This window comes from Chelatococcus albus (genome assembly GCF_030067675.1).
GTDB classification, from domain to species: Bacteria; Pseudomonadota; Alphaproteobacteria; order Rhizobiales; family Beijerinckiaceae; genus Chelatococcus_A; species Chelatococcus_A albus.
In genome coordinates, this window is record NZ_JASJEV010000007.1 from 1 (window position 1) to 56,939 (window position 56,939).

The 56,939-nt window shown below is 71.4% G+C and carries 48 protein-coding genes and 1 pseudogene; 22 read left to right on the plus strand and 27 right to left on the minus strand.

Annotated elements, in window-relative coordinates:
• On the plus strand, positions 1–437 hold a 437-nt coding region (locus tag QNA08_RS11955; RefSeq protein ID WP_283740951.1), incomplete at its 5' end, for an IS5 family transposase.
• A 510-nt stretch (positions 438–947) separates the two neighbouring features.
• The gene (locus tag QNA08_RS11960) at positions 948–1,358 is read left to right on the plus strand and encodes a glutathione S-transferase C-terminal domain-containing protein (RefSeq protein WP_283740952.1); all 411 of its coding nucleotides are present in this window, start codon (positions 948–950) and stop codon (positions 1,356–1,358) included.
• Between the two features lie 55 nt (positions 1,359–1,413).
• Here QNA08_RS11960 and QNA08_RS11965 read toward each other — a convergent pair whose 3' ends face one another.
• Complete coding sequence (locus tag QNA08_RS11965) at positions 1,414–2,484, minus strand: ligand-gated ion channel (protein ID WP_283740953.1); 1,071 nt, start codon at positions 2,482–2,484, stop codon at positions 1,414–1,416.
• Complete coding sequence (locus QNA08_RS11970; RefSeq protein WP_283740954.1) at positions 2,484–3,461, minus strand: cache domain-containing protein; 978 nt, start codon at positions 3,459–3,461, stop codon at positions 2,484–2,486. The genes QNA08_RS11965 and QNA08_RS11970 overlap by 1 nt, the downstream gene beginning before the upstream one ends.
• 605 nt (positions 3,462–4,066) lie before the next feature.
• Between QNA08_RS11970 and QNA08_RS11975 the strand changes: the two genes are divergently transcribed.
• The 11 genes and pseudogenes from QNA08_RS11975 (at position 4,067) to QNA08_RS12025 (ending at position 17,341) form a co-directional block, all read left to right on the plus strand.
• Entirely contained in the window at positions 4,067–4,900 is an 834-nt protein-coding gene (locus QNA08_RS11975; RefSeq protein ID WP_283740955.1) for an FAD binding domain-containing protein, read from the plus strand.
• A 2-nt stretch (positions 4,901–4,902) separates the two neighbouring features.
• Positions 4,903–7,680 carry a molybdopterin-dependent oxidoreductase gene (locus QNA08_RS11980; protein WP_283740956.1) on the plus strand — a complete coding sequence of 926 codons (2,778 nt, stop codon included), beginning with the start codon at positions 4,903–4,905 and terminating at the stop codon, positions 7,678–7,680.
• A gap of 1 nt (position 7,681) precedes the next feature.
• Positions 7,682–9,178: a 6-hydroxynicotinate reductase gene (locus tag QNA08_RS11985; protein WP_283740957.1), complete on the plus strand. Its 1,497-nt coding sequence runs from the start codon at positions 7,682–7,684 to the stop codon at positions 9,176–9,178.
• Between the two features lie 61 nt (positions 9,179–9,239).
• Positions 9,240–10,076, plus strand: a pseudogene (locus QNA08_RS11990) (UPF0280 family protein); the annotation flags it as partial.
• 211 nt (positions 10,077–10,287) lie between these two features.
• Positions 10,288–10,872, plus strand: a complete 585-nt coding sequence (locus tag QNA08_RS11995) for an amino acid synthesis family protein (RefSeq protein ID WP_283740959.1) — start codon at positions 10,288–10,290, stop codon at positions 10,870–10,872.
• Complete coding sequence (locus tag QNA08_RS12000) at positions 10,869–11,453, plus strand: amino acid synthesis family protein (RefSeq protein WP_283740960.1); 585 nt, start codon at positions 10,869–10,871, stop codon at positions 11,451–11,453. Before QNA08_RS11995 ends, QNA08_RS12000 begins: the two co-directional genes overlap by 4 nt.
• A gap of 50 nt (positions 11,454–11,503) precedes the next feature.
• Positions 11,504–12,712 carry an ABC transporter substrate-binding protein gene (locus QNA08_RS12005; protein WP_283740961.1) on the plus strand — a complete coding sequence of 403 codons (1,209 nt, stop codon included), beginning with the start codon at positions 11,504–11,506 and terminating at the stop codon, positions 12,710–12,712.
• A gap of 404 nt (positions 12,713–13,116) precedes the next feature.
• Positions 13,117–15,006, plus strand: a complete 1,890-nt coding sequence (locus QNA08_RS12010) for an ABC transporter permease (RefSeq protein ID WP_283740962.1) — start codon at positions 13,117–13,119, stop codon at positions 15,004–15,006.
• On the plus strand, positions 15,003–15,785 hold the full coding sequence (locus tag QNA08_RS12015; protein ID WP_283740963.1) for an ABC transporter ATP-binding protein: 783 nt from the start codon (positions 15,003–15,005) through the stop codon (positions 15,783–15,785). The genes QNA08_RS12010 and QNA08_RS12015 overlap by 4 nt, the downstream gene beginning before the upstream one ends.
• Positions 15,786–15,811: 26 nt before the next feature.
• Complete coding sequence (locus QNA08_RS12020; RefSeq protein ID WP_283741195.1) at positions 15,812–16,516, plus strand: ABC transporter ATP-binding protein; 705 nt, start codon at positions 15,812–15,814, stop codon at positions 16,514–16,516.
• A gap of 372 nt (positions 16,517–16,888) precedes the next feature.
• Positions 16,889–17,341 carry a MarR family winged helix-turn-helix transcriptional regulator gene (locus QNA08_RS12025; RefSeq protein WP_283740964.1) on the plus strand — a complete coding sequence of 151 codons (453 nt, stop codon included), beginning with the start codon at positions 16,889–16,891 and terminating at the stop codon, positions 17,339–17,341.
• A 177-nt stretch (positions 17,342–17,518) separates the two neighbouring features.
• Here QNA08_RS12025 and QNA08_RS12030 read toward each other — a convergent pair whose 3' ends face one another.
• Positions 17,519–18,721, minus strand: coding sequence for an amidohydrolase family protein (locus QNA08_RS12030; RefSeq protein ID WP_283740965.1), 1,203 nt, complete (start codon positions 18,719–18,721; stop codon positions 17,519–17,521).
• Positions 18,722–19,034: 313 nt separating this feature from the next.
• On the opposite strand from QNA08_RS12030, the gene fdxA reads away from it, so the two are divergent.
• The 5 genes from fdxA (at position 19,035) to QNA08_RS12055 (ending at position 26,170) form a co-directional block, all read left to right on the plus strand.
• A complete protein-coding gene (gene fdxA, locus QNA08_RS12035; protein WP_283740966.1) occupies positions 19,035–19,364 on the plus strand; it encodes a ferredoxin FdxA in 330 nt (109 codons plus the stop codon).
• Between the two features lie 165 nt (positions 19,365–19,529).
• Complete coding sequence (locus QNA08_RS12040; protein ID WP_283740967.1) at positions 19,530–20,303, plus strand: ferredoxin--NADP reductase; 774 nt, start codon at positions 19,530–19,532, stop codon at positions 20,301–20,303.
• Between the two features lie 201 nt (positions 20,304–20,504).
• On the plus strand, positions 20,505–21,365 hold the full coding sequence (locus QNA08_RS12045) for an ImuA family protein (protein ID WP_283740968.1): 861 nt from the start codon (positions 20,505–20,507) through the stop codon (positions 21,363–21,365).
• The gene (locus QNA08_RS12050; RefSeq protein ID WP_283740969.1) at positions 21,274–22,884 is read left to right on the plus strand and encodes a DUF6504 family protein; all 1,611 of its coding nucleotides are present in this window, start codon (positions 21,274–21,276) and stop codon (positions 22,882–22,884) included. The genes QNA08_RS12045 and QNA08_RS12050 overlap by 92 nt, the downstream gene beginning before the upstream one ends.
• 10 nt (positions 22,885–22,894) lie before the next feature.
• Complete coding sequence (locus QNA08_RS12055) at positions 22,895–26,170, plus strand: error-prone DNA polymerase (RefSeq protein WP_283740970.1); 3,276 nt, start codon at positions 22,895–22,897, stop codon at positions 26,168–26,170.
• Positions 26,171–26,201: 31 nt separating this feature from the next.
• On the opposite strand, the gene QNA08_RS12060 is transcribed toward QNA08_RS12055, so the two are convergent.
• The 3 genes from QNA08_RS12060 to QNA08_RS12070 form a co-directional block, all read right to left on the minus strand.
• Entirely contained in the window at positions 26,202–26,750 is a 549-nt protein-coding gene (locus QNA08_RS12060; protein ID WP_283740971.1) for a rhodanese-like domain-containing protein, read from the minus strand.
• Between the two features lie 28 nt (positions 26,751–26,778).
• Positions 26,779–27,045 (minus strand): ArsR/SmtB family transcription factor, encoded by a 267-nt coding sequence (locus tag QNA08_RS12065; RefSeq protein WP_283741196.1) that lies wholly within the window; start codon positions 27,043–27,045, stop codon positions 26,779–26,781.
• 273 nt (positions 27,046–27,318) lie between these two features.
• Complete coding sequence (locus tag QNA08_RS12070; RefSeq protein WP_283740972.1) at positions 27,319–28,245, minus strand: sugar kinase; 927 nt, start codon at positions 28,243–28,245, stop codon at positions 27,319–27,321.
• Between the two features lie 393 nt (positions 28,246–28,638).
• Between QNA08_RS12070 and QNA08_RS12075 the strand changes: the two genes are divergently transcribed.
• On the plus strand, positions 28,639–30,594 hold the full coding sequence (locus QNA08_RS12075; protein ID WP_283740973.1) for a bifunctional 2',3'-cyclic-nucleotide 2'-phosphodiesterase/3'-nucleotidase: 1,956 nt from the start codon (positions 28,639–28,641) through the stop codon (positions 30,592–30,594).
• A 31-nt stretch (positions 30,595–30,625) separates the two neighbouring features.
• Here the strand turns inward: QNA08_RS12075 and QNA08_RS12080 are convergent, their stop codons facing one another.
• The 18 genes from QNA08_RS12080 to xdhA all read right to left on the minus strand — a co-directional run bounded on the left by QNA08_RS12080 (position 30,626) and on the right by xdhA (position 49,931).
• Positions 30,626–31,333 (minus strand): HupE/UreJ family protein, encoded by a 708-nt coding sequence (locus QNA08_RS12080; RefSeq protein WP_283740974.1) that lies wholly within the window; start codon positions 31,331–31,333, stop codon positions 30,626–30,628.
• A gap of 193 nt (positions 31,334–31,526) precedes the next feature.
• Positions 31,527–32,150 carry an urease accessory protein UreG gene (ureG, locus tag QNA08_RS12085; protein ID WP_283740975.1) on the minus strand — a complete coding sequence of 208 codons (624 nt, stop codon included), beginning with the start codon at positions 32,148–32,150 and terminating at the stop codon, positions 31,527–31,529.
• Positions 32,151–32,233: 83 nt separating this feature from the next.
• Positions 32,234–32,917, minus strand: coding sequence for an urease accessory protein UreF (locus QNA08_RS12090; protein WP_283740976.1), 684 nt, complete (start codon positions 32,915–32,917; stop codon positions 32,234–32,236).
• Between the two features lie 162 nt (positions 32,918–33,079).
• Positions 33,080–33,670, minus strand: a complete 591-nt coding sequence (gene ureE, locus QNA08_RS12095; RefSeq protein ID WP_283740977.1) for an urease accessory protein UreE — start codon at positions 33,668–33,670, stop codon at positions 33,080–33,082.
• 28 nt (positions 33,671–33,698) lie between these two features.
• On the minus strand, positions 33,699–34,052 hold the full coding sequence (locus tag QNA08_RS12100) for a GFA family protein (RefSeq protein ID WP_283740978.1): 354 nt from the start codon (positions 34,050–34,052) through the stop codon (positions 33,699–33,701).
• An 11-nt stretch (positions 34,053–34,063) separates the two neighbouring features.
• Positions 34,064–35,773 carry an urease subunit alpha gene (ureC, locus tag QNA08_RS12105; protein ID WP_283740979.1) on the minus strand — a complete coding sequence of 570 codons (1,710 nt, stop codon included), beginning with the start codon at positions 35,771–35,773 and terminating at the stop codon, positions 34,064–34,066.
• Positions 35,774–35,788: 15 nt separating this feature from the next.
• On the minus strand, positions 35,789–36,181 hold the full coding sequence (locus QNA08_RS12110; RefSeq protein ID WP_283740980.1) for a PIN domain-containing protein: 393 nt from the start codon (positions 36,179–36,181) through the stop codon (positions 35,789–35,791).
• Positions 36,178–36,465, minus strand: a complete 288-nt coding sequence (locus tag QNA08_RS12115) for an AbrB/MazE/SpoVT family DNA-binding domain-containing protein (RefSeq protein WP_283740981.1) — start codon at positions 36,463–36,465, stop codon at positions 36,178–36,180. Before QNA08_RS12115 ends, QNA08_RS12110 begins: the two co-directional genes overlap by 4 nt.
• Positions 36,466–36,516: 51 nt before the next feature.
• The gene (locus QNA08_RS12120) at positions 36,517–37,137 is read right to left on the minus strand and encodes an urease subunit gamma (protein WP_283740982.1); all 621 of its coding nucleotides are present in this window, start codon (positions 37,135–37,137) and stop codon (positions 36,517–36,519) included.
• Positions 37,138–37,150: 13 nt separating this feature from the next.
• On the minus strand, positions 37,151–37,981 hold the full coding sequence (locus QNA08_RS12125) for an urease accessory protein UreD (protein ID WP_283740983.1): 831 nt from the start codon (positions 37,979–37,981) through the stop codon (positions 37,151–37,153).
• Positions 37,982–38,060: 79 nt separating this feature from the next.
• Positions 38,061–38,756, minus strand: a complete 696-nt coding sequence (gene urtE, locus QNA08_RS12130; protein ID WP_283740984.1) for an urea ABC transporter ATP-binding subunit UrtE — start codon at positions 38,754–38,756, stop codon at positions 38,061–38,063.
• Position 38,757: 1 nt separating this feature from the next.
• Positions 38,758–39,504: an urea ABC transporter ATP-binding protein UrtD gene (gene urtD, locus QNA08_RS12135; protein WP_283741197.1), complete on the minus strand. Its 747-nt coding sequence runs from the start codon at positions 39,502–39,504 to the stop codon at positions 38,758–38,760.
• A gap of 20 nt (positions 39,505–39,524) precedes the next feature.
• Positions 39,525–40,646 (minus strand): urea ABC transporter permease subunit UrtC, encoded by a 1,122-nt coding sequence (gene urtC, locus QNA08_RS12140; protein ID WP_283741198.1) that lies wholly within the window; start codon positions 40,644–40,646, stop codon positions 39,525–39,527.
• A 316-nt stretch (positions 40,647–40,962) separates the two neighbouring features.
• A complete protein-coding gene (gene urtB / locus QNA08_RS12145) occupies positions 40,963–42,564 on the minus strand; it encodes an urea ABC transporter permease subunit UrtB (protein ID WP_283740985.1) in 1,602 nt (533 codons plus the stop codon).
• 146 nt (positions 42,565–42,710) lie between these two features.
• The gene (gene urtA, locus QNA08_RS12150) at positions 42,711–43,997 is read right to left on the minus strand and encodes an urea ABC transporter substrate-binding protein (protein ID WP_422679915.1); all 1,287 of its coding nucleotides are present in this window, start codon (positions 43,995–43,997) and stop codon (positions 42,711–42,713) included.
• 399 nt (positions 43,998–44,396) lie between these two features.
• On the minus strand, positions 44,397–45,899 hold the full coding sequence (gene xdhC / locus QNA08_RS12155; protein WP_283740987.1) for a xanthine dehydrogenase accessory protein XdhC: 1,503 nt from the start codon (positions 45,897–45,899) through the stop codon (positions 44,397–44,399).
• A gap of 221 nt (positions 45,900–46,120) precedes the next feature.
• Entirely contained in the window at positions 46,121–48,466 is a 2,346-nt protein-coding gene (xdhB, locus tag QNA08_RS12160; protein ID WP_283740988.1) for a xanthine dehydrogenase molybdopterin binding subunit, read from the minus strand.
• The gene (gene xdhA / locus QNA08_RS12165) at positions 48,453–49,931 is read right to left on the minus strand and encodes a xanthine dehydrogenase small subunit (RefSeq protein ID WP_283740989.1); all 1,479 of its coding nucleotides are present in this window, start codon (positions 49,929–49,931) and stop codon (positions 48,453–48,455) included. The genes xdhB and xdhA overlap by 14 nt, the downstream gene beginning before the upstream one ends.
• A 166-nt stretch (positions 49,932–50,097) precedes the next feature.
• On the opposite strand from xdhA, the gene QNA08_RS12170 reads away from it, so the two are divergent.
• The 3 genes from QNA08_RS12170 (at position 50,098) to QNA08_RS12180 (ending at position 54,469) form a co-directional block, all read left to right on the plus strand.
• A complete protein-coding gene (locus tag QNA08_RS12170) occupies positions 50,098–51,366 on the plus strand; it encodes a lipopolysaccharide biosynthesis protein (protein WP_283740990.1) in 1,269 nt (422 codons plus the stop codon).
• 158 nt (positions 51,367–51,524) lie between these two features.
• Positions 51,525–53,354 carry an asparagine synthase (glutamine-hydrolyzing) gene (gene asnB / locus QNA08_RS12175; protein ID WP_283740991.1) on the plus strand — a complete coding sequence of 610 codons (1,830 nt, stop codon included), beginning with the start codon at positions 51,525–51,527 and terminating at the stop codon, positions 53,352–53,354.
• Positions 53,351–54,469, plus strand: coding sequence for a glycosyltransferase family 4 protein (locus QNA08_RS12180; protein WP_283740992.1), 1,119 nt, complete (start codon positions 53,351–53,353; stop codon positions 54,467–54,469). The genes asnB and QNA08_RS12180 overlap by 4 nt, the downstream gene beginning before the upstream one ends.
• Before the next feature lie 203 nt (positions 54,470–54,672).
• Here the strand turns inward: QNA08_RS12180 and QNA08_RS12185 are convergent, their stop codons facing one another.
• The 3 genes from QNA08_RS12185 to QNA08_RS12195 all read right to left on the minus strand — a co-directional run bounded on the left by QNA08_RS12185 (position 54,673) and on the right by QNA08_RS12195 (position 56,907).
• The gene (locus QNA08_RS12185) at positions 54,673–55,773 is read right to left on the minus strand and encodes a YeiH family protein (RefSeq protein ID WP_283740993.1); all 1,101 of its coding nucleotides are present in this window, start codon (positions 55,771–55,773) and stop codon (positions 54,673–54,675) included.
• Between the two features lie 184 nt (positions 55,774–55,957).
• Entirely contained in the window at positions 55,958–56,416 is a 459-nt protein-coding gene (locus QNA08_RS12190; protein WP_283740994.1) for a hypothetical protein, read from the minus strand.
• Positions 56,413–56,907, minus strand: a complete 495-nt coding sequence (locus tag QNA08_RS12195; RefSeq protein WP_283740995.1) for a group III truncated hemoglobin — start codon at positions 56,905–56,907, stop codon at positions 56,413–56,415. Before QNA08_RS12195 ends, QNA08_RS12190 begins: the two co-directional genes overlap by 4 nt.
• Positions 56,908–56,939 lie beyond the last annotated feature (32 nt).

Genomic DNA, 56,939 nt, shown 5'->3' on the forward strand with positions numbered 1-56,939 from the left:
GCCCGGATCACGCCATCGGTCGTTCTCGTGGAGGATTGACCACCAAGATCAATGCCGTGGTCGACGGCCGGGGCCTGCCGGTCAGGATCGTCCTCTCGCAGGGCCAAGCATCCGACAAGGCGGCCGTGCCCCTGCTGCTGGAAGGCCGAACGGTCACCGACGTCATCGCCGACCGCGGCTACGACGCCATGGCCGTCCTCGACCTGATCGCTCGCCACGGCGGGCGCGGACACATCCCGACCTGCCGCGACCGGCGCGTCCAGCGCACCGTCGACAAGAGCCTCTACAGGCTGAGCAATCTCGTCGAACGCTTCTTCAACAAGCTGAAGCACTTCCGACGCATCGCCACCCGATACGACAAGCTCGCCAGGAACTTCCTCGCTGCCGTCCTCATCGCAGCAACAAGGCTATGGACACGGTTTGAGCCCACGACCTAGGCGGGGCGCGCGCCGCGCCGCCGACGCGCCTGCGCAACGACGGGGAGCGATTCGCCCCCGAATGGCGGGGGGAGGTTCGCGCAGGCACCCTCCACAGTCCTCCCGGGGCGGGCGAAGCCCCAGCCCGGGAACCAGAACCGGCGCGGGGCTTCAGGAAGGCGCGGTTCCCCTCGTGTCTCGTTCTCCAGCCGGGTCGTTTGCGGTTCCCGGACAAGCGCTCCGCGGTTTCCGGGATGATGGCGAGAGGGGTGCGGGAGCGGCCTGCGGCGGCCTCGGCGCGCCGCCGGGCTCAGCGCCTCACGCCGTGCGCGTCTTCTCCGCCGCGGCGAGGATGGCGGCGAGGAGGCCGGGGAAGCGGCGCTCGACGTCCTCCGTGCGGGCGGTGTTGAGCACCTCCGCACCCCGCCGCTCCGCCCGGACGAGCCCCGCCTCGCGCAGGACCTAGCCGAGGATGCCGGCCGCCTCCTGCCCGCCTCGGGGCCGGCCCGCTACGAGGCGCTGCAGTGGCTGATGATCCAGCTCACCGGCATCGGGCCGATGTTCGGCCAGTACGTGCATTTCGCCCGCTACCACAAGGGCATCGACTATGCCGAGGCGCGCTACCGCAGCGAGGCGATCCGGCTCATGAACCTCCTCGGGGAGAGGCTCGCCGCGGTGCCCTGGCTCGGCGGCGCGGACTATTCCGTCGCCGATGTCGCGACCTATCCCTGGCTGCGCAACGCCGGCCCCATGGGCCTGCCGACCGAGGGCCGGCCGAAGCTCGCGCGCTGGCTCGACGCGGTGGCCGAGCGCCCGGCCACCGTGCGCTTCCTGGAAAAGATCAGGGACATCGCCTCGGCGACGGATGCCGCCCGCAGCGTGGCGACGCCCGACGGGCTCGACCGCATGTTCGGCCGCGGCCGCTACGCCCGCGTGGCCTGAGTCCCTCTGCGCTCCGCGGCCGGATGACATTCCGGCCGCGGGACCGGCGCCAGTTTCAGGCGGGAATGGCGCGCACGGCGGCGCCGATGCAGATGACGACCATCATCGCCGGCAGGGCCCAGCGGATCTGGCGCTTGAGCTCCCGGGCCGCGACATGGAAGCGCGCCTGCGGGTCGGCGGCGCGGCCCGACAGCGCGACCTCCAGCATCAGCACGGCGACGAGATAGAGGTAGCCGAGCGAGATCATCTGCGCGATCGGCGTGTTGAGCGAGATGGAGCCGGGAAAGCTTGCCTCGAAGGTGAAGCTGATGGCCGCGAGCGCGAGCAGCGAGGAGAAGATGAGGCCGCCCTTGTCCTGCTCCTTCAGCCCCGGCGACCAGAGCACGAAGATGGAGACGGCGAGCACGGCGAGGATCGGCACGAAGACGCGCAGCAGGTAGCGTTCCGACAGACGCGCGAGCGTCACCGTCGCATTGAGGCGGGAATAGCTGCGCGCGTTCCAGCCCATGGTCTCCGCGTTGGCGAAGCGCAGGCGCACGGGCTTCCAGTCGACGACCGAGAGCGCCTCGTCGATGTCGGAGAGCTGCCGGTCCGCTTCGGTGGCGATGAGGATCGCCTCCTGCTTGGCGTAGCGCGGCAGGGAGAAGGAGAGCGTCAGGTCCTGCCGGTCGAAGGGGAAGGCGTCCATGTTCATGCGGAAGCGGAAATTGGCCTCGTAGCGCTCGATGAGCACCACGTCCCCGTTCGCATGGGTCGAGACGGCGACCGTGCGCGATTCGCTGTCGCCCACCTGGTTGTCGACGGAAAGGCCCGGGGTCCAGATGGTCTTCAGATAGTCGTCCGCATCGTCGCCGACGCGGTCGACGCGGCCCGTGCCCGCCTCCACGGCGTCGAAGCGCAGGCGCGGGTCGGACCAGCGCTGCGTCACCTCCACGTAGAGGCGCCCCTGGCCGGCGACCTCCGCCACCTGCAGCACGTTGAGCACCCGGAAGGCGACGCGCACGCGCACCGGCAGCTCGACGCCGGTCGGCAGCGCATCCTTGTCGGCGGGCTTGTCCGCGGGCGCCGCGAGCCCGGCGGCCGGAAGGGCGAGAAGAAGGGCGAGGACGAGGAAGAGGCGCTTCATCACACCCCCCGGCGGCGCGCCAGCGCGACCTGGAAGAGGACGGAGAAGACGACGAAGGCGAGGATGCCCCCGCACAGGGCGACGACCCACAATTCGGTGTGCGTGCGCCGCGAAGCGGCGCGCGGGTCGTCCTTGAGGGCAATCGTCAGCCCGACGAGCCGGCCGCTGAAGTCCACGAGCGGCTGCGTCACCATGCTGAAGGCGCGCCCGTCGATGCGCTCCTCGCCGATCTCGATGTCGCGGGTGGGGCGGATGCGGCTCTTCTTGAGGAGCGAGGCGAAGAGCTCGTCGTCCGTCGACATGGCGAGGTTCAGGTCGCCGAAGCGCGGCGTCTTGTCATCGAGGGCAATGCCACCCAGCGACGGCACGACGATGACGGCGATGTCGGCATTCGTGGACGCCTTCACGAGGTCGAGGATCGGGCGCATGTCGAGGCCCACCTCCATGGTGCCTGCCATCTCGCCCCCATGGTTGACGACGGCGATGCCGCGCAGACCGATGCCGGCAATGCCGATCTCGACGCCGGTCTGGGCGCGCCGCGTCCTGTTCGCCGCCACGACCATGGGGCGAAAGCCCGCGATATCGTCGCCGAAGGACTCGGGCTTGTGCATGCGCAGGAGGTAGCGGATGTCCTTGCTGTGATAGCCGTAGATCTGGATGCCGGCCTGGCGCTTCAGATAGTCGTAGGGCCCCTGCGACAGGCGCTGCAGCGCCTCCCGGTCCTCGGCTGCGAGCGCCGCCGCCACATCGGCCCGGCGCGCCGTCGTCTCGGCAAGGGCGAGGGCGAACTTCGCCGCCTGGTCGAAGGAACTCGCGAGCGCGCCGCTCACGAGCTTCATCTGCACCGCCCGGTCGTGCGCGTTCGCCTCCAACTCCGCCCCCTCGAGGAGCCGCAGCATGCCGCCGAAGGCGAGAACGAGAACCACCGCGACGGCAAGCGCGACGGCAGCTGCCGTCCCGCCCAGGAATCTCCGCAAGGGGATCCCGCCCCGCGCCGGGAAGGGCGCAATGACAGTCGTGGCTGCGTCGGGTGGCGTGGCGCTCGGCTGCGGCATGGCGAACGGCTCGATCCTGGCGAGGAGGGTGGCCCCGGTGCCGTGAGAGCCGCCGGCTGGCGCCGGGCGGCAACGGAAACGGGCCTCGGCAATAGGCCGTTCCCGAACGTCACGGTCAAGGTACAATTGTAGCTGCAGGCGCGTTGCGCCCGACGCGAGCGCCTGCGGCCGCCCCGGGAGGGCGGGGGACAGTGTCCGGACAGCCGCTCATACGGCGTCCGGGGTGACGGGCGAGGCCGGACCGGTGCTCACGCCGCTTCCGGGATGAGGGGAAGAGGTTCGCGCGGGATGCGGCCGCCGGCTCCCTGCCCAAAGGTGCGGCGCCGCCGCACCGGAAAGGACAGCATCGCTGCCTCAAAAACCTGCATCGCGGCTGCTTGACAGGGCCGCGAAGGGCGGTCCAGATTATTTGTATACGAATGAAAAAGCGACGGCCGCGAACGGCCGCACCAAGAACAGTCGAGCGGCCGCGAATGGCTGCCTGGGGAACACGAACGGCCGCGCTGCGGCCTTGCGGGAGGGGATCGATGTATCTCCGGCCAGTGACTTTGGACGAGGCGGTGGACGTGCTCGCCACGCACGGCGGCCGCATCCTCGCCGGCGGGACGGATTTCTTCCCGGCGCTCGGCGACCGGCAGCCGGCCGGGCCGATCATCGACATCTCGCGGCTTGACGAGCTCAAGGCGATCAGCGTCGGTCCCGAGGCCGTGCGCATCGGCGCCCGCGCCACCTGGAGCGCCGTGGCGGCGGCGCCCTTGCCGCGCGCCTTCGACGCGCTGAAGGTGGCGGCGCGCGAGGTGGGCTCGCTGCAGATCCAGAACGCCGGCACGGTTGCCGGCAACCTGTGCAACGCCTCCCCCGCCGCCGACGGCGTGCCGCCGCTGCTCGCCCTCGACGCGGAGGTGGAGCTGAGCGCGCGCGGCGGCACGCGCCGCCTGCCGCTCGCCGCCTTCATCACCGGCTACCGGCAGACCGCCATCCGCCCCGACGAGATCGTCACCGCCGTCGTCGTGCCGCGCACGATCGAGGGCGCTTCCGCCTTCCTCAAGCTCGGCGCGCGGCGCTACCTCGTCATCTCCATCGCCATGGCGGCGGCGGTCGTCGAGGCGGACGCGGCGGGCCGCGTCGCCGAGGCGCGTGTCGCCGTCGGCGCCTGCTCGGCGGTGGCGCAGCGGCTCGCCGCGCTCGAGGCCGCGCTCGTCGGCGCGCCGGCCCGCCCGGGCCTCGGAGACCGCGTGACGACGGACCATCTCGCGGCGCTTTCCCCCATCGACGACCTGCGTGCCACCGCCGCCTACCGGCGCGACGCCGCCCTCACCCTCATCCGGCGGGCCCTCGAGGCCTGCGTTGCGGAGAACTGACGATGCTCGATCGCGTGCGGACGGTGGACGCGGGCCCGGAGATCGCCTTCACGCTCAACGGCCGCGACGTCGCCGTCGTCAGCTCGCCCGCCGCCCGGCTCACCACGGTGCTGCGCGAGGATCTCGGCCACACGGGCACGAAGGTGGGCTGCGACGCCGGCGACTGCGGCGCCTGCACCGTGCTCCTCGACGACGAGCCTGTCTGCGCCTGTCTCGTCGCCGCCGGTCAGGCGGAAGGGCGCTCGGTCGTCACCGTCGAGGGGCTCGCCACCCATTCTCCCAACGCCGAGCGGCTCAAGGCCGCCTTCCTCAGCCACGGCGCGGCGCAGTGCGGCATCTGCACGCCCGGCATGCTGGTGGCGGCGACCGCGCTCCTCGACCGCAACCCGACGCCGACCGAATCCGAGGTGATGGACGCCATCGGCGGCGTGCTCTGCCGCTGCACCGGCTACCGCAAGATCGTCAAGGCGGTGCTCGATGCGCGCGCCACACCGGCACAGGCCGATCCTCCCGCGGCCGGCAAGGCGGTCGGCGCGCGCATCGCCCGCCTCGACGGGGAGCGCAAGGTTTCCGGCACGGAGATCTTCGGCGCCGACGCGTGGCCGGCGGACTGCCTCGTGGTGCGCGCCGTGCGCTCGCCCCACCATCGCGCGGGCTTCACCTTCGGCGATATCGACGCCTTCGTGGCAGCGAACCCGGGCGTGGTGCGCGTGTTCACCGCGCGTGACGTGCCGGGCGAGAACCGCTACGGCGTCATCCCGCCCTTCGCCGACCAGCCGGTCTTCGCCGAGCGCGCCGCCCGTTTCCGTGGCGAGGCGGTGGCGGCGGTCGTCGGCGAACCCGCCGCCATGGCGGCGCTCGACCTCAACCGCTTCCCCGTGACCTGGCAGGAGTTGCCGGCCAACACCACGATCGAGGCGGCGCTCGCCGAGGGCGCTCCCCTCTTGCACGAGGACCGCGCCGGCAACGTGCTGGTGCGCGGGCGCGTGGTGCGCGGCGATGTGGAGGCGGCGCTCGCAGCCGCCGACGTCATCGCCGAGGGCGAGTTCGAGACGGGTTTCGTCGAACACGCCTATATCGAGCCGGAGGCGGGCTTTGCCCGGCGCGTCGGCGACCGCATCGAGATTCAGGCCTGCACCCAGGCCCCCTACATGGACCGCGACGACGTCGCCAGGATCCTGGGGCTCGCGCCCGAGGCCGTGCGCATCATCCCGACGGCGGTCGGCGGCGGCTTCGGCTCCAAGCTCGACCTGTCGGTCCAGCCCTTCGTGGCGTTGGCCGCCTGGCACCTGAACCGCCCCGTGCGCATGGTCTACACGCGCCCGGAATCGATCATGACGACGACGAAGCGCCACCCCGCGCGCATCCGCGCCCGGGCCGGGGCGACGCGCGAGGGCCGCCTCGTCGGTCTCGACTTCTTCGGTGATTTCAACACTGGCGCCTATTCCTCCTGGGGGCCGACGGTGGCGAACCGCGTGCCCGTGCACGCCTCCGGCCCCTATCACGTGCCGCACTACCGGGCGCTGACGCGCGCCGTGCACACCCATCTCGTGCCCGCCGGGGCCTTCCGCGGCTTCGGCGTGCCGCAGGCGGCCATCGCCCAGGAGCAGCTCTACGACGAGCTCGCCGACAGGCTCGGCATGGACCGGCTGGAGTTCCGCATCCTCAACGCGCTCGCGCCCGATCAGCCGACGGTCACGGGCCAGGTGCTCGGCGAAGGCGTGGGCATCCGCGCCTGTCTCGAAGCGCTCCGGCCGCACTGGCGCCGGGCGCGGGAGGAGGCCGCGGCTTTCAACGCCGCCGCCGACGGGCACCTGCGCCGCGGCGTCGGCGTGGCCGGCATGTGGTACGGCTGCGGCAACACGTCCCTGCCCAACCCCTCCACCATCCGCGTCGGCCTGAAGCGCGACGGGCGGCTTTCCCTGCACCAGGGGGCGGTCGACATCGGCCAGGGCTCGAACACGGTCATCACCCAGATCTGCGCCGATGCGCTCGGCGCGCCGGTGGCGCGCTTCGACCTCCTGTCCGGCGACACGGACGTGACGCCGGACTGCGGCAAGACCTCGGCCTCGCGCCAGACCTTCGTCACCGGCAAGGCGGCCGAGCTCGCCGGGCGCGGGCTGCGGCGCGCCATCCTGCGCCTCGCCAATGCAGGCGAGGCGGCGGAGGTTGTCTTCGAGGACGGCGCGGTGACCGTGCGCGCGGGCGACCACGCCCGCCGCATCGCGCTTGCCGACCTGCCGCTCGACGCGCACGGCTACGTGCTGACGGGGGAAGCGACCTTCGACCCGCCGACAAGCCCGCTCGATGCCGACGGCCAGGGCATTCCCTACGCCGTCTACGGCTTCGGCGTGCACATGGTCGAGGTCGAGGTGGACGTGGAGCTCGGCACCGTCAAGGCGCTGAAGATCACGGCGGCGCACGACGTCGGCCGCGCCATCAACCCGACGCTGGTCGAGGGCCAGATCGAGGGCGGGGCGGCACAGGGGCTCGGCCTCGCGCTGATGGAGGAATTCCATCCCGGGCGCGGCGAGAACCTGCATGACTATCTTATCCCCTCCGCCGGCGACATGCCGCCGGTGCAATCGATCCTCGTCGAGGACGCCTCCCCCGTCGGCCCCTTCGGCGCCAAGGGCGTCGGCGAGCAGGCGCTGATCCCGACCGCCCCGGCCATCCTCAACGCCATCCACGACGCCACCGGCGCACGCATCCGCCGCGTGCCGGCGACTCCGGACCGCGTGCGCGCCGCCATTCTCGCCGCCAAGAGCGCACGAGGCTGACATGTCGAACGAGCAAGCTGCCGTGCAGAGCCCGGCCAAGGACGACAAGATCCGCTGCGATGCCTGCCCGGTGATGTGCTACATCAAGCAGGGCATGACGGGCGCGTGCGACCGCTATGCCAACCACGAAGGGGAGCTTGTCCGGGTCGATCCGCACGTCGTCCTCGACCGCACGCTCGCCCAGGGCGGCACGGTCGTGCCCTTCCACCGCACGGGCGACTGGGACGGCAAGATCCTGCAGGGGCCGGAGACCTTCGTCACCGCCATCGGCGCCGGCACCACCTACCCGGACTACAAGCCCGCGCCCTTCATCGTCGCCTCGGAGGTCGACGGCGTCGACATGGTGACGGTCGTCACCGAGGGCATCTTCAGCTACTGCGGCGTGAAGGTGAAGATCGACACCGACCGCCACCTCGGCCCGGAGCGCGCGCTGGTGCGCGCCCAGGGCGAGCCGGTCGGCCACGTCACCACCGGCGAGTACGGCTCGCAGATGCTCTCCCTCGGCGGCGTGCATCACCTCACCGGCGGCTCGAAGAAGGAGGGCCGCATCACCTGCGATACCCTGCTCGATCTGTGCAACGGCAAGGCCGTGGAACTGGCGATCGACGAAGGCGCGAGCGTCGTCGTGCAGGCGGGCCGGGCGCCGATCGTCAACGGCGTGCCGGAAGAGCGCATGCGCGTCGGCTGCGGCTCGGCCACCATCGGCATGTTCGCCAAGCAGTGGCACGGCAAGGTGGACGAGGTGGTGGTGGTTGACGACCACATCACCGGCGTCCTCTCCGAGCACCAGGCCGGCAAGCTCCTCGGCGTGCCCGACACGGGCATCAAGATGAAGGGCCGGCGCTCGACGCCCGGCCGCTACTTCCAGGTGGCGGAGCCCGGCACGGGCTGGGGCGGCACCAACATCTGCGCCCCCCTCTCCATCCTCGGTGCCTTCGACCCGAAGGAGGCCTGGCCGGGCCTGCGCCTGCTGATGGTGAGCACGACGGGCGAGCACTTCGCCTATTACGAGCTCGACGAGCGCCTCGTGCCCATGGAGCGGGAGCTGCCGGCGGAGCTGAAGGAATCGGTCGAGCGCATCAAGGAGAACTGCGAGCCGGCACTCTCCACCGTGCTCTTCATGGGCGGGGCCGGCGGCTCGCTGCGCGCCGGTGTGACCGAGAACCCGGTGCGCCTCACCCGCTCCGTGAAGGACGCGCTCACCTATGTCACCTGCGGTGGAGCGCCGGTCTATGTCTGGCCGGGCGGCGGCATCACCTTCATGGTGGACGTGACGCGCGTGCCCGAGAACGCCTTCGGTTACGTGCCGACGCCCGCCCTCGTCGCCCCCATCGAATTCACCCTGCGGCTTGCCGACTACGCGGCGCTCGGCGGCCACATGGACCATGTGCGGCCGCTTTCCTCGCTCCACGGCGGCGAGGCGCGCCGGCAGGTGCCGCACCGCTGGGACAACCCCTGGCCCTTCGCCCCCCAGACCGCCCGGAGGTCGCACGGATGACCCGCGGCGCCGCGAGGTTCGGACGCGTTGCCCCGGCCGGTGCCTCCGCGAGGCGTCGGCCATGAAGCGCGCGCCGCAAGCCGCCCTCCTGCCCGACGGGCGCCGCCTGCATCTGCAGGACGGGCCGATCGACCTCGTCATCGAGGCCTTCGGCGCGGGCGAGGCCGTCAAGGCGGCCTATGCGGCGGCGGCGCGGCGCTTCACGGGCATGCTTGACGAACTGTGCGGCGAGCTCGCCCTCCTGCGCGCTCCGGCGCGGCCCGGCCCCTCACCCCTCGCGGGGCCGGTGGCCCGGCGCATGCACGCGGCGGTCGCCCCCTTCGCCGCGGAGACCTTCATCACGCCGATGGCGGCGGTGGCGGGCGCGGTGGCCGAGGAGATCCTCGCCGCCATGACAGCCGCGGCGCCCCTGGCCAAGGCCTATGTCAACAACGGCGGCGACATCGCGCTTCATCTCGCGGCGGGCGAGGGCTTCACGGTGGGCCTCGTCGACCGGCCGGACCGGCCAAGCCTCTTCGGTCGCACGCGGATCGCCGCGGCGGACGGCATCCGTGGCATCGCCACGAGCGGCCGGCACGGGCGCTCCTTCTCCCTCGGCATCGCCGACGCCGTCACGGTGCTCGCCCGCACGGCGGCCGAGGCGGACGCGGCGGCGACCGTGATCGCCAATGCCGTCGACCTGCCCGGCCACCCGGCGGTGACGCGCCTGCCGGCGCGCGACCTGCAGCCCGACAGCGACCTCGGCGACCGGCCGGTGACGCGCGCCGTCGCGGCGCTCACGCCGGCGGAGATCGAGAAGGCGCTCGCGCGCGGCCTCGCCGCCGCCGAACGGCTCGTCGGCACCGGCCTCGTCGCCGCGGCGGCGCTGCACCTCTCGGGCGAGACGTGGGTGACGGGATGCGAGGCAGGCCGTGTCATCCCGTTCCCGAGCACAGCGAGGAGCCCCGGCGCCGGAAACGATGCGCGTCAACCGGACAGCGCGACGTGCGTCGAGCCCGGTCGTCGGCCGGAACCGGTTCTGACTCCCGGACAGCGACTTCGCCGCCTGCGGGATGACGGGGGCCGGCGGTCGCGTCTGGCCCATCATGAGGAACAACAAGGGTCCGTCCATGCCTGACGTCGAAGTCCGCAAGCGCCTCGTCACCGTCGAGGAGATCTTTCACGAGGGCGGGCCGGCCGCCGCCGCGCCGCTGAAGCGCGGGGCGGTGCTCGCCGTCGTGCACAACCCCTTCGCCGGGCGCTATGTCGAGGACATCGCGGGCTTCATGGAAGATTTGAAGCCGCTCGGCCTCGCCATGGCGACCGACCTCGTCGCCGCCCTCGGCGGGCGCGCCGGGGCGATCGAGGGCTACGGCAAGGGCGCCATCGTGGGCGCCGCCGGGGAACTGGAGCACGGCGCGCTCTGGCACGTGCCGGGCGGCTACGCCATGCGCGAGGTGCTGGGCGGCGCCAAGGCCATCGTGCCCTCGACGAAGAAGGTGGGCGGCCCGGGCACGCGCCTCGACGTGCCGGTGACGCACGTCAACGCCTCCTACGTGCGCAGCCATTTCGACGCCATGGAGGTGGGCGTGCCCGACGGGCCGAAAGCCGACGAGCTCGTGCTCGTGCTCGTCATGACCACGGGCGCGCGCGTCCACGCCCGCGTCGGCGGGCTGAAGGCGAGCGAGATCAAGGGAGAGGACGGGCTCAGATGAAGGCGAGGATCCGCAAGATCGTGACGGTGGTCGACGAGACGCTGAGCGAGATGGGTCGCCCCGTCGATCCGCCGACGCGCCGCGCCGCGGCGCTTGCGGTGATCGAGAACCCCTTCGCCGGGTGCTACGTGGAGGATCTGTCGGAGCTGATCGACGCCGGCGAGGAACTGGGCGGCCTGCTGGCGGCGAAGGCCGTCGCCGCGCTCGGCATCGAGGGTCCGGCGGCCGAGAGCTACGGCAAGGCCGCGGCAGTCGGCGAGAACGGCGAGCTCGAACATGCGGCCGCCCTCCTCCACCCCAAGATGGGCGCACCGGTGCGCAAGGTGCTCGGCAAGGGGGCGGCGCTCATACCCTCCTCCAAGAAACGCGGGGGTCCGGGCGTGGTGCTCGACATCCCGCTCGGCCATAAAGATGCGGCCTTCGTGCGCAGCCATTTCGACGGCATGGAGGTGCGGATCTGTGATGCGCCACGCGCAAACGAGATCGTCGTCGCCGTGGCGGTGACCGACAGTGGCCGGCCGCTGCCGCGTGTCGGCGGGCTCACGAAGGGCGAGATCAAGGGCGAGGATGGATTGCGCTGAAGCCGAGACCAGAGGGCGGCCGGCGCGATCGCGATGAAAGGGAGAGTGTCATGAAGGCAGGTTTGCGGGTGTCGGCGGCGCTCGCCGCCTTCGTCGCCGTGGGCGCGGCGACGGCGGCGCGGGCGCAGCAGGGCGAGATCAAGATCGGCGAGATCAACAGCTATTCCGGCCTGCCGGCCTTCACCGAGCCCTATCGCAAGGGCTGGCAGCTCGCGGTCGACGAGATCAACGCCGCCGGCGGCGTCAACGGCAAGAAGCTCGTCGTCGTGTCGAAGGACGACGGCGGCAAGCCGGCCGACGCCGTCACCGCGGCGAACGAGCTCGTCTCGCGCGAGGGCGTGGTGCTGATCGCCGGCACCTTCTTCTCCAACATCGGACTTGCGGTCGCCGACTTCGCCAAGCAGAAGAAGGTGTTCTTCATGGCGGCCGAGCCGCTCACCGACGCCATGACCTGGTCGCAGGGCAACCGCTACACCTTCCGCCTCCGGCCGTCGAACTACATGCAGGCGGCGATGCTCGCCGAGGAGGCGGCGAAGCTGCCGGCGAAGAAATGGGCCACGATCGCGCCCAACTACGAATACGGCCAGTCGGCGGTCGCCATCTTCAAGCAGCTCCTCTCCGCCAAGCGCCCCGACATCGAGTGGGTGAGCGAGCAGTGGCCGCCGCAAGGCAAGATCGATGCCGGCGCCGTGGCGCAGGCGATCGCCGCGGCCAAGCCCGAGGCGATCCTCAACGTCACCTTCGGCCCCGACCTCGTGAAGCTCGTGCGCGAGGGCAACACGCGCGGCCTCTTCAAGGACCGCGCCGTGGTGAGCTTCCTCACCGGCGAGCCTGAATATCTCGATCCCCTGAAGGACGAGACGCCGGAGGGCTGGATCGTCACCGGCTACCCGTGGGAGGCGATCAAGACGCCGGAGCACGACGCCTTCTTCAAGGCCTACCGCGCCAAGTACTCCGACTATCCGCGCCTCGGCTCGGTCGTCGGCTACGCCACCATGAAGGCGGTCGCCGCCATTCTCGCCAAGGCCGGCTCCACCGACACGGAAAAGCTCGTGGAGGCGGGCGAGGGCATCGAACTCTCCTCGCCCTTCGGCCCCATGTCCTTCCGCAAGATCGATCACCAGTCGACGCTCGGTGCCTATGTCGGCAGGACGGCGGTCAGGGGCGGGCGCGGCGTCATGGTGGACTTCGAGTATCGCGACGGCGCCAAGTACCTGCCGAGCGACGACGAGGTGCGGAAGATGCGTCCGCAGAGCTGAGACGAGGCGCGTCCGGCAAGCACCGACCGTCATCCCGGGGCACGCCGCAGGCGTGAGCCCCGGGATCCAGAAGCGAGGCGGGCAGTCCGGAAGGCGCGGCATGCGTCGGGCCTCATCCCCGACCGGAATCGGTTCCGGCTCCCGGACAGCGGCATCGCCGCTTCCGGGATGACAGGGAGCGGACCGGGTGAGGGACAGTGACCTCTCCCGTTCCTCATGCCCCCGCCCTGCGGGGGTGACACGGGGGTGAAGTTCGAGTGTCATTCCGGGGCGGTGTGCCGTCCCGGGAGCCGGAGCCGATGCGAGCGGCCGCCCGAGGCGCGGGGCGGCCCCGCCCCCCGCGGGCATCGGGGCCGGCACGGCAGAGCGGCGATCGGCGTCGAAACGCAGGAAGGCTAGAGTCCGTGGAATTCCTCGTCGTCCAGTTCCTCACCGGGCTTGCGAGCGCAGCGTCGCTGTTCCTCGTCGCCTCCGGCCTGTCGATCATCTTCGGCGTGACGCGGATCGTGAACTTCGCGCACGGCGCCTTCTACATGCTCGGCGCCTATCTCGCCTACACGCTCACCGAGCGGCTCGAGGGGGCCTTCGGCTTCTGGGGCGGGCTCGTCCTCGCCGGGCTCGCGGTGGCGGCGCTCGGCGCCCTGCTCGAAATCGTGCTCCTGCGCCGCATCTACCGCGCGCCGGAGCTCTTCCAGCTCCTCGCCACCTTCGGCGTGACGCTGATGGTGCAGGACCTCGTGGTCGTCATCTGGGGGCCGGAGGATCTCGTCGGCCGCCGGGCGCCGGGCCTGCGCGGGGCGGTGGAGGTCTTCGGCCAGATGGTGCCGAGCTACGACCTCTTCCTCATCGCCCTCGGCCCGGTCGTGCTCGGCCTGCTCTGGCTCGTCTTCAAGCGCACGCGCTGGGGCGTCCTGGTACGCGCAGCAACCCAGGACCGCGACATGGTGGCGGCGCTCGGCGTCAACCAGAAATGGCTGTTCACCAGCGTCTTCGCGCTCGGCGTCTTCCTCGCCGGGCTCGGTGGGGCGCTGCAGATCCCGCGCGACGCGGTGAGCCACGCCATGGACCTGCGCGTCATCGTCGAGGTCTTCGTCGTCGTCGTCATCGGCGGGCTCGGCAGCGTCTTCGGCGCCTTCGTCGCCGCCATCGTCGTGTCCGAACTCAACGCCTTCGGCATCCTCGTCATGCCGAAGATTTCGCTCGTCCTCGTCTTCCTCGTCATGGCGGCCGTGCTCGTGGTGCGGCCGTGGGGCCTCTTCGGCAAGCCCGAGGGCCCGGCGCGCCAAGCGCCGGGGGTGAGCATCCGCCCGTGGCGACCGTTCTCGCCGGGCGAGCGGATCGCGGTTGCGGCGGGCGTCGCGCTCGCCGCCCTCCTGCCGCTCGTCGCGGGTGACTATGCCCTCACGGTGGGGTCGGAGATCATCATCTTCGCGCTCTTTGCCGCGAGCCTGCATTTCCTCATGACGGTGGGTGGCCTTGCCTCCTTCGGCCATGCCGCCTATTTCGGCCTCGGCGCCTATGGCGCGGCCTTCGCCGCCAAGGCGGCGGGCCTGCCGATGGAGGCGGCGCTCCTCGCCGGGCCGCTCCTCGGCCTCGCCGGGGCGGCGCTCTTCGGCTGGTTCTGCGTGCGGCTGTCGGGCGTCTATTTCGCCATGCTCACCCTCGCCTTCGCGCAGATCACCTGGTCGGTCGCCTTCCAGTGGGTGGAGGTGACGGGGGGCGACAACGGCATCCTCGGCGTCTGGCCCTCGCCCTGGGCGGCGGGCCCGCGCGGCTTCTACTGGCTGGCGCTCGCCGTCTCGGCGGCCGGCATCGCGGCGCTCAGGGTGCTCGTCTTCTCGCCCTTCGGCTACGGCCTGCGCGCCACGCGCGATTCCGTCCTGCGTGCGGAGGCGATCGGCATCGACCGCGGGCGCGTGCAATGGACGGCCTTCGTGATCGCCGGCACCTTCGCGGGCGTCGCAGGGGCGCTCTTCGCCTTCCTCAAGGGCAGCGTCTTCCCCGAGAACCTCGCCATCCCGACCTCGGTCGACGGCCTCGTCATGGTGCTCCTCGGCGGCATCGAGACGGTGTCGGGCGCGGTCGTCGGCGCCCTCGTCTACAAGGCGCTCGCCATCTGGCTCATGAGCCAGACCGAACTGTCGAAGCTCGTGCTCGGCGCCGTCATCGTGGTGCTCGTCGTCGCCTTCCCCAAGGGCATCGTCGGCTCCGTCGAGGAGCTGCGCGCCCGGCGCAACCGCTCCGAGCCGAACGGCGCCGCCTTCGGCGCCGCCAAGATGGAGGCCGCGGAATGACCAGGCTCCTCGAGGTCCAGGGCCTCGCCAAGTCCTACGGCGGCGTGCACGCGGTGCGCGGCGTCTCCTTCGGCCTCGCGGCGGGCGAGATCCTCGCCCTCATCGGCCCGAACGGCGCCGGCAAGAGCACGTGCTTCAACATGCTCAACGGCCAGATCAGGCCGGACACGGGCACGATCCGCCTCGAGGGGCGCGATACGACGGGGATGCGCCCGCGCGCCGTCTGGCGGCTCGGGGTCGGCCGCACCTTCCAGATCACGGCGACCTTCGCCTCCATGACGGTGCGCGAGAACGTGCAGGTGGCCCTCCTCTCGCACGCGCACCAGCTCTCCGTCTTCCACCGCTTCGCCGGCCGCTCCCATGCAGGGGAGGCCGAGGCGCTGCTCGATCTCGTGGGCATGCGCGCCGACGCCGAGCGGCCCTGCGGCGAGCTCGCCTACGGCGACCTGAAGCGCCTCGAACTCGCCATCGCCCTCGCCAACCGGCCGAAGCTCCTCCTCATGGACGAGCCGACGGCCGGCATGGCCCCGAAGGAGCGCGTGGAGCTGATGCGCCTCACCGCCGCGATCGCGCGCGAGCAGAGGATCGGCGTGCTCTTCACCGAGCACGACATGGACGTGGTGTTCGAGCACGCCGACCGCGTCATGGTGCTCAACCGCGGCCAGCTCATCGCCGAGGGCTCGCCCGAGGCAGTGCGCCGCGACGCGCAGGTGCGCGCCATCTACCTCGGCGAGGGCCTCGTCTACGACGCCCGCCATCGCGAAGGGAGAGCCGCATGACGACCGGCGCGACGACGACAACCGGCATGAAGCTCTCCGTCTCCGGCCTCAACAGCTATTACGGCCCGGCCCACATCCTCTTCGACGTCGGCCTCGAGGTCGGCGCGGGCGAGGTCGTTGCCCTCCTCGGCCGCAACGGCGCCGGCAAGTCTACCACCTTCCGCTCGATCGTCGGGCTGGTGGCGGAGCGGCGCGGGCGCATCCTCTTCGAGGGGGAGGACGTCTCGGCCCTCCCGACGCACGAGATCGTGCGCCGGGGCCTGGGCTACGTGCCGGAAGACCGGCGCATCTTCACCGAGCTCACGGTGGAGGAGAACTTCCTCGTCGGCCGCCAGCCGCCGCGCGCCGGCGCCCCGACCTGGACGCCGGAGAAGCTCTACGCCCTCTTCCCCAATCTCGGCGAGATGCGCTCCCGCCTCGGCGGGCGCATGAGCGGCGGCGAGCAGCAGATGCTCACCATCGGCCGCACGCTCATGGGCAATCCCTCCCTCGTGCTCCTCGACGAGCCGTCGGAGGGGCTGGCGCCCAAGATCGTCGAGCAGATGGCCGACGCCATCCTCGCCATGAAGCGCGAGGGGCTCAGCATCGTGCTCTCCGAGCAGAACCTGCATTTCGCCAGACTCATCTCGGACCGCGCCTATATCATCGAGAAGGGCCGCATCCGCTTTTCCGGCAGCATGGCCGAGCTCGAGGCGAATCCGGAGGTGCGCGACGCCTATCTCGCCGTGTGAGCGGTATGATAAGGGGGTACGGGGTACGGGGGAGCGAGGAACTCCCCTTGCCCTTTCCCGGGTGACGTGGAGAGGTTCGCGCGGGAGCCGTCCACGGTCATCCCGGGGCACGCCGCAGGCGTGAGCCCGGGAACCAGAACCGATGCGGGTGATCCAGGCAGCGCGACGCCCGCCGCGCTCTTGTCTGGACCAATGTCGTTTCTGGAACTGCCGCGAAGGCGGCCCCTTCGGGTCGGACAGCCGCGTCGCGGCTTCCGGGATGGCAGGGGGGAGGCCGGATGGCCTTGCTCGCCGCCACGATCGCTCGATAGGGCCTGACGACAGTGGCGGCCGCGCCGCAGGCCGCATGGAAGAGACGACCAGGAAGACCGCATGACCGCAGCCAGGACCGCCCGCCGCCACCGCACCGCCGAGGGCGCTTACGTCCTCGACGAGCAGGTGGGCTTCATCCTGCGCCAGGTCAGCCAGCGGCACGCCACCATCTTCGCCGCCATGATCGGCGACGAGCTGACGCCGACGCAATGGGCGGCGCTCGCCAAGCTCCTCGAAAAGGGGCCGACCTCGCAGAACCTCCTCGGCCGCCAGACGGCCATGGACGCCGCCACCATCAAGGGCGTGGTGGACCGGCTGACGAAGCGCGGCCTCACCGAGACGCGGCCCGACCCGCGCGACGCCCGCCGCCTCGTCGTCGCCCTCACCGAGGCCGGCCGGACGGTCGCCGAGCGCGCCCGCATCCAGGCCGAGGCCATCACCGAGGAAACGCTCGCTCCCCTCACGGCGGAGGAACGCGCGACCCTCGTGGAGCTCCTGAAGAAGCTCAGGTGACGGGGCGCGGCTCACGCCGCCCGGCGGCTCTCCTCCTCGCGCAGCAGCCGGTCGACCAGGGCGTCGACCGCGGCTTCCGCCGCCGCGAGCGAGGCAGCGAGGCGCTCGTCGTGCCCTTCGGCCCGCAACTCCCGGGCCTCACCTACCACCTCGTGCAGGGCGCCCCCGCCCCACGCCTCAGCGCGTCGGCACCACCTCGGCCACGCGCGTCGCCGGGGGAGTGTTGCGGCTGCGGCCGGTGCGCACGATGCCGTCGATGACGGTCATGCCGATGCCCGGCAGGTCGCCGAGCCGGACGCTGTCCAGGAGGTCCCTGCCGGCCGAGTGCTGCGCCTTGTCCATCAGCACGAAATCGGCGGCGCGACCGACCTCGATGAGGCCGCAGTCGAGCTGGCGCATGCGCGCCGTGTTGCCGGTGGCGAAGCAGAAGGCGACCTCCGCCGGCACGTCGCCCAGCGAGGAGAGGAGCGAGATCATGCGCAGGATGCCGAGCGGCTGCACGCCCGAGCCCGCCGGCGCGTCCGTGCCGAGGATGACGCGGTTGAGGTCTCCCATCTCGCGAGCGATGCGCAGGGTGTAGAGGGCGGCACGCTCGTTGCCGTTGTGCACGAGTTCGAGCCCGCGCTTGCAGCCCTCGCAGATGCAGCGGATCTGGTCGTCGGGGAGGGCCGTGTGGCCGCCGTTGATGTGGCCGACGACGTCGGTGTCGGCCTCCAGTACCACGTCCTTGTCGATGAGGCCGGAGCCGGGGATAGAGGGGCCGCCGGTGTGGATCGTCGACTGGATGCCGTATTTGCGCGCCCAGGCCACCATCCTGCGCGCCGTCGGCCCGTCCTTGACGCCGCCGAGCCCCACCTCGCCGAGAAGCTTCACGCCCGCGTCGGCCAGGTCCTTGAAGTCCTCTTCGGTCATGTCCGGCTCGATGCAGGGGGCACCGGCGTGGATCTTCACCCCACCGGGGCGGAAGGCGGAGAAGGTGCGCTGCGCCGTGATCGCCATGGCCTTGAGGCCGACGACGTCGCGCGGGCGGCCGGGCGTGTGCACCTCGCCGGCGGAGATCATGGTGGTGACGCCGCCGTGCAGGAAGCTGTCGATCCAGTTCAGCTGCTGCTGGCGCGGCGTCCAGTCGCCGGCGACGGGATGCACGTGGCTGTCGATGAGGCCGGGCGCCACCGTGGTGCCGTGGGCGTCGACGAGCGTCGTCGCCCCTTCCGTGTCGACGTCCTTCTCGCGGCCCACGGCGGTGATCCTGCCGTCGACGGCCACGATGGTGTCGGCGTCGAGGATGGGCTGCCCGAGATCCCCGCTGAGCATCAGGCCGATGTTGCGGATGACGAGCTTCGTCGGACCGGCGGACTTCTGCGGCTCTTCATGCGCCATGTGACATTCCCCTCTCGACACGACTCTCGCGTCGACGCAGCCCGCGGCAAAAGCGAGGCGGCGCCTTGGTTTCAGCCCTTCGAGGGCGGTTGACAAAGTCTCCGCACCGCCCTTATTTTTGTTAGTATACAAACAAACAAGCGGCCGGCAAGGCTGCTGAGATGCAAGGAGGCGGCCGGCAAGGCCGCTCTGATCAAAGGAAAGGCGGCCGCCAAGGCCGCGAGACTGGCCAAGGCCGCGAGACTGAAAGAGGCCGCCGGATGCCGCGGGGCGGAAGGGCCGCCCGCCGGGCCGGAGCGAGAGAGACGAGCCAATGCCTTACGCCGTCACCGACGGGTGCATCCGCTGCAAGTACATGGACTGCGTCGAGGTCTGCCCGGTCGACTGCTTCTACGAGGGGGAGGTGATGCTCGTCATCCACCCCGACGAATGCATCGACTGCGGGGTCTGCGAACCGGAATGCCCGGCCGAGGCCATCGTGCCGGATACCGACCCGCGGGCGGAGAAGTGGATCCAGATCAATGCCCGCTACGCCGCAATCTGGCCCAACATCACGGAGAAAGGAGCCGTGCCGGCGGACGCGGACGATTGGAAACACATTCCAGACAAGGAGAATTATCTCCTTACAACGAATAAAATGTAAAATTGCTTGCCAAACAGTGCGACTTCGGGCAAAGGAAGGCCGGATAGCCCCTCGCACCAAGGTTGCCTGTCGAGCGGCGCCGCTGTCGCAGTGACGCCGGACCTGTGAACTGCGTCCCAACGAGACGGAACGAACCTCACGGATCGAAAGCCAGGATCGAACACCATGAGCAACTTCAACGAGGAACGCGTCCTGAGCGTGCACCACTGGACCGACACGCTCTTCAGCTTCACGACGACCCGCGACCCCGGCTTCCGCTTCAAGAACGGCCAGTTCACCATGATCGGCATTCCCGTGAACGGGAAGCCGCTCCTGCGCGCCTACAGCGTGGTGAGCCCCAACTATGACGACAAGCTCGAGTTCTTCTCCATCAAGGTGCCGGACGGGCCGCTGACCTCGCGCCTGCAGCACCTGAAGGAGGGCGACCCGATCATCGTGTCGCGCAAGGCCACCGGCACGCTCGTGCTCGACAATCTCATGCCCGGCAAGCGCCTCTATCTGCTTGGCACGGGCACGGGGCTTGCTCCCTTCCTGTCGATCATCCGCGATCCGGAGACTTACGAACGCTTCGAGAAGGTCGTGCTGCTGCACGGCTGCCGCCAGATCGCCGAGCTCGCCTACGGCGAGATGATCACGCGCGACCTGCCGCAGGACGAGTTCCTCGGCGAGGAGATCCGCAACAAGCTCATCTACTACCCGACCGTGACGCGCGAGCCCTTCCGCAACCGCGGCCGCGTGACCGACCTCATCACGTCGAACAAGCTTTTCGACGACATCGGCCTGCCGCCCCTCGACCCGGAGGCGGACCGCGTCATGCTCTGCGGCAGCCCGCAGATGCTGCAGGACCTGCGCGTCATCCTCGACGAGCGTGGCTTCGTGGAAGGCAACCACGGCGAGCCGGGCCACTATGTCATCGAGAAGGCCTTCGCCGAGCGCTGACACCCTCTCCCTCCTGCTCCTCTCCTCGTGCCGGCCGGTCCCCACCCGGCCGGCTTCTTTTTGGGTGCCTCATGCCGCGCGCCTCCCGGCGACCGGGACGGCGCGGGCGAGAGGCCCGCGCGGGGAAACGCCCTCCGCCATCCACGGGCTTGATCTTGTTCTTGTTTTGTTCTTATCATGGTTCCCTCAACGGGTGCCGTGATGGACAGCGTCGTCGTTTCAACCACCTTGCGGGGCCGGGCCACGTCGCGGGGGCGCGAGCGGGATGCCGCGGTGGCGCACCTGCGCCGACTCCTGCCGCGGCTCGAGCACCTCGGCACGGCGGAACGGCCGGCCCTGCCCCTCGGCGTCGCCGCCGTCGACGCCTGCCTGCCGCGGGGAGGCCTCGCCGCCGATGCCCTGCACGAGATCGTGCCCGAGAGCTACGGCGACATGCCGGCAGCCTTCGGCTTCCTCGTCGCGCTCGCCGGCCGCCTGCTCGCGGCCCAGGCGCGGGCGGGGGATGAGGCGCAGGCGGCGCCGGAAGCGTGGGACGCCCCGCTCCTCCTCGTCGTTTCCGCCCGCGGCCTCGCCGACTGCGGCCGGCTCTACGGCCCCGGCCTGCAGACGCTCGGGCTCGATCCGGGGCGCCTCACGCTCGTCGAGGCGGGCGACGAGCGGGACGCCCTGTGGGCCCTGGAGGAGATCGCGACCGCCCGGGCCGCGCCCGTCGCGGCGGGTTGCCTCGGCGCCGATCTCGACCTCACGGCGAGCCGCCGCCTGCATCTGGCGGCGGGCACGGCCGGCCTGCCGCTCCTCCTCCTGCGCCCGCGCGGCGCCGAGCCGGCGAGCGCGGCGGCGACGCGCTGGCGCATCGCGGCCGCGGCCGCCGGGCGCGACCGCTTCGGCTCTCTCCGGCGGCCGCGCTGGCGGGCGGCGCTCGCACGCTGCCGCAACGGGCATCCCGGGGCATGGGTGTTGGAGTTCGATCATGCCGCGCATCGTTTCGGTCTGGTTTCCGCGCTGGCCGATCACGCGCTTCCTGCAGGCGCAGGCGCGCGTTCCGCCGCGGGACCGGCGTGACCCGGTCGACCCCGCCCTGCCCTTCATCCTCTCGGTCGAGGGCAGCGGCGGGCCGCGCATCGCCGCCGTCAATGCCGCCGGCGCGGCGCTGCGGCTCGCCGTCGGCGACACCCTCGCCGACGCGCGGGCGAAGGCCGGCGGGCTGCAGGTGCGCCCCGCCGACCCGGCTGCCGACGACGCGGCGCTCAACCGCCTCGCCCGCTGGGCGACGCGCTACACCCCCTCGGTCGCCCCCTGGAACGAGGAGAACGGCGCCGACGGCCTCTTCCTCGACGTCACCGGCGCCACGCATCTCCTCGGCGGCGAGGCGGGCCTGCTCGCCGACCTCGCCCGGCGCCTCGCCCGCTTCGGCCTGCCGGCCCGCCTCGCCCTCGCCGGCACGCCCGGCGCCGCCTGGGCCGTGGCGCATTACGGCGGCGGGGCCGAGGGGGCGGGCGCCGACGCCGCCTCGCCCGGCGTGATCGTGCCCAGCATGATCGTGCCTTCCGGCGCGGAGGCGCGCGCCCTCGCCCCCCTGCCCATCGCCGCCCTGCGCCTGCCGCCGGCGATGTGCACCACCCTGCGCCGTCTCGGCGTGAAGCGCGTCGCCGATCTCATGCGCAATCCGCGCGCCCCCTTCGCCACGCGCTTCGGCAAGGAGCTCCTCGCCCGCCTCGACCGGGCGCTGGGGTATCTGCCCGAGCCGATCTCCCCCCTCGGACCGGAGCCCGCCTACGGCGCCTGCCGCCAGCTCCTCGAGCCCATCGGCACGAAGGACGCCGTCGCCACGGTGGCAGAGGACCTGATGGGGGATCTCGCGCCGCAGCTCGCGCGCGACGGCGTCGGCGCCCGCATGCTCGCCCTCACCCTCTACCGCGTCGACGGGGGGACCTTCACGCTCGACATCGGACTTGCCGCCGCCACGCGCGACCCCCGCCATGTTGCGCGGCTCGCCGCCCTGCGGCTGGACGCCGCGGCGGAGACGGTCGACGCCGGCTTCGGCTTCGAGACCATCCGCCTCGATGCAACCGCCGTCGAACCCGTGCCGGAGCTCTCCCGGGCGCTCGTGGCGACGGGCGACCGCACGGCGATGCGGGAACGCCACACCCGCCTCGTCGACGCACTGCGCCAGCGCCTCGGCCCGGGCAGCGTGCGGCGGCTCTGGCCGGTCGAGAGCTTCGTGCCCGAGCGGGCCGTCCGCGCCCGCCCCGCCGGCGGCGAGGCCCCGGCGTGGCCGCGGCCGCGGACCGACCGGGCACGGCCGCTCCTCCTCCTGCCGCGGGCGGAGCCTGCGGAGGTCCTCGCCCTCGTGCCCGAGGGCCCGCCGCGGCGCTTCCGCTGGCGCGGCGTGTCGCACCGCGTCGCCGGAGTGCAGGGGCCGGAGCGCATCGCTGCCGAATGGTGGCACGCCCCCGGCGCGACGCGGGACTATTACGTCGTCGAGGACGAGGCGGGGCGGCGCTTCTGGCTCTATCGCGAGGGCCTCTACGGCCGCGAGACGGATGCGCCGCGCTGGTTCGTGCACGGCCTGTTCGGGTGAGGAGGAGGCCATGCACATCCCCGCCGCCCCGGCCTATGCCGAGCTCGCCGTGACGACGAACTTCTCCTTCCTGCGCGGCGCCTCGCACCCGCAGGAATACGTGCGTACGGCCCACGCGCTCGGCCTTTCCGCCATCGGCATTGCCGACCGCAACAGCCTCGCCGGCATCGTGCGCGCCCATGCCGAGGCCAAGCGCTGCGGCATCAGGCTCCTCGTCGGGGCGCGCCTCGTCACCACAGACGGCTTCGAGGCGATCGCCTATCCGATCGACCGCGCGGCCTACGGCCGCCTTTGCCGGCTCCTGAGCGCGGCCAACACGCGCGTCAGGGACGGGGAGAAGGGCGTGTGCCGCATCGCCTTCGCCGACATCCTCGAGGCGAGCGACGGCCAGGTGTTCATCGCCATGCCGCCGGAGGAGACGGGCGGCCCCTTCGTCGAGCGCCTCGCCGCGCTCGCCGCCGCCGCGCCGGGGCGCACCTATCTCGGCGGCGTGCACCGCCATCGCGGCGACGAGCCGCGCCGCCTCGGCCTCCTCGCCGAACTCGGCGTGCGGACGGGCGCTCCTCTCGTCGCCGTGGGCGACGTGCTCTACCACGATCCCGCCCGGCGGCCGCTGCAGGACGTGCTGACCTGCATCCGGGAGAAATGCACGATCCGCGAGGCGGGCTTCCGCCTCGAGGCCAATGCCGAGCGGCACCTGAAGCCGGCGGCGGAGATGGCGCGCCTCTTCGCCGGGCACCCGCAGGCGCTCGCGCGCACGGCCGAGATCGCGGCACTCTGCGACTTCTCGCTCGACGAGCTGAAATACGAATATCCGGACGAGCCCGTGCCGCCGGGCAAGACGCCGCGCGAGCACCTCTCCGACCTCGCCTGGGGGGGAGCGCGCTGGCGCTACGGCGCCCGGGTGCCGGACAAGGTCGCCCGTCTCCTCGACAGCGAGCTCGCCCTCATCGCCGAGCTCGGCTACGAGCGCTACTTCCTCACCATCTACGACGTCGTGCGCTACGCCGAGGCGCAGGGCATCCTGTGCCAGGGCCGCGGCTCGGCCGCCAACAGCGCCGTGTGCTACTGTCTCGGCATCACCGGCGTCGATCCGGACAAGAGCCAGCTCCTCTTCTCCCGCTTCCTGTCGCGCCAGCGCGGCGAGCCACCGGACATCGACGTCGACTTCGAGCACGAGCGGCGCGAGGAGGTGATACAGTATCTCTACCGGCGCTACGGGCGCCACCGCGCGGCGCTGTGTGCCACCGTCATCCACTACCGGCCGCGCAGCGCCGTGCGCGAGGTGGGCAAGGCGCTCGGCCTCACCCCGGACATCACGGCGGCGCTCGCCGACACGGTGTGGGGGAGCTGGGGCGAGGGCCTGTCGGACGCACAGATCCGCCAGGCCGGGCTCGACCCGGCCAATCCGGCCATCCGCCAGGCGGTCGATCTCGCGGGCGCGCTCGTCGGCTTCCCGCGACACCTGTCGCAGCACGTCGGCGGCTTCGTGCTGACGCGCCACCGCCTCGACGAGACGGTGCCCGTCTGCCACGCCGCCATGGCCGAGCGCACCGTCATCGAATGGGACAAGGACGACATCGACACCCTGGGCCTCATGAAGGTCGACGTGCTGGCGCTCGGCATGCTGAGCTGCATCCGCCGCGCCTTCGACCTGCTGCGGACGCACCACGGCCGCGACTTCCCCACCCTCGCCGACGTGCCGCGCGATGACGCGGCCGTCTACGAGATGCTGTCGCGGGCCGATTCCGTCGGCGTCTTCCAGGTCGAGAGCCGGGCGCAGATGTCCATGCTGCCGCGGCTCAGGCCGGCCAGGTTCTACGACCTCGTCATCGAGGTGGCGATCGTGCGCCCCGGCCCCATCCAGGGCGACATGGTGCATCCCTACCTGCGCCGGCGCGACCGCATCGAGCCCGTGCACTTTCCCTCGCCGCATCCCGACCACGGCCCGCCCGACGAACTGGAGCACGTCCTGAAGCGCACGCTCGGCGTGCCCCTGTTCCAGGAGCAGGCGATGCAGATCGCCATCACCGCCGCCGGCTTCACCGATGACGAGGCGGACGGCCTGAGACGCGCCATGGCCACCTTCCGCCACAACGGCACCGTGCATCTCTTCCGCGACAAGTTCATCGGCGGCATGGTCCGCCGTGGCTACGACCGGGCGTTCGCCGAGCGCTGCTTCGGCCAGATCGAGGGCTTCGGCGAGTACGGCTTTCCCGAGAGCCACGCGGCGAGCTTCGCGCTGCTCGTCTATGTCTCGGCCTGGATCAAGTGCCACTATCCGGAGGTCTTCTGCGCCGCCATCCTCAACAGCCAGCCCATGGGCTTCTACCAGCCGGCGCAGCTCGTGCGCGACGCGCGCGAGCATGGCGTCGTGGTGCTCGCGCCGGACGTCAACACGAGCGGCTGGGACTGCACGCTGGAGCCCGCCCCTCCCGGCGCCCGGCACGGCCTTGCCGTGCGGCTCGGCCTGCGCTTCGTCAAGGGGCTCAGCGGGGAGGAGATCGCCGAACGGCTCCTCGCCCGGCGCGGCAACGGCTTTGCGAGCATCGAGCGGCTCGCCGCCGCGACCGGCCTCTCCCGCCACGCACTGGAGCGGCTGGCGGAGGCGGACGCCTTCCGCTCGCTCGGGCTCGACCGGCGCGCGGCGCTGTGGGCCGTGCGTCGTCTCGACGAGGCGGGCTTCACGCGCGGCTTCACGCGCGGCGGTGCGGCGAAGGCGCCCGCCGCCCCCCTCCTCGACGCCTGTGCCATGGACGACCTTTTCCCGGAGGAGGCGGTCACCCTGCCCGACATGCCGCTCGGCGAGCACGTGGCGGAGGACTACCTCACCACGAGCCTCTCGCTGAAGGCGCATCCGTGCGTCTTCTTCCGCCCCATGCTCCGCCGCCTCGGTGCCGTGCGCAACGCCGAGCATCGCGACGCAGCGAACGTGCCGGACGGGGCGGAGGTGACGGTGGCGGGCCTCGTCCTCATGCGCCAGCGGCCGGGTACGGCGAAGGGCGTCGTCTTCATGACGCTCGAGGACGAGACGGGCATCGCCAACATCATCGTCTGGCGCAAGGCCTTCGACGCCAACCGGCGCATCGTCATGACCTCGCGCTTCCTCGCCGTGCGCGGCCGGCTGCAGCGCCAGGGCCTCGTGGTGCACGTGGTGGCGGAGCGCTTCACCGACCTGACGGACGAACTGCCGCGCCTGCGCGAGGGCTTCTCGCTGCCCATCGAGGCCCACGACCTGCACGGCCGCCCCGATCCGCGCCTCATCAAGAGCCGGGATTTCCACTGAGGCTGGAGGCGGCGGCCCCCCGCCGGCAGCCTCAGGCGGCCGGCGGGCAGGCGCCGCGCAGATCGCGGTTCCAGGGCATGCGCAGGAGGAGGCGGGCCATAGCGCAGAAGCCGGTGACGCCGGCGGTGATCAGCCCCGCGCCGACGAAGGCGGGCACGACGAGGAACCAGGGAGAGACGACGAGCCCGAGGAGCGAGCCGCCGAGGGCGAGCGCGCCGGCGGCGATCTGCACCTGCCGCTGCAGCTCGAGCGGCCGGCCGCGGTCGGCCGCGACGGGGAGCCCCGCCTTCTTCCAGGCGTCGAGGCCGCCCGCAAGGAGATAGACACCCGCTGCCCCGCGGGCCCTGGCGGCAAGGCGCGCGGCATTGCCCGCCGTGCGCGCACCGCTGCGGCAGAGGAAGATCACGGCCGCGCCCGGCGGCGGGGCGAACTCCGCCCGGTCGAGCAGCGACAGGGGCAGATGCCGGGCCCCGGGAATGCGCTCGCGCGCAAATTCATCCGCCTCGCGGATGTCGACGAGGAGGGCGCCGCCGTCGCAGAGGCGCCTGGCATCCGCCGGGGAGAGGACTGGAAGGGACATGCTGAACTCCCGCGGTCGGTGATCGGTCTCAGTGATCTTTCTCTGGCCGGCAATAGAGCCCGTGCAGCGTCGCGAACAGGTGCTCCACCCGGGGATCGGCGATGCGATACCAGAGCGTCTGGCTCTCCCGGCGATAGGTGACGACGCCCTCCTCCCGCATCCGCGCGAGGTGCTGGGAAAGCGCGGACTGCGACAGGCCCACCGCCTCCGCGAGCCTGCCCACGTTCGCCTCTCCCCACTCGACGAGCTTGCAGAGGATCATCAGGCGCCGCTCGTTGGCGAGGGCGCGCAGCATCCCGGCGACTTCCCGCGCCGTCCGCTCGAACGCCTCGATGTCGATCGTCTCGCTCACCGTCCATTCCATAAGGCATTACTAATTTAGCAATATCTAATGCACAGATCAAGCTCGCGCCGGCCCCCGCGAACGGGGCACGCGGGCGGGCCGGTCCATCGGCCGGGCATTCGTCGAGGAACCGCGAACAGGGCGAGCGATCCCGTGGCCGATGCCGCAACAGGGCGAGTGGCGGGCGCCTGTTCGCGCGCCCCGTCAGGCCGCCCGCCCCGCGCCTCACGCCGCGCGCAGAAATTCCTCCACCGCGGCGCGCCTCGGCATGGGAGCCACGGCGCCGTGGCCAAGGGTGGAGAGGGCGGCGGCGCCGTTGGCGTAGGTTGCGGCGGCGAAGGGGTCGCCGCAGCGCAGCCATTCGGCGAGAAAGGCGCCGCCGAAGGTGTCGCCCGCGCCGGTGGCGTCGACCGCCTTCACCGGCTTGCCGGGCACGACGCGGCGCTCGCCCGGCACGGCGATCATCGTGCCCTCCTTGCCGAGCGTCAGCGCCACGATGCGGCAGCCGAGCCCGAGATAGAAATCGCAGACGTCCTCGGGGCGCTCGAGGCCCGTGAGCGCGCGCGCGTCGTCGAGGCCGGGGCGCGCGATGTCCGACATCGCCACCGCGGCGTGGATGACCGCACGCGCCCGGTCGAGCGGCCACAGGCGCAGGCGCAGGTTGGTGTCGTAGCTCACCGTCACGCCCTTGGCCCTGGCATGGCGGATGGCGGCGAAGACCGCGTCGCAGGCCGAGGTCGAGATGGCCTGGCTGATGCCAGAGACGTGCAGGACCCTGGCTGAACCGATTAGATCGAGCGGAACCTCCGCCGGCGTCACGAGGCTCGCCGCCGACCCGGCGCGGTAATAGCTGAAGACGTGTCCCTCGGGGCCGTAGCCGATGAAATAGATGCCCGTGCGCTCGCCCGCCCTGACCTCGACCGTCGAGCGGTCGATGCCCTCCGCGTCCCAGAGCTTCATGAAGTCGCGGCCGAAGGCATCGTCGCCCACCGCCGTGAACACGGCGACCTTCGCGCCCTGGCGCGCCGCCGCCACGGCGACGTTGGAGGTGTCGCCGCCGAAGCCCGGCAGGTAGAGCTTCTCCCCTCCCCGTTCCACCTCGGCGAATTCCATCAACGGCTCGCCGAAGGCGACGATGTCGAACGCGCTCATCAAGGGTCCTCCGCGACAATCCGAAGCCCTCTACGCCAGCGCCGCGCCGGCGCCAAGAGGCCACCTCCACCGACGCCACCTCCACCGACGCCACCTGCAGCGAGGCCGCCCACAGCGGCCGCGCCCGCTCGCCCAGGAACCCGGGCCTGCCCGGGTTCCGTCTGTCGCGCAGGGCCGGCTCCGGCGGCCCCTCGCGGCTTCCGGGGTGGCAGGGCAAGGTTCGCGCGGGAGCCATCCCCCTCATCCCGCCGTCATACAGCTGCCATGCTGGCAAGCGAGAGGGCGCGGAAACGGCGCAAGCCGCTTCCCAGCCGGGCTGCTGTCGCTCTAACGTCGGGCGGCGCGGCGGCCACCGGCGCGCGAGAAGACGAAACGGGGCGAAAGGGACAGGCCATGACGACGAGGATCACCCGCCGCGATGCACTCAAGACCGGCGCGGCCGCTGCGGCGCTTGGGCTGGTGCCGGGGCCGCTCCTCGCCCAGGAAGGCCCGCGCCTGAAGCTCAGGCTCCTCGAGACGACGGACCTGCACGTCAACGTCTTCCCTTACGATTATTACCGCGACAAGCCGGACGACACCGTGGGCCTCGCCAAGACCGCGGCCCTCATCAAGGCGGCGCGGGCCGAGGCGAAGAACACGCTCCTCTTCGACAACGGCGACCTCATCCAGGGCAGCCCCCTCGGCGACTACATGGCCTACAAGAAGGGCATGAAGGCCGGCGACGTGCACCCCATCGTCGCCGCCATGAACGAGCTCGACTACGTCTGCACCACGCTCGGCAACCACGAGTTCAACTACGGCCTGAGCTACCTCGGCTTCTCGCTCGCCACCGCCAAGTTCCCCGCCGTCTGCGCCAATGTGCTGAAGCCCGAGGGCACCACCCTCGTCAGACCGTGGCTCATCGTCGAGCGCGAGGTGACGGACGAGGCGGGGGCGACGCACAAGCTCAAGATCGGCGTCATCGGCTTCGTGCCGCCGCAGATCATGCAATGGGACAAGGCCCATCTCGAAGGCCGGGTGACGACGACCGACATCGTCGATGCCGCACGCCGTTACCTGCCGGAGCTGAAGGCGCAGAGGCCAGACCTCGTCGTGGCCTTGTGCCACTCGGGCATCGCCGGGGGCGAGCGCAAGGGCGGCGAGGAGAACGCGGCGCTCCACCTCGCCCAGGTGCCGGGCATCGACGTCATCATGACCGGCCACCAGCACCGCGTCTTCCCCGGCAAGGACTTCGAGGGCATCCCCGGCGTCGATGCCAGGCGCGGCACGCTCCACGGCGTGCCGGCGGTGATGGCCGGCTTCTGGGGCAGCCACCTCGGCGTCGTCGACCTCGACCTCGAGAAGACGGCCGCGGGCTGGAAGGTCGCCGGCTTCAAGGTGGAGGCGCGGCCGATCTACGAGCGCAAGGACCGCACCATCGTGCCCAGGGTGGAGGCGGAGGCCGCCGTCCTTGCCACGGTGAGGGGCGACCACGAGGCGACGCTCGGCTACGTGCGCCAGCCGGTGGGCGAGACGAAGGCGCCGATCAACTCCTATTTCGCGCTCGTCGCCGACGACCCTTCCGTGCAGATCGTCAGCCAGGCGCAGCTCTGGTACGTCAGCACCATCGCCGCCACCATGCCGGAACTCAAGGACCTGCCCGTGCTCTCGGCGGCGGCGCCCTTCAAGTCCGGCGGGCGCGGCGGGCCGGACTACTACACCGACATCAAGCCCGGCCCCGTCGCCATCAAGGACGTGGCGGACATCTACCTCTATCCGAACACCGTGCGCGCGGTGAAGGTGACGGGGGCGGAGGTGCGCGAGTGGCTGGAGCGCTCGGCCGGCATCTTCCGGCGCATCGACCCGGGCAAGACGGAGGAGCAGCCGCTCGTCGACCCCGCCTTCCCCGCCTACAACTTCGACGTCATCGACGGCGTCAGCTACCGCATCGACGTGACGCAGCCCTCGCGCTACGACGCCGACGGCAGGCTCGTGGCGCCCGAGGCGCGGCGCATCCTCGACCTCACCTTCCGCGGCCAGCCCATCGACGACCGGCAGCTCTTCCTCGTCGCCACCAACAACTACCGCGCCGGCGGCGGCGGCCATTTCCCGGGCAACGACGGCAGGACCATCGTCATCGAGGCGCCCGACACGAACCGCGACGTCATCGTGCGCTACATCGTGGAGCAGAAGGTCATCAACCCGTCCGCCGATGGCAACTGGCGTTTCGCCCCCGTGCCGGCGAGCGCCAACGTCACCTTCCTCACCTCGCCCAACGCCACCAGGGCGATCCCCGCGGGCGTCAAGGCGACACCCGCGGGGGACGGGCCGGACGGCTTCCTGAAGTTCCGGCTCGACCTGTCGGCCTGACGGGCTTCTGCCCAAAGGGAGGGCGCCCCGCTCAGGAAACGAGCATCAGGGCGCCGGCAACCGCCACCGCGGTGCCCGCAAGGCGCGGCAGGGCGACAAGGGTGGCGGTGCCGGCGCCGCGCGCGAAGACGAGCGCGAGCGCGAGCCCCGCGCCGTGCAGAAGCGCGGTGGCGGCGATGAAGCCCGCGCCATAGGCCGCCGCGCCCGCGCCGGCGGCCATCTCGGCCCCGTGGGCGTGGCCGTGGAAGAGGGCGAAGACGGCGCACAGCGCCGTGCCCAGGGCGAGCGGCAGGCCAGAGCTTTCTCCGCCGAAGTGGAGACCGGTTCGGCCAAGAACCGAAGGTCCGCGCCAGCGAACATGCGCTCGCCCTGAATGGATGGACACATGTTCCGTTGAATCGGAAGATGCTACGGGGCGTGCCGCCACCGCCGCACCGAGCACCAGCACCGAGAGGCCGATGCCCGCCTCCACCGCCGGCAGGGCGACGCCGCCCGCCCCGAGCGCCCCGCCCGCCGCCATGAAGGCGAGGAAGGCGACGGGATAGGCGAAGACGGCGCGCCCGCCCACCGTGCCGGCCCACAGGCCGACGGTCACCATGGCGAGCACGTGGTCGAGCCCGCCGAAGGGATGGGTGAAGCCGTCCAGGGCACTCGCGACGCCGCTCGCGCCCGTATGCGCCAGGGCGGGCGTCGCCGCGAGCGCGAGAACGGCGGCGGCGATGGAACGGACGGACGTCATGACGATCCCCCTCATGTCAGTCTTCTCGTGCGGACGGGCAAAGCAAATCCGGTGCCGCGGCGGGGTGGAGGGAACGGGGTGCAGGTGGCACCGCCGCCGGCCCGCCCGCCCGCGCCAAGGGTCCCCTCTCTTCGCCGGGGAGAGGTGATTTCAGTGCCCCATCTGCAAGCATCGCCCCCACGACGGGCGCCCCTCACCGCGCCGCCAGGCCGCCGGCGTTGAGGACGAAGTCCACCACGGCGTCGACGCCCTCGCCGCTGCGCACGTTGGTGAAGACGAAGGGGCGCTCGCCGCGCATGAGCCTGGCGTCGCGTTCCATCACGGAAAGATCCGCGCCGACATAAGGGGCGAGGTCGATCTTGTTGACGACGAGGAGGTCCGAGCGGGTGATGCCGGGCCCCCCCTTGCGCGGGATCTTCTCGCCGCCGGAGACGTCGATGACATAGATCGTCAGATCGGCGAGCTCGGGCGAAAAGGTGGCGGCGAGATTGTCGCCGCCCGACTCGATGAGCACGAGATCGAGCGCGGGAAAGCGCCGCGTCATGGTCTCGACGGCGGCGAGGTTGATGGAGGCGTCCTCGCGGATCGCCGTATGCGGGCAGCCGCCGGTTTCCACGCCCATGATTCGCTCGGGCGGCAGGGCGCCGACCCGCGTCAGGATCTCGGCGTCCTCCTTCGTGTAGATGTCGTTGGTGATGGCGCAGAGGTCGAAGCGGCCGGACAGGCGCTTGCACAGGGCCTCCATCAGCGCCGTCTTGCCGGAGCCGACGGGGCCACCGATGCCGACGCGCAGGGGGCCGTGGGGCGAACGGGTCATCATCATCTCCTGACCATCCGAGCGGGCGCGGATGCGCGCCCGAGAAACACTGCGGTCATCCCGGGGGGCGCGACTTCCGGCCGTCATGATCTGAACAGCCTCGTATACTGCGTCTCGTGGCGCAGCGCCGCCATGTCCGAGCGGAAGGCGGCGCCGCCGAGATCGTCGAGCGTAGCGGCACAGCCCGCGGCGGCCGCGGCACCGACGGCCGGCACGAGGGCGGCGGTGACGCGCTGCCCGTCCGTCTGCCCGACGACGCCGAGGCGCACGGCCGCCGAGACGAGATTGGCGACGAAGGCAAGAAGGAAGGCCTCGAGCGTCGCCTCGAGGGCCACGCAGTGGCCGGCGGCGGCGACGCCGACGGCGACCGGATAGGCGACATCGCCGGCGAGCGCTTGCGCCAGACCGTCGAAGGCGGCGCAGGGCCAGGCCTTGCGGGCCGTGAGCAGGAAGGCGTTGCCCTGGGTCGTCGTTTCGAGATGCCGCTCGCGGCTCGCGGCGAGCGCCAGCGCGAGTTCCGCCACCCGGGCAAGGGCCGGTGCATCGCCCGCGGCCGCCGCCCGATGCGCCTCGGCGAGGAGGATCGCGTCGTTGACGGGCGCGCCATGGGCAAGGAGGTCGGCGAGCCAGGCTTCGAGGCTCGCCGCGTCGCGCACGTCGCCCGCCTCCGCCGCCCATTCGAGCCCGTGCGAATAGGCGAAGGCGCCAACCGGAAAGGCCGGCGACAGCCAGACGAAGAGCGGCAGGTGCGCGCCGGAACCCGTCATCGGCCCCCTGCCGTCGCAGCGCGGTGGGATCGCATCCTGTTCCGTCGCCCCGTCATCGCGGAAGCCGCGTCGGCAACTGTCCGCCTTCGCCCGTCCTCCCCGGCTCCTCGCTGCGCTCGGCCCCGGGATGACGGTCGGGGGTTCCCCGCGCGAACCTCTCCCTCATTCGTGGTGATGACCGCAGCCGCAGGCGCCGTGGTCATGGGTGTGATGCCCGTGCGCGTGGTGCTCATGGCCGTGGTGGCCATGCCCCTGATGCGCGTGGGCGTGCCCGCCGTGGGTGTGCCCGTGGTCGTGGCCGTGCGCGTGATCGTGGGCGCCGTGGTCGTAGGCGCCGCGCTCGGGGCGGAAGGGGCGCGTCACCGGGGTGGCAGAGCAGCCCTGGCCGCGCACCATCTCGGCGAGCACGTGGTCCTCGGCGATGTAGATGGCGTCCGCCGTGATCTCGGCGGGCGTGTGGCGGTTGCCGATGTGCCAGGCGACGCGCAGGAGGCGCAGCGGGTTCTCGGCGCGGATCTCGATGAGCCGCTCGGGCGCGGCCCTGACGGCGACGAGGCGCCCGTCCTCGAGCTTCACGGCGTCGCCGTCGTCGAGCAGGGTCGCCCTGTCGAGGTCGAGCAGGAATTCGAGCCCGCCGTCGCCCGTGAGCGCGATGCGGCGGCGCAAGCGGCCCTCGTGGTCGAGCGTCACCGTGTCGGCGACGCGCTCGGGCCTGACGGCCGGCTTGCGGACGATGGATGTGGCGCGGAGCATGAAAGACTGTCCTTTCGCTCGGAGCCGCTCAGCGGAGGTTGCGGCCGTCAAAGGGGGTCAGGGTGAGGCCGGCGAGGTCCACCCCGTCGAGGCAGCGGACATTGACGGCGCGCATGGGTGAGCCGTCGGGCATCGCCCCCTCGGCGAAGGGCTCGACGCCGCATTGGCCGCAGAAGCGGTGACGGATGCGCATGGTGTTGAAGCGGTAGTCCTTCAGCGCCTCCTCGCCCGCCGTCAGCGTGAAGCGCTCCGCCGGCACGAAGCTGAGGAGAAGCCCGTGCCTGGAGCAGATCGAGCAGTTGCAGGAGATGACCTGTGCGAGGTCCGTCTCCACCGAGAAGCGCACGGCCCCGCAATGGCACCGCCCGTCGAAACGCGTCATGGAGAATCTCCTCAGAACAGGAAATAGCGCTGGGCCATGGGTAGCACCCTGGCCGGCTCGCAGACCAGCAGCTCGCCGTCGGCGGTCACCGCATAGGTCTCCGGATCGACGCGGATGTCGGGCGTCGCGCCGTTGTGCACCATGGCCGCCTTGCCTATGCCGCCGCGCGTGTTCTCGACCGCCACGAGGCGCTTGTCGAGGCCGAGCCGGCGGCCGATGCCGCGGTCGATCGCCGCCTTCGACACGAAGGTGAGGCTCGTCTCGGCGGGCGCCTTGCCGAAGGCGGCGAACATCGGCCGGTAGTGCACCGGCTGCGGCGTGGGGATGGAGGCGTTGGGATCGCCCATGGGCGCGGCCACGATGGCGCCGCCCTTGATGACGAGATCGGGCTTCACGCCGAAGAAGGCGGGCGACCAGAGCACGAGATCGGCGAGCTTGCCGACCTCCACCGAGCCGATGTGGCGGGCGACGCCGTGGGCGATCGCCGGGTTGATCGTATATTTGGCGACGTAGCGCCTGGCTCGCAGGTTGTCGTTACCGGTCTCGCCGGGAAGGTGCCCGCGCTGCACCTTCATCTTGTGCGCCGTCTGCCAGGTGCGCGTGATCACCTCGCCCACCCGGCCCATGGCCTGGCTGTCCGACGACATCATGGAGAGGGCGCCGATGTCGTGCAGGATGTCCTCCGCCGCGATCGTCTCCTTGCGGATGCGGCTCTCGGCGAAGGCGAGATCCTCGGCGATCGACGGGTCGAGGTGGTGGCACACCATGAGCATGTCGAGATGCTCGTCGAGGGTGTTGACCGTAAAGGGCCGTGTCGGATTGGTGGAGGAGGGCAGGACGTTGGGCAGGCCCGCCACCTTGATGATGTCCGGCGCGTGACCGCCGCCGGCGCCCTCCGTGTGGAAGGCGTGGATGGTGCGGCCCTTGAAGGCGGCGATGGTGTCCTCGACGAAGCCCGACTCGTTGAGGGTGTCGGAGTGGATCATCACCTGCACGTCGTGCGCGTCGGCAACCGTCAGGCAGCAGTCGATCGCCGCGGGCGTCGTGCCCCAGTCCTCGTGCAGCTTCAGGGCGCAGGCGCCGGACTCGATCTGCTCGACGAGGCCGCCGGGAAGCGAGGCATTGCCCTTGCCGGCGAAGCCGAGGTTGACGGGCAGGCCCTCGGCCGCGCGCAGCATCATCTCGATGTGCCAGGGGCCGGGGGTGCAGGTGGTGGCGTTGGTGCCGGTGGCGGGCCCCGTGCCGCCGCCGAGCATTGAGGTGACGCCGGACATCAGCGCCTCCTCCACCTGCTGCGGGCAGATGAAGTGGATGTGCGTGTCGAAGCCGCCGGCGGTGAGGATCTTGCCCTCGCCGGCGATGACCTCCGTGCCCGGCCCGACGACGATGGTCACGCCCGGCTGGATGTCCGGATTGCCGGCCTTGCCGATGGCGGCGACGTGCCCGCCCCTGAGCCCGACGTCGGCCTTCACGATGCCCCAGTGGTCGAGGATGAGGGCGTTGGTGATGACCGTGTCGACGGCGCCCTCGGCGCGCGTCGCCTGCGCCTGGCCCATGCCGTCGCGGATCACCTTGCCGCCGCCGAACTTCACCTCCTCGCCGTAGGTGGTGAAGTCCCGCTCCACCTCGATGACGAGATCGGTGTCGGCGAGGCGCACCCGGTCGCCCGTGGTGGGGCCGAACATGTCGGCATAGGCCGTGCGGGAGATGGTGGCGGGCATGGTCGTCCTTTCGGGCTAGACGGGGCGGTACAGCCGGTTCCGGCGCGCCGTCTCGTCGAAGGTGAAGGTGCCCTCGCAGCCTGCGCGCCGGTTGAGCGCGGCGATCAGGGCATCGGTGAAATCGAGGCGCTCGGCCTTCATGATCTCGAGGCCGTCGATCACCGCGTCGCGGTCGGCGATCACGTAGCCCGGACTTTCCAGAAGCGCCTCGACGGCCGCGATCACGTCCGCGCGGCCGGCCTTGTAGCGGCGCTGCAGGCTCCAGGCGAGTTCGATGAGGACCACCACGTTGACGAACCCCGGAGCATCGGCGCTCAGCCCGGCGAGAAGCCGGGCCGCCGCTGGCGATCGCGCAGGGTCGTCATTCGTCAACGCCCGCAGGAGGACGTTCGTATCGAGCCCGATCACGCCGCGTCGTCCGAAGCGGCGCACTTCGACCTCTCGTCGCGAGCCGCGACCTCAGCGGCGATGGCATCGTCGTCGGTCGCGTAGCGGGGGTCGGGTCTGAGATGCGCCAGCAGGCCGGTCAACGCTGCGGCGCTCTTTCCCCTGACCCGCATCTTGATGGCGCCGTCATAGCCCTCGAAGAATTCGACGAGATCGCCGGGCCTGATGTCGAACCTGTCGCGCAGCGACGCGGGAAGGGTGATCTGTCCCTTGCTGGTGACGGTGGACCCACCCAGATGGGACATCAGCCAATCTCCTTACCAAACAGGACAAAGCATGGCATTTTCGAGATCGCCTTACAATTTTCCCATCACCTGCCGGCGGAAGCCGTGGACCTTGCGCTCGCCGGACAGCGGCACGAGGGAGACCTCGCGCGTCTGACCGGGCTCGAAGCGCACGGCCGTGCCGGCGGCGATGTCGAGGCGCATGCCGCGCGCCTTCTCCCGGTCAAAGGCGAGCGCCGGGTTCGTCTCGTAGAAATGGTAGTGGGAGCCGACCTGGATCGGCCGGTCGCCCGTATTGGCGACGGTGAGCGTCACCGTCACGCGGCCGGCATTGAGCACGAGCTCGCCCGCTGCGGCCTCGACCTCCCCGGGGGTGAGCGCGCTCGCCGCGCCGCGGATGGGGTTGTGCACGGTGACGAGCTTGGTGCCGTCCGGAAAGGTCGCCTCCACCTGCACGTCGTGGATCATCTCCGGCACGCCGTCCATCACCTGGTCGGCGGTGAGCACCCTGGCGCCGGCCTCCATCAGCTCCGCCACGGAGCGGCCGTCACGCGCGCCTTCCACGACGAAATCGGTGATGAGGGCCACCGCCTCCGGATAGTTGAGCCTGACGCCGCGCTCGAGCCGCCGGCGCGCCACCAGGGCGGCCATGGCGATCAAGAGCTTGTCCTTCTCGCGGGGGGTGAGGTTCATCGGGCTCTCCCGGCTACCATGAACGGGGCATCGGCCGGCCCCGGAAACGTTCGAGGAAGGAGACGAGCGCGCGGCGCAGGGCATGCGCGTCGGGCGAGAGGAGGCGCACGAGGAGGAGGCCGTTCCAGGCGCTCGCGCCCGCCTCGCAGGCGCTGCCCTCCAGGGCGGCGCGCGCCTCGTCGAGCCGCGCCTCCGCCCCGGGCGCGACGTGCAGCACCGTGGCGAGCGCCCGCGCGCCCTTGCCCACCGCCGGCCGGTCGAGCCGGGCGGCGACGTCGCCCGAAAGCCTGACGTCCTCGGCGAAGACGAGCGCGCCGCCGCGGCCGATGCGCCAGCGGTCGGCGAAGGCCGCATCCGCCACAACCTCGCCCATGGCCAGCCGTCCGAAGACGATGCTCTCGGCGAGCGTCAGGGTCGCGTCGGCGGCCATCCGCACGTCGAGCCGGCGGCTGAAGCGGGCGCGGTCGAAGAGAATGGTCTCCTGCGGCAGCCAGGCGAGGCGGCTCGCCGCGGCGAGGTCGAGCGTGACCGCAACCGCCGTGTCGGGGCCGTCGGAGCGATAGACCTTCTCCGCCGCCTGGGTGGTGAGGAGGGCATCCGCCCCCTCCCCCAGCTCGGCGGCGACGTTCATGCGGTCTCCCCCGGCCATGCCGCCGCCGGTGTTGATGAGCACGGCCTCGCAGGCGGAGCCCTCCGCCCGCGGAAAGCGCAGACGGTAGCCGCCGCTCTCGGCCACGGTGAGCGCCCGGGTGCCCCGCCCCGTCGCGGCGAAGGCGACGCGCACGCCGCCTTCGGCGCGGACATAGGAAGGCACGGGTTGGGCGGGACCGGCCGTGGAACGCACCGAGGGCCGGGGCGCCTCCTCCCCTCCCTCCGGCGGGTGGCGGCGTCCGGCGCCGCCCGCGGCCCGGCAGGGCGTCCCGTCACACGGAGAGATATCGACGGACATCCGCTTCAACCATCGATCCCCGGTCGCCGGCCATGACGATCTGCCCGCGTTCCATGACGGCGAAGCTGTCGCAGAGGTCACGGGCGAACTCGAAATACTGCTCGACGAGGAGGATCGCCATCGAGCCCTTGCGGCGCAAGTAGTCGATGGCGCGGCCGATGTCCTTGATGACGGAGGGCTGGATGCCCTCGGTCGGCTCGTCGAGGACGATGAGTTTCGGCCGCGTGACGAGGGCGCGGGCGATGGCGAGCTGCTGCTGCTGGCCGCCGGAGAGATCGCCGCCGCGGCGATGCAGCATGTCCTTCAGCACGGGGAAGAGGTCGAAGACCTCGGCCGGCACCTGGCGCTCGCGCCGCGGCAGGGCGGCAAGGCCCGTCTGCAGGTTCTCCCCCACCGTGAGCAGGGGGAAGATCTCGCGCCCCTGCGGCACGAAGGCGACGCCGCGCCGCGCGCGGTCGTAGGGCGCAAGGCGGGACAGGTCCTCGCCCGCGAGGCGGATCGTGCCGCGCGCGACCGCCTCAAGGCCGACGATGGCGCGCATGAGCGAGGTCTTGCCCACGCCGTTGCGGCCGAGCACACAGGTGACCTTGCCCGCCTCGGCCGCGAGCGAGACGCCGCGCAGGGCCTGCGCCGCGCCGTAGTAGAGATCGACATTCTCGACGGTCAGCATGTCAGCGCCCCAGGTAGACTTCGACGACGCGCTCATCGGCGGAGACGGCGTCGATCGAGCCTTCGGCAAGGACCGAGCCCTCGTGCAGCACGGTGACCTTGCAGTCGAGGGCGCGCACGAAGGCCATGTCGTGCTCGACGACGACGACGGAGCGGTCGCGGGCGATGTCCCTGAGGAGGACCGCGGTGTCCTCCGTCTCGGCGTCGGTCATGCCGGCGACGGGCTCGTCGACGAGGAGGAGCTTGGGATCCTGGGCGAGCAGCATGCCGATCTCGAGCCACTGCTTCTGCCCGTGCGACAGTTCGGCGGCCGGACGGCTGCGGTGATCGAGAAGCCGCACACGCGCGAGCACGGCGTCGATGCGCTCCCTCGCGATGCGGTTGCGTGCGCCGAAGAGGGCCGAGAAGGGGGTGCGCTCGTCCTTGAGCGCCAGGCAAATGTTGTCGGCCACGGTGTGGCTCTCGAACACCGTCGGCTTCTGGAACTTGCGGCCGATGCCGAGCGCGGCGATCTCGGCCTCGTCGAGGATCGTGAGGTCGACCATGCCGCCGAAGAACACGTCGCCCGTGTCGGGGCGGGTCCTGCCGGTGATCACGTCCATCATCGTGGTCTTGCCCGCGCCGTTCGGCCCGATGACGGCGCGCATCTCGCCCGCCTCGACGGCGAGCGACAGGTTGTTCAACGCACGAAAGCCGTCGAAGGTGACGCTGACGCCGTCGAGATAGAGCTGGGTGTTGGTGAGGCTCAGGCCCGTCACGGCTCCCTCCCCTATTCCGCCGCCTGGGGCGCGACGCCCGCATCGGCCGCATGCCGTGTCCGCCGCCGCGCGGCAAGCCCCGCGAGGGTGCCGACGATGCCCTTCGGCAGGTAGAGGGTGACGACGACGAAGAGGGCGCCGAGCGCGAAGAGCCACAGCTCCGGCAGGGCGCCGGTGAGCCAGGTCTTGGAGAAGTTGACGACGACGGCCCCGAGCGCCGCGCCGACGAGCGTGCCGCGCCCGCCGACCGCCACCCAGATCACCGCCTCGATGGAATTGGCGGGCGAGAACTCGGACGGGTTGATGATGCCGACCTGCGGCACATAGAGGGCGCCGGCGACGCCGGCCATCATGGCCGAGACGGTGAAGGCCACGAGCTTGAAACTCTCCACCCGGTAGCCGAGGAAGCGCGTGCGCGCCTCCGCGTCGCGGATGGCGACGAGCACCTTGCCGTAGGTGGAGGTGACCATATGGCGCGCCACGACATAGCCGAGGGCAAGCGCAAGCGCCGTGAGCACGAAGAGCGCGACGCGCGTGCCCTGCGCCTGCACGGGAAAGCCGAGGAGGTCCTTGAAGTCGGTGAGGCCGTTGTTGCCGCCGAGCCCCATGTCGTTGCGGAAGAAGGCGAGCATGAGGGCGAAGGTCATCGCCTGGGTGATGATGGAGAGGTAGACGCCGGTCACCCGCGAGCGGAAGGCGAGCCAGCCGAAGGCGAAGGCGAGAAGCCCCGGCACGGCGAGCACCATCAGCGCCGCGAAGGGGAACCAGTCGAAGCCGTGCCAGTACCAGGGCAGCTCCTTCCAGTTGAGAAAGACCATGAAGTCCGGCAGCACGGGATGGCCGTAGACGCCGCGCGGGCCGATCTGGCGCATGAGATGCATGCCCATGGCATAGCCGCCGAGGGCGAAGAAGGCGCCGTGGCCGAGGGAGAGGATGCCGCAGTAGCCCCAGACGAGGTCGAGCGAAAGCGCGAGCAGCGCATAGGCGAGATATTTGCCCATCAGCGACACGGCATAGGTCGGCACGTGGAGCGCCGAGGTCTCGGGCAGGAGGAGATTGGCCGCCGGCACCAGCAGTGCGGCGAGCCCGACAAGCGCCAGAAAGACTGCGCCGGAGCGGTCGATGAATCCCATGCGCATCACGGCCGTTCTCCGGTCGAAGGAAACCCGGCCGCACCGCTCGCGGGACGGCGGGAGAGGATCGGCACGAACCTTTCCGCGTCATCCCGCAAGCCGCGCAGCGGCTGTCCGGGAGCCGGAAGCGATTCCGGTTGGCGTGAGGACGCGGCGGGCACCCTGCGCTCCGGTTGCGCGGCATCGGTGCCGGGTCCCGGGCCCGCGCCTGCGGCGTGCCCCGGGAGGACCGTCATCGCATCCCGCGCGACGCTCCCCCCTGTCGTTCCGAAGGCGGTATGGCCCCCTTCGATCATCGCCACCATCGCCCCCATCCTCACGCCTCGACCGCCCGGCCCCTGAGCGCGAAGAGGCCGCGCGGGCGCTTCTGGATGAAGAGGATGAGGAAGACGAGGAGGAGGATCTTTCCGAGCACGGCACCGGCGTAGGGCTCGAGGAACTTGTTGGCGACGCCGAGCGTCAGCGCGCCGACAAGCGTGCCCCACAGGTTGCCCACCCCGCCGAAGACGACGACCATGAAGGAATCCACGATGTAGCTCTGGCCGAGATTGGGCGAGACGTTGTCGATCTGCGACAGGGCGACGCCCGCGATCCCCGCGATCCCCGACCCCAGAGCGAAGGCGAGCGTGTCCACCCGGGGCGTGCGGATGCCGATGGCGGCGGCCATGCGGCGGTTCTGCGTGACGGCGCGCATCTTCAGGCCGAAGGGCGTGCGGCGCAGCACCGCGAGAAGGCCGAGGAAGACGGCGAGCGCGAAGGCGACGATCCACAACCGTCCGTAGGTGATCGAAAGCCCGCCGAGATCGAAGGCCCCCGCCATGTAGGAGGGCGCGCCGACCTCCCGGTTCGTCGGGCCGAAGAGCGAGCGCACACCCTGCTGCAGGATGAGGCTGATGCCCCAGGTGGCGAGCAGCGTCTCCAGTGGCCGGCCGTAGAGATGGCGGATGACGCCGCGCTCGATGGCCGCGCCGACGCCGGCTGCGACGAGGAAGGCGAGCGGCAGGGCGACGGGCAGCGACCAGTCGAAGAGGCCGGGGGCGCGCGTGCGGCAGACCTCCTGCACGAGGAAGGTGACATAGGCGCCGAGCATGACCATCTCGCCGTGCGCCATGTTGATGATGCCCATGACGCCGAAGGTGATGGCGAGCCCGATGGCGGCGAGCAGCAGCACCGAGCCGAGGGAGAGGCCGTACCAGACGTCCTGCACGGCGGCGGCGAGGGCGAGGCGGCGCTCGACGGCAGCGGCCGCGGTGCGGGCGGACAGGGCTACGGCCGGCGCCGCATCCGCCGCCGCGGCGGAGAGCAGCGCCAGCGCCTCGCGGTCCCCGCGCTCTTCCAGGAGCGAAACGGCCGCGACCCGGTCGCTCACGGCCGCGTCCTTCGTCGCGAGCTGCACGGCCGCGCGCGCCTCCTCGAGCGCGCGGCGCACGCGGGCATCCTTCTCCGCCGCGAGGGCGCGGGCGAGCATGGGCAGGGCGGCGGCATCGCGCGACTTGAAGATCGCCTCGGCAGCCGCGAGGCGCCGCGCCGGATCGGAGGCCATCAGCGTGAGCGTGCCGAGCGCCGCCTCCAGCGCCCGGCGGACGCGGTTGTTGAGGCGCACCGGCTTGAGGCCGGCGGGCGCCTCGGCTACCGGCCGGCCGGTGGCGGCGTCGAGGAGCGTGCCCGCCTTCTCCCTGACGAAGAGCGCCCGGTCGGCCGGGCGGTAGGAGAGGCGCCCGTCGGCGAGCGCGGTGAGCACGGCCTCGGCCGCGGGGTCGCCGCTCGCGGCGACCGCCACGACCCCCTTCTCGATGTCGGCGTAGTTGTCGCTGGCGAGCAGGGCGAAGGCATCGGCGGTGCCTTGTGCCGCGACCGGACCCGGCCGCGCCGCCAGGAGGGCGGCCGTCACGCACAGGAGGGCGAAGAGGCGGAACATGGGGCGACCGATCGATCTGTCGTTGGAGGGAAGCGCCGCCGGGAGGGAGAGCCGACCTCCCGGCGGCATCCGCGGGCCGGAGTGAGGACGCCGCCGGCCCGCCGAAACGCCCGGGCGGGGTGCCCCGGCATCGCATTGCGCCGCGGTCAGCTCTTGCCCTGGCCGCCGCACTTGCCGGTCTTGACGTTGAAGTTTCCGCAGGAGAGCGGCGCACGCCAGTCGGAGATCAGGTCCTTCGAGCCTTCGAGATAGTCCGACCACTCGTCGCCGACGACGAGGCCCGGCGTCTGCGACACGATGTTGAACTGGCCGTTCTCCTGCACCTCACCGATGAGCACGGGCTTGGTGATGTGATGGTTCGGCATCATCGTCGAATAGCCGCCCGAGAGGTTCGGCACGGAGACGCCGACCAGGGCGTCGATGACCTTGTCGGGGTCGGTCGTGCCGGCCTTCTCCACCGCCTTCACCCACATCTGGAAGCCGATGACATGCGCCTCCATCGGGTCGTTGGTCACACGCCTGTCGTTCCTGGTGAAGGCCTTCCACTTGGCGATGAAGTCCTTGTTGGCGGCATTGTCGACCGACTGGAAGTAGTTCCAGGCTGCGAGATGGCCGACGAGGGGCTTCGTGTCGATGCCGGCGAGTTCCTCCTCGCCGACCGAGAAGGCGACGACGGGGATGTCGGTCGCCTTGACCCCCTGGTTGGCGAGCTCCTTGTAGAAGGGCACGTTGGCGTCGCCGTTGATGGTGGAGACGACCGCCGTCTTCTTGCCGGCGGAGCCGAACTTCTTGATGGCGGCGACGCGTGTCTGCCAGTCGGAATGGCCGAAGGGCGTGTAGTTGACGGAGATGTCCTCGTCCTTCACGCCCTTGGACTTGAGATAGGCCTCGAGGATCTTGTTCGTGGTGCGCGGATAGACGTAGTCGGTGCCCTCGAGCACCCAGCGCTGCACGCCCTCGTTCTGCATCAGGTAGTCGACGGCCGGGATCGCCTGCTGGTTCGGCGCGGCCCCCGTGTAGAAGATGTTCCTCGAGGATTCCTCGCCCTCGTACTGCACGGGATAGAAGAGGATACCGTTCAGTTCCTCGAAGACCGGCAGCACGGACTTGCGCGACACCGAGGTCCAGCAGCCGAAGGTCGCCGCCACCTTGTCCTTGGTCAGGAGCTCGCGCGCCTTCTCGGCGAAGAGCGGCCAGTTGGAGGCGGGGTCGACCACGACCGCCTGCAGCTTCTTGCCGAGCACACCGCCCTTCTTGTTCTGCTCCTCGATGAGCATGAGCATGACGTCCTTCAGCGTCGTCTCGCTGATGGCCATGGTGCCGGAGAGCGAGTGCAGGACGCCGACCTTGATGACGTCCTGCTGCGCCTCGGCCGGGGCGCCTGCGAGCGCCAGCCCGCCGGCTACGGCGAGCGCGGCGAGAGCCTGCTTCATGCCAGTCTTCATGGTTTCGAGCTCCCCTCTGTGGTTATTGCCCCGCTCGGGCAGCAAGGGACGTGCCACGGACGGGCGGGAGCGGCGGCCGGTCGTTTCGCGAGCGCCCTGTTGCCGGTCAGCGCGAGATCGCGCCGCCTTGCCCAGGAAGACGCCAGAAAACCGCCCGTGTTTTGGGCATTCGGGTATGCAGCCGGGGAACGGGAAGGGGGCACACGGGCCCCCCTCCACCGTCTCCCGGGGCCGGCGCAGCCGGAGCCCGGGACCCAGAACCGATGCGGGTGATCGAGACGGCGCGGCGGCCGCCGCGCCCTTGCCGCGACCGGAATCGTTTCTGGGCCCCCGACAGCCGCTGGCGCGGCTTCCGGGGTGACAGTCGGAGCTTCGCTCAGGCCGGCGTCAGTAGGGGATGCGGTCGGCCTTCGCCAGCCAGTCGGCGAAGACCTGCGCCGCCTCGGCGAGCGGCCGGTGCTCCATGACGAGGCTGCGCTCGCCAGGGGCCTTCGGCATCTCGCCGTAGATGAAGGCGTCGTCGAAGCCGATCGCCGCCGCCGCCTCGCGCGTGTTGGCGTAGACGATGCGCGCGAGGCGTGCCCAGTAGGCGGCCGCGAGGCACATGGGGCAGGGCTCGCAGCTCGCATAGAGGGTGGCGCCGTGCAGTGCGAAGGCGCCGGCCGCCGCACAGGCGCGGCGGATGGCAACCACCTCGGCATGGGCGGTCGGGTCGTTCTGCGAGGTGACGCAGTTCCACCCCTCGCCGAGGATGAAGCCGTCGCGCACCACGACGGCGCCGAAGGGTCCGCCGTCGCCGTGCAGCATGTGCTCGCGCGACAGCGCCACGGCGCGCGCCAGGAAGCGATCGTCGGCCCCGGCGCTCACGCGGCGCTCTCCGCGAGCGCTTGCGGCGCGGCGCAGCCGCTCCCGCACCTGCAGGAGCTGCGCCGCCACGGCCGCGGCGATGACGGCCGGCTCCTTGCCGGCGATGCCCGGCACGCCGATGGGGCAGACGAGACGGGCGCGCGCCGCCTCGCCAAGTCCCGCCTCGCCGAGGCGCTTCAGGAAGCGGGCGCGCTTGGTGGCGCTGCCGATGAGGCCGACGAAGGGCAGGTCCGGCCGCGCCAGCGCGGCGGCGACGACGGCGAGGTCGAGCGGGTGGTCGTGCGTCATGACAAGCACCAGCGCGCCCGTCGGCGCGGCTCGTGCCTCGGCCGGCGGATCGGGCGCGAAGACCGGCGTGACGTTCATGGGAACGTGAGGCGGGAAGGCCTCCTCGCGCGGGTCGACCCAGCGCAGGCGGAACGGCAGGGGGGCGAGCGCCAGCACCAGCGCGCGCCCGACATGGCCGGCGCCGAAAAGAAGGAGCGGCGTGCGCCCGTCCTCGAAGCGCTCGCACAGCACAAGGTCCTGGAGAGCGAGGTCACTCCCGGCCTCCCTTCGGCCACGCGGCCGCATGAGGTCGACGGAGGCCACCTCCCCCGCCGCCGGCGCGGCAGGCTCGATCAGCCGCGCGACGCGCCCGTCCGCCCCCATCCGCCCGACCGTCGCGAGCGGCCCGGCCGCCTCGGCGGCGGCGAGCGCGGCGATGGCCGCAGCGTCGCGCCGGTCGAAGGTCTCGATCAGGATGGTGACGAAGCCGCCGCAGCACTGGCCGAGGTCGGGCCCCAGCGCCTCGTCGACAAGGCGGGCCGGGCCGCGCCCGGCGGCAAGCGCGCGACGGGCCTCCTCAAGCGCCCGCCACTCCAGCCGCCCGCCGCCGATGGTGCCGAAGAAGGCGCCGTCCGGCCGCACGACCATGCGCGCGCCCGCCTCGCGCGGGGCCGAGCCCCTGACCGCCGCGAGCGTGACGAGGGCCGCGGCCCCCGCGCTGCCCACCATGTCGCCGAGCCTCTGCCACACCTGCATGGGCTCACACCTTGCGCTATCCCCTTGGCGCTCTTGCCTTGGCGCCCTTGCCTCGACCTCACGCGCCGGGATCTGCCGCGAGAGCGCGCATCATCGCCCCGGCGCGGACGAAAGACGAGTCCCGCCAGGGCCTTGGCGCCCCGGCCTCAAAGGTTGATTCAATGGCTTCAGGAAGCGATTCAAGGGCCTGAGACGGCGAATCCTGAGAATGTGATTCAGATTCAAGGGCTGCCGCCAAGCATCTGGACAGCCTTCAGAATGGCCTCCGGCGTCGCCGGGGCGTCGAGGGGCACGGGCCGCCCCGGCGCGAGCGAATGGACGGCGTCGGCGATCGCCGAGAAGACGCAGATCGCGAGCATGAGCGGCGGCTCGCCCACGGCCTTGGAGCGATAGATAGTCTCCTCCCGGTTACCGGACGGATAAAGCGCCACGCGGAAGTCCGCCGGCACGTCGGAGGCGACGGGGATCTTGTAGGTGGAGGGGGCGTGGGTGAGGAGGCGCCCCTCCTCGTCGAAGATAAGTTCCTCCGTCGTCAGCCAGCCCATGCCCTGGACGAAGCCGCCCTCGATCTGGCCGATGTCGATGGCTGGATTGAGCGAGCGGCCGACGTCGTGGAGAATGTCGATGCGGTCGACGCGCATCTCGCCCGTCAGCGTGTCGATGGTCACCTCGCTGCAGGCCGCGCCGTAGGCGAAGTAGAAGAAGGGCCGGCCCTCGCCCTTGTCGCGGTCCCAGTGGATCTTCGGCGTGCGGTAGAAGCCTGCGGCCGAGAGCTGGATGCGCGCCTGGTGCGCCTTGCGGGCGAGTTCGCCGAAGGTCAGGCTCTCGTTGCCGATGAAGACGCGGTCGTCGCGGAAGGCGACCTCGGCCTCCGGCACGCCCCAGGTTTCGGCGGCGAAGGCCGCGAGCCGCTTCCTGATCGTGCGGGCGGCGGCGCGCGCGGCCATGCCGTTCAGGTCGGAGCCCGCGGAGGCGGCGGTGGGCGCCGTGTTCGGCACCTTGGCCGTCGTCGTCGCCGTGATGCGCACGCGCTCCAGCGCCACGCCGAATTCCTCGGCCACCACCTGCGCCACCTTGATGAAGAGCCCCTGCCCCATCTCGGTGCCGCCGTGGTTCAGATGGATCGACCCGTCCGTGTAGACGTGGACGAGAGCACCCGCCTGGTTGAGATGGGTGAGCGTGAAGCTGATGCCGAACTTGACCGGCGTCAGCGCGAGCCCCTTCTTCAGGATCGGCGAGCGGGCATTGAAGGCCGCGATCGCCCCGCGCCGCACGCGATAGTCGCAGTCGCGTTCGAGCGTCTCGACGAGGTCGCGGAGGAGGTCCGCATCCTCCACCTCCTGGCCGTAGGGGGTGCGGTCACGGCCCGGCGCATAGAAGTTGGCCTTGCGCACGTCGAGGGGGTCGCGCCCCGTGGCCCAGGCGATGGCGTCCATCACCCGCTCGACGGCGAGCATGCCCTGCGGCCCGCCGAAGCCACGGAAGGCGGTGTTCGACACGGTGTTGGTCTTGAGCCGCCGCGAGGCGACGCGCACGGCGGGCAGGAAATAGGCGTTGTCGGCGTGGAACATGGCCCGATCGACGACGCCGAGGCTCAGGTCCGCCGAATAGCCGCAGCGGGCGTCGTACATCACGTCGTAGCCCGCGATTCGCCCATCATCGTCGAAGCCCACCCGCCAACCGACGCGGAAGTCGTGGCGCTTGCCGGTCATCGCCATGTCGTCATCGCGGTCGAGGCGCAGCTTGCACGGCCTGCCGGTGACGCGGGCGGCGAGGGCCGCGAGCGCGGCCCATTGCGTCGCCTGGCTCTCCTTGCCGCCGAAGCCCCCGCCCATGCGCCGCACCTCGCAGGTGACGAAGGCGTCCGGAATGCCGAGCACGCGCGCCACCACGTGCTGCACCTCGGTCGGGTGCTGGGTGGAGGAATGGACGGTGATGTCGCCGTCCTCGCCCGGCACGGCGAGCGCCGCCTGGCCTTCCAGGTAAAAGTGCTCCTGCCCGCCGATGCGCAAGGTCCCCTCCAGCCGGCGGGGTGCGGCGGCGAGCGCGGCATCAGGGTCGCCGCGCCCGAAGGCATAGTCCGGCAGCACGGTCTCGCCACGGGCGAGCGCGTCCTCCACCGTCACGCTCGGCCGCTCGGCCTCGATCTCCACCTTCGCGAGGCGGGCGGCGCGGCGTGCCGCCTCGCGTGTCTCGGCGACGACGGCGAAGAGCACCTGGCCGTGGAAGGAGACCTCCCCCTCGGCGAAGAGCGGATCGTCGGCAAGGGCGGGGGCGATGTCGTTCTTCCCCGGCACGTCGGCGGCGGTGAGCACGGCGACGACGCCCGGATGGGCGCGCACGGCCGAAAGATCCAGGGTGAGAAGGCGCCCACGCGCCTTCGGCGAGCCGCCGACCGCCAGGTGCAGCGTGCCCTCGGGGGCGCGGATGTCGTCGACATAGGTCGCCGCGCCGCTGGCGTGCTTGACGCCGGAATCGTGCGGCAGCGGCCGCCGCACGTGGCGCAGCGCCTCCTCCTCGCGCTCCGGCGCGTCGGGCGCGGTCTCGGCCCCGTCATTCGGCCGCATCGCTCATCTCCCGATGGCCGACGAGCCGCGTCTCCCGCGTCGCGCGCCCGGCGGCCTCCATCAGCGCCTTGCGCAGGAGGTTGCGCGCCACCGTGCGGCGGTAGCCGGCGGAGGCGCGATGGTCGCTGAGCGGCGCAAAATCCGCCTCCAGCGCCGCAAGCGCCGGCTCCCAGGCGGTCTCGTCGGCGAGAGGCACGCCGGCGAGCGCGGCCTCCGCCCGCAGGGCCCGCTTCGGGATGCCGGCCATGCCGCCATAGGCGAGGCGCGCGGACGCCACGCGGCCGGCCTCCAGCCTGAAGCGGAAGGCGCCCATGACGGCGGAGATGTCCTCGTCGAAGCGCTTCGTCACCTTGAAGGCGCGGAAGACGTCGCCGGGCGCGAGGGTGGGGATGGTGACGCTGCGCAGATATTCGCCCGGCTGCCGGTCCTGCTTCCGATAGTCGAGGAAGAAGTCCTCGAGGGCGAGGCGGCGCGCCTCGCCGCCGCGGCGCAGGGCGAGCGTCCCGCCCAGCGCGATGAAGGCGGGCGCGAGGTCGCCGATGGGCGAGCCGTTGGCGATGTTGCCGCCGACGGTGCCGGTGACGCGCACCTGCGGCGAGCCGAAGCGGCGCATCAGCTCGCCGAGGTCGGGATCGACGGCCGCGAGATGCGGCAGGGCGCGGGCGAGCGGCACCGTGGCGCCGAAGGTCAGCGCCCCCTCCTCTTCCACGACGCGATCGAGCCCGGCGACGCGGCCGAGGTGGATGACCTTCCGCAGGTCCGTGAGGGCCTTGGTGACCCACAGGCCGACGTCGGTCGAGCCGGCGACCAGCGTCGCGTCGGGATGGTCGAGACAGAGGGCGGCGAGCGCCTCCTCGCTCGCCGGGGCGGCAAAGAAGCGCTCGGCGGTGCCGACGAAGAGATCTTGCCCGTCGGCGAGGGCGGCGAGGCGGGTGGCGACGGCCTCGCGGCCCGCGGCGAAGCGGTCGGCCGCGGGCTCGGCACAGGCGGCGAAGGCCGCGTCGACGATGGGGCGGTAACCCGTGCAGCGGCAGAGGTTGCCGGCGAGCGCATCGGTGATCGCCCGCCGCGTCAGCGGCCGCGGCGCGTCCTGGTAGAGCGCGAAGAGGCTCATGACGATGCCCGGCGTGCAGAAGCCGCATTGCGAGCCGTGCAGCGCCACCATCGCCGCCTGCACGGGATGGAGCGCCGCCCCCTCCGCCAGGTCCTCGACGGTGACGAGTTCCGTCCCATCGATCTGGCCCAGGAGCGTGATGCAGCTGTTGACGGGCTCCGCCACCAGGCGCCCCTCGCGCAGGCGGCGCAGCACGACCGTGCACGCGCCGCAATCGCCCTCGGCGCAGCCCTCCTTGGTGCCGCAGGAGCCCTCGCGGAGGCGCAGCCAGTCGAGGAGCGTCACGGCCGGCGGCGCCTCGTCGATCTCGACGATCCCGCCGCGTCTCAGGAACCGGATGGCCCGACGCATCGTCCTTCCCCTCGCCTCCAGGGGCAGCATGCCCGACCTGGAACCGTTCGGAAAGGTGGCGGTGCGGGCGCCGGAGCCACGGGGAGGGCGGAGCGGCATCCGACCTGCGGCGGGCGGCGAGTTGCCTCGCTTCGATCGAGCCGTTAAAGCGATCACGATGTTCGGCTTGGGCTCGCGATCGGCACGTGATGTCGCCATCCTTGTCGGCGGAGCGATTGTCGCCCAGGGATTGCCTGCGCTGCTCTCGCCCGTCCTCACGCGCCTTTACAGCCCTGCCGAGTTCGGCCAGTACTCGCTTGTCAGCGCGCTCGCGGCATTCATCGCCGTGGGCCTGACGGGTCGCTTCGAGCTCGCGATCCCGCTGCCGCGGTCCGACTGGCGCGCGCGCAACCTCGTCTATGCCGCGCTCTTGCTCGCGGCCGTCCTGGCGGCTGTCCTCCTCGCGCTCGCACTCCTCTGGCACGTTCTGGCGGGACGCACCCTCGCCTACGGCTGGTCGTCGACCGCCGCGGCCATCGCCATCACGGCCTTCTTCATTGCCGCCTACCAGACCCTGTCGTACTTCCTCATCCGCCTCGGCCGTTTCCGGCAGATGTCGCTGGCGCGCATGGGGCAGGCGGTGACCTGGCTCGGCATCGCCATCCCGCTCGGCCTCGCCGGCGTGAGCGGGGGCCTCACGCTGGGCTATCTCGCGGGCTGGGCGGCAGCGGCCGTGCTCGCCCTCCTCCAGCTCCTCCCGCGGCTTCGGTCACTTCCCGGCGCCCGCCTCGGGCATGTCGCCGCCACGGTGCGGCGCTACAGGGATCACGCCGTGCACGGTGCAGTGCCCGCCATGCTCGACAGCGCGAGCCTGTCGATCCCCATGGTCGTGCTGTTCCTGTACCACACGACGGCCGACGTCGGGCAATTCAACCTGACGCGCCAGGTTGCCTATGCGGCGCCGGCGCTGCTGTCGACCGCGGTGTCCCAGGTGTTCCTTCGGCGGATCAGTGTACTGACGGCCGAGGGAAGGCCGACGACGGCGCTCTTCCTGACGACGGCGAGAAAACTCGCGCTGGTCGCCGCCATCTATCTCGCCGCGGTTCTCCTCCTTGCGAAGCCCGCGATCACCTTCCTCTTCGGAGAGGCATGGCACGTCGTCGGGGACTACGCCCTCATTCTGGCGCCGAGTCATGCCGTCAGGCTCGTCGCCACACCCCTCAGTCTCGCGCTCGTCGCGACGGGCAGGATGCGCACTCTCGCGATGTGGCAGGTGAGTTACTTTGCGACGTCGAGCGTTCTGTTTCTGTTCAGGAACGTAGATGCATATCAATTACTTGTCATATATTGTATCATTGATTTCGCACTCTACGCATTCTATTTTCTTCTGTCGCTTCGCGCGGTCGAGGCATTCGATGCGAACCAGGGCCGGCTCGCGGAGGTCGGTCGCACGTGACGGATATACGCGAGTGGCAACTGCGTTTCATCCGTGCCTTGGCCGAACGGGCCCGGTTCCGCTATATGCGGGGCTCGGCGACGCTGGGAGCGCTCGCCGAGCCCTTCATTCCCCCGCTCCGGCACCGCCCGGCTCAACCCAAGCGAGCGATGTGACCCATGTGCGGTATCGCTGGAATCATTCGCAAGGATGGCGCCCCGGTCGAGGCCGGGGTGATCGCGGCGATGACGGATGCGGTGGCCCACCGCGGGCCGGACGGCGCGGGCATCCTCGTCGAGGGCCCCATCGGTCTCGGCCATCGCCGCCTGTCCATCATCGACCTGTCGGACGGCGGCAAGCAGCCCATGTCCTATTCCGACAGCGGGCTGACGATCACCTACAACGGTGAGATCTACAACTATCTGGAGCTGCGCCGGGAGCTTGAGGCGGAGGGCTTCCGCTTCGTTTCCGATTCCGACACGGAGGTCATCCTCGCGGCCTATGCCGCCTGGGGCCGGTCCTGCGTCTTGCGCTTCAACGGCATGTGGGCCTTCGCCCTCCTCGACAGGCGACGCAACCTCCTCTTCTGCTCGCGCGACCGCTTCGGCGTGAAGCCGTTCTACTACGCGGACCTGCCGGGCCGCTTTGTCTTCGGCTCCGAGATCCGTCAGATCCTGCCCTTCCTCGGCAGCGTGCGTGCGAACCGGCGCGTGCTCGAAGCCTTCATCGTCACGGACGGGACGGACCTCGACGAGGCGACCTTCTTTGCCGACGTCACCAAGCTGCCCGGTGGACATTCGCTCGTCTACGACCTCGCCGCGCACCGCTTCACCGTCGAGCGCTACTACGAGATCCGCCCGCGCGAGGACATCGCGCGCCTCGGCCAGGGCGAGGCGGCGGAGGCCTTCGGCGCGCTGCTCGACGACGCCGTGCGCCTGAGGCTGCGCTCCGACGTCAAGGTGGGCACCTGCCTCTCCGGCGGGCTCGACAGCTCGAGCGTGGCGACGCTCGCGGCCGAGGCCTACCGGGCGAACGGTGGCGGACGCTTCGCCGCCATCACGGCGGTGAGCGAGCAGGAGAGCAACAGCGAGGCGGAGTTCGCCGAGGCGGTCGTCAAGGCGAGCGACCTCGGCTGGCATCCGGTGCGCCCGACCTACGAGGATTTCGTCGCGACCCTCGACGCCGTGGTGCGGGCGCAGGAGGAGCCCTACGGCGGCCCCTCCATCACCATGCAGTATTTCGTCATGAAGACGGCGCGGGAGAACGGCATCACCGTCCTCCTCGACGGCCAGGGCGGCGACGAGACGCTGCTCGGCTACGAGAAGTACTATGCCGCCCACATCGCCGAGGTGTTCCGCAAGCATGGCCTCGCCGCCACGCTCCGGGCGCTGCGCCGCACCGGCGCCAACAACGCCAAGATGAGCGCGACGAACACGGCGAAATATCTCGTCGGCGGCATGGTCGCGCCGGCGCGCTATGCCTTCTACCGGTGGCGGCACAGCTACCTTGCCGAGGCCCCCGCGATGCCGCCGCATCTTGCGGCCTTCGCGCGCGCCTGCCACGACCCGTTCAGGCTGCAGGAGCTCGAGATCCGCTCGACGAACCTGCCCGTCCTCCTGCGCTACGAGGACAAGAACTCGATGGCGCACGGCATCGAGGCCAGGCTCCCCTTCCTCGACTACCGGCTGCTCGAAACCTCCCTGTCGCTGCCCGGCGAATACAAGATCCATGACGGCTGGACGAAGTGGATCCTGCGCAAGCACATGGACGGGCGGATGCCGGACGCGATCGTCTGGCGCAAGAACAAGTTCGGCTTCGAGGCGCCGGAGGATGTCTGGCTCAAGCGCCACCACGGCGTCATGGAGCAGGCCGTGCTCGCCTCCCCGATCATCGGCGAGATCGCCGACCGCGGCCGCCTCGCGCAGCACTATCGCACGCTCGACAAGCGCAGCCGCTGGCGCCTCTACAGCGTCGCCCTGTGGGAGAAGGCCTTCGGGGTGGCGGCATGATCCGCGTCTGCCACCTCTCCTCGGCCCACCCTGCCGACGACGTGCGCATCTTCCTGAAGGAATGCCGCTCGCTCGCCCAGGCGGGCTTCGAGGTGCATCTCGTCGCCAATGCCGACGGCGAGCAAACGCGCGACGGGGTGCGCATCCATCCCGTGCGCCGGGCGGGCGGACGGCTCGCGCGCATGCTGGGCGGGGCGCGCAACGCCTATGCCCAGGCCCGCGCGCTCGACGCCACGATCTACCACCTCCACGATCCCGAGCTTCTGCCCTACGGCCTGCTCCTGAAGCGGGCGGGCAAGCGCGTGATCTACGATGCGCACGAGGACCTGCCGCGCGACATCCTGTCGAAGGAGTGGATCCCCGAAGCGCTGCGCGGCGCCGTTGCCTGGGGATCGGAGCGGGTGGAAAACCTGCTGGCGCGCGCCTGCGACGCCGTCGTCGCGGCGACGCCGCATATCCGCGACCGCTTTTCCGCCATTCACCCCGTGAGCATCGACGTCAGGAACTACGCGCTCGGCGAGGAGTTCCGCGCCGCGGGAGCCGAGCGCGGGCGGGCCTTCGCCGAGCGCGAGGCGGTGGCCTATGTGGGCGGCATCGCCATCGACCGTGGCATCTGCGAGATCGTCCGCGCCGCCGCGCGCGCCGGTTGCCGCCTCAAGCTCGCAGGACGCTTCGGCTTCCCGCAGGAACGGGAGACGGTGACGGCCCTGCCGGAATGGCGCTTCGTCGAGGATTTCGGCTTCGTCGGCCGCCGGGAGATCGGCGAGATCCTCGGCAGCGCCTTCGCCGGCCTCGTCGTGCTCCATCCGGAGCCGAACTTCGTCAACTCGCTCCCCATCAAGATGTTCGAGTACATGGCGGCGGGGCTTCCGGTCATCGTGTCGGACTTTCCCCTCTGGCGCGCGATCGTCGAGCGCCACCGCTGCGGCCTCTGCGTCGATCCCCGCGACGTCGCGGCGATCGCCGCCGCCATCACCTGGCTGAAGAACAACCCCGCCGCGGCCGAAGCCATGGGCGCGCGCGGCCGCGCCACCGTCGCCGCCGAGTTCAACTGGGAGCGCGAGGGCGAGAAGCTCGTGGCGCTCTACGGGAAGCTGCTGAACGGCCGCCCCTGACGGCGCAAGGGGGCCGGGAGGGGTTCGCGCGGGAAGCACCGACTCTCGTGCCGGGGCCGAGCGTGAGCCAAGGCGCCCCGGGACCCGGAAGCGAGGCGGGTGAACCAGAACGCACGGCGCCCGCCGTGTCCTTGCCGGACCCGCAGTCGTTCCCGGTTCCCGGACAGCCGCTGACGCGCCTTCCGGGACGGCGGGGTGGTGGTTCACGCGACGAGAAGGGCGGCCGTGACGGTTGCGAGGATGACGAGCGTCGTGCCGAGCGCCACCACCATGTGCCGCCAGCCGAGGTTGAGGATGGTGCGAGGCGAGGTACCGAGGCCGAGCGCGGCGATGGCGATGAGCAGCCCCCAGCGCGAGGCCTCGACGAGGGTGGCCTTCACCGGCCCCGGCAGGAGGCCGAAGCTGTTGACGATGACGAGGGCGAGGAAGGCAAGGGCAAAGACCGGCACGGGCACGGAGGCCCGCGCCGTGCCGCCGCCGCGGGCGGAGAACCACCAGCCGACGGCGACGACGACCGGCAGGAGCAGCAGCACGCGGAAGAGCTTCACCACCACGCCGGCATTGCCGGCGACGTCGGAGACGGCGTAGCCCGCGCCCACTACCTGCGCCACGTCGTGAATGGTGGCGCCGAGCAGAATGCCGGTCGTGCGGTCGTCGAAACCGAGGAGCGCGGCGAGCGCCGGATAGGCGACCATGGCGAGCGTGGAGAGCGCGTTGACCACCACGACGGTGAAGGCAACGTCCGCCTCCTTGTTCTCGTAGTCGGGCAGGACCGTGGCGGTGGCGAGCGCCGCCGAGGCGCCGCAGACGGCCGTCGCGCCGCCGGCGAGCGCGCCATAGGCGTCGCTGCGGCCGAAGAGACGGGCGAGCCATATGCCCGACACGAGCGTCACCGCCATCGACAGGACGACGACGAGCGCCGTGCCCCAGCCGAGGCCGAGGACGTCGGCGATGGCGACCTTGAGTCCGAGCAGCGCCACGGCCCAGCGCAGAAGCTTCTTCACCGAGAAGACGAGGCCCGGCGGGAAGGCCGGCCGGCGGGCGAGGCCGCTCAGCACCACGCCGAGAACGAGGGCGATCACCACGGCCGGCACGGCGAAGGGCCGCCCGAGCGCAGCAGCGAGAAGAGCCGCGCTCGCCGGCTCGGCCGCCGCGCTCGCGCCCGCCACCGCCGCCGCCAGCGCGAAGCCGGGCAGAAGAGCGGTGAAGGAGCCGGGAAAGCGCCCGTGCGGCGCGGGGGAACGCGGCGAGGCGGCGCCCCCGGCGGAGGCGGATTCGGCTGCTTCGGCGGCGGATTGGCGCATGATGCTCCCGGACGGCGGGCGCCCGCGGGGGGCGCCGCGCGGCCCTCATAGGGCCATTCGGTGCCCAGCACCATTGCAAGGAGGGTCTAGCGGCCCTGCCGCTTCGTCTGTGGGGCCGGAAGGGGCGGAGGGGCAGCGCCGTGGCGGGGGCGCTCCGCGTGCGAAGCTGCCGCCGTCTCCGGCCTCAACGCGTGAAGAGGACGACGAGGCAGATGGCCGTGGCGGCGAGGGCGAGGGCGGCCGGGATCATGACGATCTGGGCGAGGGCCTCGCGGCCGGTGAGCCAGCCGCCGCCGGTGTCGACCCGCCCATCGAGGAAGACGGCGAGGCCGCGGCGGCGCGGAGCGTCCTCGCCGCGCCGGCCCAGACGCGCCATGAGCGCCGGCGTGCCGAAATACATGAGGATGTAGACGATGCTGATCACCACCGCCATGGCGCTCTGGGCGTCGTTGCGGAAGGTGAGCCAGCAGACGCCGAGGAGCCAGGCGAAGGCGAGGACCACCGCACCGTAGACGGCCGGGTGCATCTCCGCCCCCGTGCGCCGGTACTCCTCTCCCGCCCCGGCCACCCCCTCGTCCAGCCCCGCCCCGGCCAAGGTGGCCGCGGCGGCCCTGTCCTCCTGCCCGACGACGACATGCCTCATGACGGACCTCCTGGGGTGGGCAGGGAGCCGGGCCCGGCCGCCCGCGGCGCGCCGAATGGCGAGCCGAGGCCGTCGCGGACGTGGGCGAGGGCCCCCTGCAGGGAACGGGCGATGCGTTCGGCGCGGGAGACGAAGAGCGCCGCCGCCTCCGGCGGGCACAGTTCCTCGGCCGTCTGGCGGAAAAGCGCGAGCCAGCGGACGAAATGCTCGCCCGAGATGTCGGGATGGCGCGCGTGCGCCGGCACCGGCCGGCCGTCGTAGCGGCGCGTGAACAGCACGACGGAGGACCAGAAGTCGCGGAGCTGCACCAGATGCGCCGGCCAGTCGTCCACGGCGCGCTCGAAGATCGGCCCCAGCACGGCGTCGCGCCGCACGCGCTCGTAGAAGGCATGCACGAGCGCCCTGATCATCGCCTCGTCAATGCCGGCTGCGGCGCCCGGCGCATCCTCGCGCGCCTGGGGGTTCGGAAGGGAGGGCGGGGAGGTGCTCAAGATCGCGGATCGCTTGTTAAACAGGTATCACC

Coding starts and splice junctions, on each gene's coding strand:
- QNA08_RS12080 (WP_283740974.1), bottom strand. CDS start 31,333: ATGACGTCCGTCCGTTCCATCGCCGCCGCCGTTCTCGCGCTCGCGGCG.
- urtE (WP_283740984.1), bottom strand. CDS start 38,756: ATGCTGACCGTCGAGAATGTCGATCTCTACTACGGCGCGGCGCAGGCC.
- QNA08_RS12185 (WP_283740993.1), bottom strand. CDS start 55,773: ATGCGCCAATCCGCCGCCGAAGCAGCCGAATCCGCCTCCGCCGGGGGC.
- QNA08_RS12015 (WP_283740963.1), top strand. CDS start 15,003: ATGACCAGGCTCCTCGAGGTCCAGGGCCTCGCCAAGTCCTACGGCGGC.
- QNA08_RS12115 (WP_283740981.1), bottom strand. CDS start 36,465: ATGTCCCATCTGGGTGGGTCCACCGTCACCAGCAAGGGACAGATCACC.
- QNA08_RS12005 (WP_283740961.1), top strand. CDS start 11,504: ATGAAGGCAGGTTTGCGGGTGTCGGCGGCGCTCGCCGCCTTCGTCGCC.
- QNA08_RS12070 (WP_283740972.1), bottom strand. CDS start 28,245: ATGAGCGCGTTCGACATCGTCGCCTTCGGCGAGCCGTTGATGGAATTC.
- QNA08_RS12100 (WP_283740978.1), bottom strand. CDS start 34,052: ATGACGCGTTTCGACGGGCGGTGCCATTGCGGGGCCGTGCGCTTCTCG.
- QNA08_RS12055 (WP_283740970.1), top strand. CDS start 22,895: ATGCACATCCCCGCCGCCCCGGCCTATGCCGAGCTCGCCGTGACGACG.
- QNA08_RS12020 (WP_283741195.1), top strand. CDS start 15,812: ATGAAGCTCTCCGTCTCCGGCCTCAACAGCTATTACGGCCCGGCCCAC.
- QNA08_RS12120 (WP_283740982.1), bottom strand. CDS start 37,137: ATGAACCTCACCCCCCGCGAGAAGGACAAGCTCTTGATCGCCATGGCC.
- QNA08_RS12050 (WP_283740969.1), top strand. CDS start 21,274: ATGCCGCGCATCGTTTCGGTCTGGTTTCCGCGCTGGCCGATCACGCGC.
- QNA08_RS12030 (WP_283740965.1), bottom strand. CDS start 18,721: ATGGCGCATGAAGAGCCGCAGAAGTCCGCCGGTCCGACGAAGCTCGTC.
- ureC (WP_283740979.1), bottom strand. CDS start 35,773: ATGCCCGCCACCATCTCCCGCACGGCCTATGCCGACATGTTCGGCCCC.
- QNA08_RS11980 (WP_283740956.1), top strand. CDS start 4,903: ATGCTCGATCGCGTGCGGACGGTGGACGCGGGCCCGGAGATCGCCTTC.
- QNA08_RS12090 (WP_283740976.1), bottom strand. CDS start 32,917: ATGACGGGTTCCGGCGCGCACCTGCCGCTCTTCGTCTGGCTGTCGCCG.
- QNA08_RS11975 (WP_283740955.1), top strand. CDS start 4,067: ATGTATCTCCGGCCAGTGACTTTGGACGAGGCGGTGGACGTGCTCGCC.
- asnB (WP_283740991.1), top strand. CDS start 51,525: ATGTGCGGTATCGCTGGAATCATTCGCAAGGATGGCGCCCCGGTCGAG.
- QNA08_RS11985 (WP_283740957.1), top strand. CDS start 7,682: ATGTCGAACGAGCAAGCTGCCGTGCAGAGCCCGGCCAAGGACGACAAG.
- ureE (WP_283740977.1), bottom strand. CDS start 33,670: ATGCTCCGCGCCACATCCATCGTCCGCAAGCCGGCCGTCAGGCCCGAG.
- xdhB (WP_283740988.1), bottom strand. CDS start 48,466: ATGCGGCCGAATGACGGGGCCGAGACCGCGCCCGACGCGCCGGAGCGC.
- QNA08_RS11965 (WP_283740953.1), bottom strand. CDS start 2,484: ATGAAGCGCCTCTTCCTCGTCCTCGCCCTTCTTCTCGCCCTTCCGGCC.
- fdxA (WP_283740966.1), top strand. CDS start 19,035: ATGCCTTACGCCGTCACCGACGGGTGCATCCGCTGCAAGTACATGGAC.
- xdhC (WP_283740987.1), bottom strand. CDS start 45,899: ATGCAGGTGTGGCAGAGGCTCGGCGACATGGTGGGCAGCGCGGGGGCC.
- QNA08_RS12065 (WP_283741196.1), bottom strand. CDS start 27,045: ATGCTGCGCGCCCTCGCCAACGAGCGGCGCCTGATGATCCTCTGCAAG.
- QNA08_RS12075 (WP_283740973.1), top strand. CDS start 28,639: ATGACGACGAGGATCACCCGCCGCGATGCACTCAAGACCGGCGCGGCC.
- QNA08_RS12060 (WP_283740971.1), bottom strand. CDS start 26,750: ATGTCCCTTCCAGTCCTCTCCCCGGCGGATGCCAGGCGCCTCTGCGAC.
- QNA08_RS12025 (WP_283740964.1), top strand. CDS start 16,889: ATGACCGCAGCCAGGACCGCCCGCCGCCACCGCACCGCCGAGGGCGCT.
- xdhA (WP_283740989.1), bottom strand. CDS start 49,931: ATGCGTCGGGCCATCCGGTTCCTGAGACGCGGCGGGATCGTCGAGATC.
- QNA08_RS12180 (WP_283740992.1), top strand. CDS start 53,351: ATGATCCGCGTCTGCCACCTCTCCTCGGCCCACCCTGCCGACGACGTG.
- QNA08_RS12045 (WP_283740968.1), top strand. CDS start 20,505: ATGGACAGCGTCGTCGTTTCAACCACCTTGCGGGGCCGGGCCACGTCG.
- QNA08_RS11995 (WP_283740959.1), top strand. CDS start 10,288: ATGCCTGACGTCGAAGTCCGCAAGCGCCTCGTCACCGTCGAGGAGATC.
- QNA08_RS12040 (WP_283740967.1), top strand. CDS start 19,530: ATGAGCAACTTCAACGAGGAACGCGTCCTGAGCGTGCACCACTGGACC.
- urtA (WP_422679915.1), bottom strand. CDS start 43,997: ATGAAGCAGGCTCTCGCCGCGCTCGCCGTAGCCGGCGGGCTGGCGCTC.
- QNA08_RS12000 (WP_283740960.1), top strand. CDS start 10,869: ATGAAGGCGAGGATCCGCAAGATCGTGACGGTGGTCGACGAGACGCTG.
- urtC (WP_283741198.1), bottom strand. CDS start 40,646: ATGGGATTCATCGACCGCTCCGGCGCAGTCTTTCTGGCGCTTGTCGGG.
- QNA08_RS12190 (WP_283740994.1), bottom strand. CDS start 56,416: ATGAGGCATGTCGTCGTCGGGCAGGAGGACAGGGCCGCCGCGGCCACC.
- QNA08_RS11960 (WP_283740952.1), top strand. CDS start 948: ATGATCCAGCTCACCGGCATCGGGCCGATGTTCGGCCAGTACGTGCAT.
- urtB (WP_283740985.1), bottom strand. CDS start 42,564: ATGTTCCGCCTCTTCGCCCTCCTGTGCGTGACGGCCGCCCTCCTGGCG.
- ureG (WP_283740975.1), bottom strand. CDS start 32,150: ATGACCCGTTCGCCCCACGGCCCCCTGCGCGTCGGCATCGGTGGCCCC.